Source organism: Kitasatospora sp. NPDC059599 (genome assembly GCF_042735125.1).
In the GTDB taxonomy this organism is placed as follows: domain Bacteria; phylum Actinomycetota; class Actinomycetes; order Streptomycetales; family Streptomycetaceae; genus Kitasatospora.
The window spans coordinates 1-56,190 of record NZ_JBHWCL010000039.1 but is presented as its reverse complement, the minus strand read 5'-3'; the positions used below and the strand labels follow the sequence as shown (position 1 = coordinate 56,190).

Below are 56,190 nucleotides of genomic sequence, written 5' to 3'. Positions count from 1 at the left end.
CCGGGCCCCGACGGTGCTGCTGCCGCAGGCGGCCGCCGCGTTCGCCGTGCTGTCCGCGACCGCCCAGCAGCTGCCGCTGCACCGGGCCGCGACGCCGTACGGCGGGAACGGACTGCGGCGGCTGGGCGCGGTGCCGGCGGCCCGGGGCACGGTCGACGCGGACACGGCGCTGGCGGCCGACGACGCCCCGTGGGCCCGGCTGCGGATCCTGGTGAAGCGCGGCCGGTACGCCCTGGAGGTGTGCGGCCGCCCGTCCTCCGAGCTGGACGAGCTGGACGCGGTGCTGGCCCGGCAGCAGGAGGCCGCCGACGCCGCGGTCACCGCGGCCACGGCGGCGCGCACCCCGCGGATCACCCCCGCGACCGCGTACGTGCTGGGCGTGGTGCACGCCGACCAGCGGCTGGAGGTGGAGTCGGCGCGGTACGCCTTCGGCCGCCGGTGGTCCGACCTGCAGCCGGGCCCGGACGGCTGGCCGGAGTTCCCGGTCGAGGCCCGGGGGCACTCCGTCGCGCCGAGGACGGTCTGAGGTGGGCGGGCGCACGGGAACGGGGCGGGCGACGGGGAGCACGGCCGCGGCGGGCCGCGGCCCGGTGGTCCTGGCGGCCGGTGCGGTGCTGTGGCTGCCGGGGCGGCCGAAGAAGAGCGGGCGGCTCGGGCGGCCGCGGATCGCCGTGATCCACCGGCCCAAGTACGACGACTGGAGCCTGCCGAAGGGGAAGCTCGACCCCGGCGAGGGCATGGCCGACGCGGCGCTGCGCGAGGTGTGGGAGGAGACCGGCTTCCGCTGTCTGCTCGGCCCGGAGCTGCCGGCCCAGCACTACCAGGTGCAGGGCCGTCCGAAGGAGGTGCGGTACTGGGCGGCGGTGCCGTCCAACGGCGCCTTCCGGCCCAACCGCGAGGTGGACCGGATGGAGTGGCTGCCGGCCGGGAAGGCCCGTGCCCGGCTCACCTACGACCACGACCGGTTGCTGATCGATGCGCTGCTGGTGATCCTGGGGGCGAAGCCGGTGCGGACGGCCGGCCCGAAGCCCGTGGAGGAACAGTGGAAGTGATCTCCCCGCGCCCTTGCCGTGACGCAACCGTTACTACCTGACGTAGTTTCCTGCCATCCTTTCGAGGTTCACTCTCCGTTCATTTGCGACCGGCTGTCGTGTCACTTCTCCGGCCTAACTTCGGGACCACCGGAGGGCCGAACGGGCCCCGGACCACAGCAGGACCCACGCTCCGCCGTACTCGTACGGTCCGCGCGTCGGGCGATGCCACAGAAAGGGACACCCAGTGAAGCTCCAGCGGAACGGCCGCTCCAAGGCCCTCGCGATCGGTGCCATGGCGCTCGTCAGCTCGCTGTCGCTCGCCGCGTGCGGCTCGGACAACAACAGCACGACCGGGGCCGGCGGCTCCAGCGGCTCCGCCGCGGCCGGTGCCGCGATCAACTGCGGCAAGCCCGGTTCGCTGATCGCCGCCGGTTCGACCGCCCAGGGCACGGCGGTCGACGTCTGGAAGACCAACTTCAGCGGCGCCTGCTCCGGCACCACCATCAACTACCAGGGCGTCGGCTCGGGTGCGGGCATCCAGCAGTTCACCCAGGGCAAGGTCCAGTTCGCCGGTTCCGACTCGGCCCTGAAGCCGGCCGAGGTCGACGCCACCAAGGCGGTCTGCACCGGTGGCCAGGGCATCGACCTGCCGATGGCCGGCGGCCTGATCTCGCTGGTCTTCAACGTCGACGGCGTCGACAACCTGGTCCTGGACGGCCCGACCGCCGCCAAGATCTTCGACTCGCAGATCACCAAGTGGAACGACCCGGCCATCGCCGCCCTGAACCCGGGCGCCAAGCTGCCGGACGCGGAGATCCAGTCCTTCCACCGCTCGGACGACTCCGGCACCACCGACAACCTGACCAAGTACTTCGCCGCCGCCGGCAACGGCGCCTGGACCTACCCGTCCAGCAAGACCTGGGCGGCCAAGGGCGGCCAGTCGGCCAACGGCAGCGCCGGTGTCGCGGCCCAGGTGAAGCAGGTCAAGAACTCGATCAGCTACGTCGAGCTGGCCTACGCCCAGACCAACAGCCTGAAGAGCGCCGCCATCAACACCGGCGCCTCCAAGCCGGTCGAGGCCACCGCCGCCAACGCCGCCAACACCTTCGCCAAGGCCCAGATCGCCGGCACCGGCAGCGACCTGGCGCTGAAGCTCGACTACGCGACCAAGGATGAGGGTTCCTACCCGCTGGTCCTGGTCACCTACGAGATCGTCTGCGACAAGGGCAACAAGGCCGACACCCTCGACACCCTGAAGTCCTTCCTGACCTACACCATCAGTGACGCGGGTCAGAAGGCGGCCGGTGAGAAGGGCTACGTCCCGCTGCCGAAGGAGCTGACCGACAAGGTCAACGCCGTCGTCCCGACCCTCGCCTGACCCGACAGGACCACCGGTGGGGCGGCCCCGTGAGCGAGGGGGGCCGGGGCCGCCCCACCGGAACGCACCAAACCCAGCACCACGTCCGGGGCACCGCCGCCATGGTGCCGTCCCCCTTCCGGGGCGGCGCCACCAGACCGGAGTAGACCAATGACTTCATCCCCCCCTGCCGCCCCGCGAGGCAGGGAACGCCGACCGCGTGACAGCCGCGTCGGCGACAAGATCTTCATGAACCTCGCCCGGGGCTCGGGCATCCTGCTGCTGGTCATCATGGCCGCGATCGCCGGCTTCCTGGCCTGGCGCTCGGGCCTGGCCCTCAGCAAGAACGAGGGCAACTTCCTGACCTCCTTCGAGTGGGCGCCGGACGCCCCGAAGCCGGTCTTCGGCATCGCGGTGCTGGTCGTCGGCACCATCGTCAGCGCCGTCATCGCGATGGCGATCGCCGTCCCGGTGGCCATCGGGATCGCGCTGTTCATCTCGCACTACGCGCCGCGCCGGATCGCCCAGCCGTTCGCCTACCTGGTCGACCTGCTCGCCGCCGTCCCCAGCATCGTCTACGGCCTGTGGGGCGCGCTCTTCCTGGTCCCGCACATGGACGGCCTGACCAGCTGGCTCAACGAGTACCTGGGCTGGACGTACATCTTCGACCAGACCAAGTCCGGCACCCCGCGCAACCTCTTCACCGTCGGCATCCTGCTGGCGATCATGGTTCTGCCGATCATCACCGCGGTCTCCCGCGAGGTGTTCCGCCAGGTGCCGCGGATGCACGAGGAGGCGGCGCTCGCGCTCGGCGCGACCCGCTGGGAGATGATCCGCACCGCGGTGCTGCCGTTCGGCCGCCCCGGCATCATCTCGGCCTCGATGCTCGGCCTCGGCCGCGCGCTCGGCGAGACCATCGCGGTCGCGGTGGTGCTCTCCTCCAGCAACGTCCTGTCGCTGCACATCCTCGACGCGGGCGGCGGCACCTTCGCGCAGAACATCGCGCTGAAGTTCGCCGAGGCCGGCGACAACGGGCGCAACGCGCTGATGGCCTCCGGCCTCGTCCTGTTCGTCATCACCCTGCTGGTGAACGGTGCCGCGCGACTGATCATCGCCCGCCGCAAGGAGTACTCGGGGGCCAACGCATGACCGTCACCGCCATCGTCGACGACTCCCGGCCGGTCAGCCGTCCGCTGACCGCCAACCGGCTGCCCAAGTGGGCCCCGGCCGCCGTCGCGGTCGGCTCGATCGCCCTCGGCTGCGGGATCGGCGCCGGCGCCGGCCTGGCCAGCCACCTGCAGTGGGGCCTGATCTCGGGGCTGCTGTTCCTCCTGATCAGCTACGGCCTCGCGGCCCGGGTCGAGGGCCGCCGACAGGCCAAGGACCGGTTCGCCACCTCGGTGGTCTGGGTCGCCTTCATCATGGCCGTCGTGCCGCTGGTCGCCCTGACCGTCTACACGGTCCAGCAGGGCCTCGAAGTGGTCAACGGGAACTTCCTGAGCCACTCGATGAAGGGCGTGCTCCAGTCCGGCCCCGGCGGTGGCATCTACCACGCGCTGATCGGCACCCTGCAGCAGGTCGCCCTGGCCACCGCGATCGCCGCCCCGATCGGGCTGCTGACCGCCGTCTACCTGGTCGAGTACGGCCGCGGCAAGCTCGCCAAGGCCGTCACCTTCTTCGTCGACGTCATGACGGGCATCCCGTCGATCGTCGCCGGTCTGTTCATCCTCTCGCTCTGGAACCTCGCCCTGGGCTTCGGCTACTCCGGCTTCTCGGGCAGCCTCGCGCTGGCGATCCTGATGATGCCGGTCGTGGTCCGGTCCACCGAGGAGATGCTGAAGCTGGTCCCGAACGAGCTGCGCGAGGCCTCGTACGCGCTGGGCGTGCCGAAGTGGAAGACCATCCTGCGGATCGTCCTCCCCACCGCGATCGGTGGCATCACCACCGGCGTGATGCTCGCGGTCGCCCGCATCACGGGCGAGACCGCCCCGGTGATGATGCTGGTGTTCGGCGCCGACTACATCAACAACAACCCGTTCGACGGGCCGCAGCAGTCCCTGCCGATGTACATCTGGACGCAGTACTCGCAGGTCAACAACCAGTACGGCTACGCCCGTGCCTGGGGTGCGGCACTGGTGCTGATCGCCTTCGTGATGGCGCTCAACCTGATCGCCCGCGGCATCGCCCGCTGGCGCTCGCCCAAGACCGGCCACTGACCGACTGACGTACGAGACAGACGAGAGAAGCAACGATCATGGCCAAGCGCATCGACGTCAGCGGACTGTCGGCCTACTACGGCACCACCAAGGCCATCGAGGACATCTCGATGAGCATCGAACCCCGCTCGGTGACCGCCTTCATCGGCCCCTCCGGCTGCGGCAAGTCCACCTTCCTGCGCACCCTGAACCGGATGCACGAGGTGATCCCCGGCGCCCGGGTCGAGGGCAAGGTCCTCCTGGACGACGAGAACCTGTACGCCTCCAACGTCGACCCGGTCGCCGTGCGACGTTCGATCGGCATGGTCTTCCAGCGCCCGAACCCGTTCCCGACCATGTCGATCTACGACAACGTGATCGCCGGCCTCCGGCTCGCGGGCGTGAAGAAGAAGGCCGTCCTCGACGAGGTGGTGGAGCGCTCGCTGAAGGGCGCCAACCTCTGGAACGAGGTCCACACCCGGCTGAACAAGCCGGGGGCCGGCCTCTCCGGTGGCCAGCAGCAGCGCCTGTGCATCGCCCGCGCCATCGCGGTCGAGCCCCAGGTCCTGCTGATGGACGAGCCCTGCTCCGCGCTCGACCCGATCTCCACCCTCGCCATCGAGGACCTGATCGGCGAGCTGAAGTCGCAGTTCACCATCGTCATCGTGACCCACAACATGCAGCAGGCGGCCCGCGTCAGCGACCGCACCGCCTTCTTCAACCTGGCCGGCGTCGGCCAGCCGGGCAAGCTGATCGAGCTGGACGACACCCAGCGGATCTTCTCCAACCCGTCGGTCCAGGCGACCGAGGACTACATCTCCGGCCGCTTCGGCTAGACCGGACCCCGTCACGAGCGGCGCCGCGCCGGGTGACGGAACGCGAGCTGTCCCGTGGTGCTGCATGGCGGTGCCGCCGCGGGACATGAAGAAGGGCCCGCCCCCGAGATGTGGGGGCGGGCCCTGTCATGTTCCCGGTGCCGTCCGCGCCGCCGGTGCCGGTGCCGGTGCCGGTGTGGTCCCTGCCGTCCGGCGGTGTCCCCGCGGTGTCCCCGCGGTGTCCCTGCGGCGTCCCGGTGGGATCCCGCGGGATCAGCCCCAGAACAGGTGGACGAACCAGTACACCAGCGCCGCGACGATGGCCGCCGCCGGCATGGTGATGAACCAGCCGAGCACGATGTTCTTGGCGACGCCCCAGCGGACCGCACGGATCCGCTTGGTGGCTCCCACGCCCATGATCGCCGAGGTGATCACGTGGGTGGTGGAGATCGGCGCCTTGTAGACGAACGAGGTGATGTACATGACGATCGAGGCGGTGGTCTCCGCCGCGAAGCCCTGCGGCGGGTCCAGCTCGATGATCTTGCGGCCGAGCGTCCGCATGATCCGCCAGCCGCCCGCGTAGGTGCCCAGCGAGAGCATCGCGGCGCAGGAGATCTTCACCCAGACCGGGATGTCGTAGGTGGCCTGCTCGCCGGAGATGACCAGCGCCATCACCACGATGCCCATGGTCTTCTGGGCGTCCTGCAGGCCGTGCGCCAGGGCCATCGCGGCGGCCGAGGCGGTCTGGGCGACCCGGAAGCCGCGCTTGGCCCGGTGCGGGTTGGCCCGGCGGAAGATCCACAGGATCGCCAGCATCACCAGGAAGCCGCCGACCAGGCCGACCACCGGCGAGACCACCATCGGGATGATGATCTTGTCGACGACCCCGCTCCAGATCACCTCGGTCCCGCCGGCCAGCGCCGCGCCCACCATGCCGCCGAACAGGGCGTGCGAGGAGGAGGACGGCAGGCCGAAGTACCAGGTGACCAGGTTCCAGGCGATCGCGCCGACCAGGGCGGCGAACAGGATCGCCATCCCCTGGTTGCCGGACGGGGTCTCGATGATCCCCTGGGAGACGGTGTGCGCCACGCCGCTGCCGAGGAAGGCGCCGGCCAGGTTCATCACGGCGGCCATCGCGAGCGCGGCCCTGGGCGTGAGTGCCCGGGTGGAGACCGAGGTGGCGATCGCGTTCGCCGAGTCGTGGAACCCGTTGGTGTAGGTGAAGAAGAAGGCAACGCCGATGACGACGATGAGTGCAGCCGTGTCCACGGGGGTCAGGACTCCTTGACGGCGATGGTCTCCACCGTGTTGGCGACGTGCTCGAACGCGTCCGCCGCCTCCTCAAGGACGTCCACGACCTGCTTGAGCTTGAGCACCTCGATGGCGTCGTACTGACCGGAGAACAGGTGGGCGAGCAGCTTGCGGTGGATCTGGTCGGCCTGGTTCTCCAGCCGGTTGACCTCGATCCAGTACTCGGTCAGGTTCGACATGCTCCGCAGGTTCGGCATCGCCGCCGCGGTGAGTTCGGCGGCCCGCGCCAGCACCTCGATCTGCTGCTCGATCCCCTTCGGCAGGGTCTGGATGTCGTAGAGGACGACCAGGTCGACGGCCTCCTCCATGAAGTCCATGATGTCGTCCAGCGACGAGGCGAGGCTGTAGATGTCCTCGCGGTCGAAGGGCGTGATGAAGGAGGAGTTCAGCTGGTGGAAGACGGCGTGGGTGGTGTCGTCCCCGGCGTGCTCGGCGGCGCGCATGCGCTCGACGATCTCCGCACGGGCCGACACGTCCGATCCCAGCAGCTCCAGCAGGAGCTTCGATCCGACGACGAGGTTCTCCGCCGCGGCGGCGAACATGTCGTAGAAGCTCGTCTCCTTCGGGGTCAGGCTAAAACGCACGGAAATCTCCGATGTGCGGGGTAGGGACTGAACGATGCTAGGTGCAACCAAGCGCAATCACGCAAACGGGGTGCCGGGGAAGGAGCCGGAACCTCCTCTTCCGTTCGGCCGCCGCACCGGCTGCCCGGACCGCACCGCCACGTACCGAGGCCGGCCCCCAGTCTGACGGAACCTCGCCCGGATTGTCCCCGTCGTGCGGAGGGAAGAAAGGGGCGCCGCTCAGACAGGTGAAGTCCCGGGCGGCCCGGCCCGGACGCTCCGGCACGTGCCGTCCCGGCCGCCGGAACACCACAGGAGGCCCCGGTGTTGGACACTGGTGGCCGACGCAGCCACCAGGCACTCAGACGAAGGCGGGGCCGATGACCACGACGCAAGCGCGCACCGAGCCGGATCACGCGCAGGGAACCGACCCGCACGCCGGCCACACCGCACCCGCGGCCGCCGCAGGACACCGGGGCGGGCACGGCCCGCACGGCTACAGCGCCCAGAAGGACGCCCACCTCAAGCGGCTGCGCCGGATCGAGGGCCAGATCCGCGGCCTGCAGCGCATGGTCAACGAGGACGTCTACTGCATCGACGTGCTCACCCAGGTCTCGGCGAGCACCAAGGCGCTGCAGTCCTTCGCCCTCTCCCTGTTGGAGGAGCACCTGCGGCACTGCGTCGCCGCGGCCGCCGAGGAGGGCGGTGCGGAGCTGGACGCCAAGGTGGCGGAGGCCACCGCTGCGATCAGCCGGCTGCTGCGCAGCTGAACCCGGCCGACCCCGGCTCAGCCCGGCCCGACCAAGCCGACCCCGGCTCGGCCCGGCCGGCCCCGGCTCGGCGGGCCCCGGTGCCCGGGCCCGTCGGACGGTCCGGGCCGTCCCGCTAGCCGTCCGCCTCCCGGTCGGCCGGACCCGGATCGGTCCGGTCGAGCAGCACCTCGTCGATCCGTTCGGTCGGCAGCCGGTCGCCGGAGCTGGCCGTCGCGGCGATCATCAGCTCGCCGGCCAGCTCGATCTCGTCGAGGGCCGCGTCGTCGTGGCCACCGCTGCGGCCGCCCGTGGACGACACCACCTGCACCACCCCTTCAGTGCCTCGCCAGCCCGGGCGGCAGCCACCCGGCATCCAGCCTAGGCACTCCGGAGCCCGTCCACATGGCACGGACGGGCCATCTCGGCGCCGCCGAAACGGGTGACCGCCGCTCCCCGGGCGGCCACCCGCTCCGACGGCGCCCCGTCTCGCCCCGGCGCCGGAGCACTGCCCGGGCCGCCTACTTGGGGCTCTCCGTGGGCTTCATCTGGTAGATGTCCGAGGCCGACGGCTCGGCCGCCTCGACCGGCTTTCCGAAGTCCGACAGCGAGGTCGTCGAGGTCACCTTCACCTGGTCCTTGGGCTCCTTCGACCCGGCCACCCCGGCGAAGGTGAACAGCTCGACCACCTTGTGCAGCCGGCCCTGGTCGTCCAGCCAGGCGTCGTACGGGACCTCCTTGACGGTGAAGGTCTGCGAGCCCATCCGCAGGCCGTCCCCGCCCCGGCCACCGGTCGCGTCGGCCGCCTTGGCCAGGTCCAGGGTGCCGCGGTAGTGGTGCAGCGGGACCCCGCCGACGGTCTCGGTACCGACCGCCTCCGCCTTCTGCGCCCCGCGCAGCGCACCCGCCGCCGAGGCCGGGTCGGTCGCGCCGCTGCTCACCAGGTTGCCGTCCGGCAGCTGGCGCACGTCCAGCTTCACCCACTTGCCCTCGGGCACCTTCGCGCCGCTGTTCTGCAGGTAGACGGTGCCGGGCAGGACCACCTCGACGATCTTCCCGGTGGTTGCAGCGCCCGGCGGCACCTGGACCTCCAGCCGGCCGATCCGCTTCACGTAGTCGTAGCCGCCCGTGCCGCTGAACGAGGCCTTCTTGTCGGCGGACTCGGTGACCAGGTCGGTGGCGGTGCGCGCCGAGCCGGTGCGGCCGGTGATGTCGGCGGCGTTGCGCACTGCCGTCAGCGGGTCCGCCGCGAGCTGGTCGGGGGCGCTCGACTGCTGGTCGGAGGAGCCGCCCGCACCGCCGGAGCAGCCCGCCGCTCCGGCCGCCAGCGCGGCGGCGAGCAGGGCGGCCCCGGCCGCCGAGCGCAGGTGCGGACCCGGACGGCGCGCTGGCCGCCCGGTGCACTGCTGGTCGGTCATCTTCATCCTCGCGACAACCCCCTCGGGCCCGACTGCCCCGCCGGCCACCACCGGGTGGGCAGAGCTCTTTCCGGGCAAACGAGTTGGGGCGCAAAGGGTTACGGATGCCCGCCGTCCCGCAGGCGTCGCGCACCGGGCCTCCGGCGCGTTACGGTGAACCACGTGCACAGTGAGCTGTCGGCCGCGCCCGGCACCCGGATGCCCGAGCACCGCCTCGTGATCAGCGAGCGCGGTTCCTTCGCCTTCGCGACCTGCAGCTGCGGCTGGTACTCCCCGGCCCGCCGCTCCCGAGACCTGGCCCGCCGCGAGGGGGCCGACCACCTCGCCGACAGCGGCGTCCAGCCGGCCTGACCGCACCGGGCCGCCGACCGGCGGCCTCGCGCCGTCCGGCGGGCAGCGGGTCAGGCCGCGAGGTCGGACTCCGGCGGCTGCTCCTCCGCCCGCACCGCTCCGCGGCCGCGCCGGCGCGAGCGCGGGCCGGCCCCGCCGCGGACCGCGCCGCCACGCTCCGGCGCCCGGATCAGCGGGGCGACGGCCGTCCGGGTCAGCGCGTGGCAGAACGGGACCAGCACCGCCATCGCGATCGGGGCCAGCAGCAGCACCACGGCGACGGCGAGCGCGAAGCCCCCGATCACGTCGGTCGGGTAGTGCACGCCCATGAACATCCGGCAGAAGCCCTGCAACAGGGCCAGCCCGCCGGCGATCCAGCCGAGCTTCCGGTTCACCAGGAACAGCGCCACCGCGACGCCCATCGTCATCGTCGAGTGGTCGCTGACGAAGGAGTGCGTGCCGGCCTTGCCGTCCACCAGCACCAGCAGTCCGGGGTGGTCGACGAACGGGCGCGGGCGGTCCACGATCGCGGCGATCGGCAGATTGGCCAGCTCGGCGACGGCCACCGAGAGCGGCACCCAGAGCAACCCGGCGATCGCCACCGGCGCGTCCGGGCGACGCCTGGCCTGCAGCCAGGCCACCAGCCCGAGCGCGGCCAGGCCGATCAGGATGCCGTACTCGCCGATCCACGAGACCAGGTGGTCCAGCCACTGCGGGGAGCGCTTGGCCAGGCCGTTGACGGCGTAGAGCAGGCCGAGGTCGGGGTTGGTCGTGTCGGCAAGCGGCGTCGACACGCCGCACCTCCTTCTGCTCAGCTGTACCTGGACGTTCCCGCCGGGGCCCGCCCGGCGCGGGGCGCTGACGAGGGGCCACCGGAAGAAACGTCATTTCCGGGATACAGCGTTCCACGGAAACGCGCGGTTATCGAAACTTGACTCAGCGTCCACACCGCGCACACAGGTCCCGTCCGTCCCGCCCGTCCCGTCCGCGGCCCCGGTGCTACCGGCCGGCCCCCGCAGGTGCCGGCCCGGTCGGCGCGGGCGGGGCCGCCACCGCGGGCCGGACGGGCGCCGCCGGGGCGCTGCCCTGGGCCGCGGCCTGCGCGCCGCCCTGAGGGCCGCCCTGGCCGCCGGCGGGGCTCGTCGTCGTCGACCCGGGGCGGCTCGGGGCGTTGACCGAACCGTCGTTGTTCCGGCTCGGCAGCGCCTGGGCGCCGTCCGAGGTGACCCGGGTCGCGCCGATGTACTCCTTGGTGTCGATCTTGTCGTAGCGGATCACCGCACCGGTGTGCGGCGCGTTGATCATGTACCCGCCGCCGACGTAGATCCCGACGTGGTGGATGCTCCGCGGATCGCTCAGGTCCGTCGCGAAGAACACCAGGTCGCCCGGCCGCAACTGATCGCGCGACGGGTGCGGCCCCGCGTACCACTGGTCGTTGGCCACCCGGGGCAGCGTGATGCCCACGCTGGCGTACGCGGCCTGGGTCAGGCCCGAGCAGTCGAACCGCCCGTTCTGCGACGGCAGGCCCTCGCCGCCCCACAGGTACGGGGTGCCGAGCTTGGTCTGCGCGAAGTAGATCGCCGCCGCCGACTGGGCGGACACCTCCAGCGGCGCGGTCGGCGCGGTGAAGCTGCGGGCCATCGCCTGGATGCTCCGCACGTACCCCTGGGTCTCCTTGTACGGCGGGATGCCCCGGTTGCTCGTCACCGCGTACGGGCCGGCGTTGTAGGCGGCCAGCATGTTGGCCTGCGGGTCGCCCGGGACGCCCGAGACGTCCTTGGCCAACGCGCAGTCGTAGACCGCCGCCGAGGCGATCGCGTCGTACGGGTCCCAGACGTCCTTGCGGCCGTCCCCGTTCGCGTCCGTCCCGTACGTCGCCCAGGTGCCCGGCATGAACTGCGCCATTCCCTGCGCCCCAACACCGGAGCGGGCCTTCGGATCGAATCCGCTTTCCTGGTACAGCTGCGCCGCGAGCATCGGCGGAGAGATCTCCGGGCACAGCGCGCCCCACTTCTGGACCGCGTCCTGGTACGCCGCGGGGACGGTCCCGGGGGAGAGGGCGGAACGATTCACCGACTGCTGCGGCGTCCCGCTCGCCGCATAAGTCCCCATCGTCACCAGCCCGATGAACCCGAACGCAACAACTCCCGCAGCGGCGGCGGCCGTACCGGCCTTCCGGAGTACCATCAGCACCATCCCGACGATCCGTCAGTCGAAGTGTCCCGGAAGGCGTTGCTCACCGCAATCATCAGAGATACAAGGAGTGAGCGCTATCCTTCGTACGGTGGACATCCTCGCGTACGTGTCCGATGCCTCACGACCAATCCGCGAGAAGTAGCCAAGTCGACATCAGATCTGGCCAAGAATAGGCACCGACCCTTCGCGCGGGCGGGGTCCGGGCCCTTGAATTTGCCTGATCGGGCGGTGAGATGGAAATGAACCTGAGCAGCGTGCACACCTATGCGGTCGGCCACCTGGCCGATGACCCTCCCAAGAAGCCGAATATCGACACCATCATCGGCGGCATCGCCCCGGACTGGGGGCCGTTCGCCAGCCTCGGGTCCGAGGCCCGGGTGATGGTCGAGGTCATCATGGCCGTCGCCATCCTCGTCTGCCTCGGCCTCGCCGTCTGGGGTGCCGCCAAGCAGCGGATCGGTGCGACCGCCATGCGGGACAGCTTCGGAGCCGAACAGGGCAAGGGACTGATCGTCGCCGGACTGACCGGCGTGTTCATCATCGGATCACTCGGCACTCTGTTCACCATTGTCTACGGCATGGCGATCTGACGATCGGACAGCAGTAGTCCGGCCCGTCCGAGGTCAGGTCCCCGCCCGGACCCCCTCCAGCGGCCGGCCCGCCACGATTTCACCCCCGTTCCCACCCTCCGTCCGCGCCCGCCCCCGGGTGGAGGGCCCCCGGAGCCGCCCCCGGCTCCCCGCACCAGGAGGGCCGCCGTGCCGTTGTCCGACGACCAGCCGCACACCCGTACGCGGCTACCGGTCGGCGAACAGTCCTCCCAGCAGCCGAGCCTCCGTCAGTCCCGCCCGCTCCGGACCCTGCTGACCGTCCTCGTGGTGGTCACCCTCCTCGTCGTGGCCATCGCCATCGCCAACCGCGGCAAGCCCACCCCCGGCAGCGGCGGCACCGGCAGCGGCTCCGCCGACCACGCCGCCCCCAGCGCGCCCTCCGGCGCCGGCCCCGCCCCCAGCGGCGACCAGCCCGTCGGCACCACCGTCAACGGCATCGCGTCCGGCTTCCCGCACAGCGACCAGGGCGCCCAGTCCGCAGCGGCCAACTACGCCGTGGCGATCGGCTCCGCGGACATGTTCCGCACCGACAGCCGCCACACCATCGTCGCCACCATCGCCGACCCGGCCGCGACACCGACCCTGCAGAGCCGCCTGGACCAGGGGTTCGGCGGCGACACCGTCGCCCGCTACGGCCTCGACGCCCAGGGCCACGCACCCAAGGGCCTCACCTTCGTCAGCCGCACCGTCCCGGTCGGCACCAAGCAGACGGGCTACACCGACAGCGACGCCAAGGTCGAGGTGTGGTGCACCGGCCTCACCGGCCTCGCCGGCGAACGCTCCGTCCAACCGGTGACCACCAACTGGTTCACCCTCACGCTCTCGCTGCACTGGACGGGCGGCGACTGGAAGCTCACCGACTTCACGAGGAAATCGGGCCCGGCGCCCATGCCGGGCGACCAGCAAGCGGCCACAGCGGATGAGATCGCCGGATCGGCAGAGCAGTTCGGAGGGTTCCGCTATGCGCGTTGACGGTGCGGTCGGGAGTCGACTCCCTCGCTTCGGCCGGGTCGTCACGACCTTCGCCCTTGTTCAGGCCGCGGTCGTCGGCATGGCATCTGGGGCGTTCGCTGACCCGAGTCCGAGTCCTTCGGCCAGCAATAGCTGCGACGTACTGCCGCTGCCGGGCAGCGATGTCTATTGCGCGTCCAAGCCCGGAGGGTCGATTCCCGGTGGCGGCACCGTCGGGACCGTGACGGATCCGCTCGGGTCGTTGGCGAAGAGTTGTGCGCAGGCGGCGGCGTGGGTGGTGCGGAACCTGTCGGGGGCGATCGACGGGACGACGCAGGTGGACTTCACCAATGCGTCGTTCCTGCAGCAGTACGCCGTGGTGTTCGCGGTGTCGACGGTGATCACGCTGGTGCTGTGGCTGTTGGCGGTGACGAAGCGGGCGGTGCGGGGGGCGCCGTTGACGACGGCGTTCTCGGAGGCGATCGGCTTCCTGTGGCTGACGGTGGTGGCGTCGGCGTTCACGCCGTTGATCCTGTACACCGTGGTGAGCGTGACGGACGGGCTGACCAAGACGATCGCGGTGGGGACGAAGACGGACACCGGGTCGTACCTGGGCGGGTTCGCGGACACGCTGGAGAAGGGGAACGTCGGTGGCGGTCCGCTGATCCTGGTGCTGGTGTCGCTGGTGGCGGTGCTGGCGGCGGCGGTGCTCTGGATCGAGCTGTTGATCCGGGCGGCGATGCTGTACGTGGGTGCGCTGCTGGGGACGGCGGTGTACGCGGGGCTGGTGGACAAGCAGTTGTGGAAGCACGTGCGCCGGTGGGCCGGGGTGATGCTGGCGGTGGACCTGGCGAAGCCGATCATCGTGGTGATCCTGGGGCTGGCGGGCGCGGTGGCGACCGGGGCCGGGGCCGGTGACGACTTCGCGCGGGTGCTGTCGGGGCTGTCGATCCTGTTCCTGTCGATCTTCGCCAGTGCCGCGATCTACCGTTTCGTGCCGGGCTTCGGCGACGAGATCCTGAACATGCGCCAGGCCAGGGCCAACGCGGTGCAGGCGGGTTCGGCGATGATCAACGGCACCGCGAACATGATGAAGCAGGGCATCACCACCCACGGCGACCGCGGCGGGCAGGCCGGTGGCGCGGGTGGCGGCGGTGGTGCGGGCGGCGGCTCGGTCGCGCCGGGCATCGCCGCCCACGCCGGCCGGACGCCGGCCCCGCCGCCGCAGGCCGGGCCGCCGCAGGCCACCCCGGTTCCGATCCGCGAAAGCAATCCAGCGAAGGGAGGGTGACGGGTAAGTGAGCAGCGAACCGCTCGGCCAGTACGGCGCCCATTACGCCCAGCCGTACGTGCACCAGCGCCGCACCTACCTGATCGGCAAGGCCCGCCCGAACGCGCCGATCGGCCGGAACCGGGAGTCCGGCGAGATCCTGCTGATCATCTTCGGGGCGTTCCTCGGGATGCTCTGGGGCCTGCTGATGCCGGTCCTGCCGCTGCGGATCGGCGGTCTGGTCGGTCTGCCGGTGCTCGCGATCGCGGCGGTGTACGTGCCGTACCGCAAGCGGACGTTCTACAAGTGGGTGGAGATCAACCGCACCTACCGCCGGACGGTCCGCAGCGGGCGGGCGGTGTGGCGTTCGGACGTGATGGACGCCGGCACCCGGCTGGACGGCCGGGAGGTGGAGGTCGGTCCGCCGCCCGGAGTGGGGCGGCTGCGCTGGCTGACCGCGCCGTTCGGGCCGGACGAGGTCGGGGTGCTGATGCACCTGGAGCGGCGGACGGTGACGGCCGCGATCGAGATCGAGGGCCCGGGCGTGGGGTTGCGCGACTCGGAGGACCAGGAGGCGCTGGTCGACCGGTTCGGCACGCTGCTGAAGCACGTCGCCAACGGGGACGGGTTCGTGACCCGGCTGCAGATCCTCGCCCGGACCCTGCCGGCGGACCCGGACGCGCACGCCAAGGACGTGGAGCGCCGCGGGGACCGTGACGCGCCGCGCTGGCTGCAGGACTCGTACGACCAGCTGCAGTCGATGGTGTCGACGTCGTCGGAGCAGCACCGGGCGTACCTGGTGGCCTGCATGCACTACACCCGGGACCTGGCCGCCGAGGCGCACGCGATGGGCCGGACGGCGACCGGCCGGCGGGCCCGGGACGACGAGGGGCTGGCGGCCGTGATGGCGCGCGAGCTGACCGACATCTGTGCCCGGCTGGCCGAGGCGGACATCCGGGTGCGCCAGCCGCTGGGCCAGGCCCGGCTCTCCTCGCTGCTGCACTCGATGTACGACCCGGACCACCCGATCGACCACATCCAGGCGATGTCCAGGCGCAACGCCTGGCCGGCCGAGCTGGACGCGACCGACCCGCAGTACCTGCAGGCGAAGACCCGGGAGTCGGTGACCCGGGAGCCGTGGTGCCACGCCACCGCGTGGATCAAGGAGTGGCCGCTCACCCCGGTGGGCGTCAACTTCCTGGCGCCGCTGCTGGTGCACACGCCGGACGTGATCCGGACGGTCGCGGTGACGATGGACCTGGAGCCCACCGACGTCGCGATCGAGCGGATGCTGACCGAGAAGACCAATGACGAGGCGGAGGCCAGCCGCGCCGCCAAGATGAACCGGACGGTCGACCCGCGCGACCTGGCCCACACCGGCCGGGTGGACCAGCGCGGTGACGACCTGGCCTCCGGCGCGGCCGGCGTGAACCTGGTCGGCTACATCACGGTCTCCTCGCGCAACCCCGACGCCCTGGCCCGCGACAAGCGGACCATCCGGGCCTCGGCCGGCAAGAGCTACCTCAAGCTGGAGTGGTGCGACCGCGAGCACCACCGGGCCTTCGTCAACACCCTTCCGTTCGCCACCGGCATCCGCCGCTGAGCACGCCCGTACGGTCCCGTCGTCCGTTCGTCCGTCCCGTCCACCGCTGACCCGTCAGGAGGCCGCCCATGGCGCTCGGCAACCTCACCGAGGCCTTCACCAGCCTGATGTTCGGCAAGGTGGAGACCACCCGCCTGCCGGTGCGCACCTCCACCGGCCAGGCGCAGGCGGTCTACCTGCCCACCGCCGCACCGGGGCTGGGCGACTCGGGCGTGATCATCGGCCGAGAGGTGTACAGCGGCAAGGGGTACGTGTACGACCCCTTCCAGTTGTACGGGCAGCAGCTGCCCGCCCCGCACTGGCTGGTGCTCGGGGAGTCCGGCAACGGCAAGTCGGCGCTGGAGAAGACCTACGTACTGCGGCAGTTGAGGTTCCGTGACCGACAGGTCGTGGTGCTCGACGCGCAGGGCGAGGACGGTGTCGGCGAGTGGAACCTGATCGCCGAGGCGCTGGGCATAAAGTCGATCCGGCTGGACCCGATGGCCGCCCGGGACGGCGGGGTCAAGCTCAACCCGCTGGACCCGGCGATCACCCAGACCGGTCAGCTGTCGCTGCTGCGCACCATCATCGAGGTGGCGATGGGGCGCGGTCTGGAGGAGCGGGCCGGCTTCGCGCTGAAGGCCGCGCACGCCCACGTGGTGGCCACGGTGACGGGCCGCCAGCCGGTGCTGGACGACATCATCGACACCCTGCGCAACCCCGACCTGTCCTCGGTGGAGTCGCTGGGCGTGGCCGTGGACGAGGTGCAGTCCTGGGGCCTGGACGTGGCGCTGGTGCTGGACCGGCTGGTCGACGGTGACCTGCGCGGCATGTTCGACGGGTCGACCACCGAGGGCATCGACCTGGACGCGCCGCTGATCGTCTTCGACCTCTCGAACATCGACCGCAACTCGATCGCGATGCCGATCCTGATGGCGATCGTCGGGGTGTGGCTGGAGCACACCTGGATCCGGCCGGACCGGAAGAAGCGCATCTTCCTGGTCGAGGAGGCCTGGCACATCATCAACAGCCCCTTCGTGGCCCAGCTGTTCCAGCGGCTGCTGAAGTTCGGCCGCCGGCTCGGGCTGTCCTTCGTCGCGGTGGTGCACCACCTGTCGGACGTGGTGGACGGCGCGGCGGCCAAGGAGGCGTCGGCGATCCTGAAGATGGCCTCCACCAGGACGATCTACATGCAGAAGGCCGAGGAGGCGCGGGCCACCGGCCGGGTGCTGGGCCTGCCGCGGTGGGCGGTGGAGATCATTCCCACACTTTCGCCGGGCATCGCGGTCTGGGACGTCAACGGCAACGTCCAGGTGGTCAAACACATCATCACCGAGACCGAGCGGCCGCTGGTGTACACCGACCGTGCGATGACCGAGGACGCGGTGGCCGAACGGGTGCGCGCGGAACGGTACTTGGCGGCCGAGCCGGGGGTCTGAGGGCGGTTCCTCTGCAGTCTCCGCACCCGGCGGACCGCGACGGTTCGTCAGTAGGTAATCCTCTCGTTACGTTCCACGTCCTGACAGCTACGCGCGTTGACCCTAGGCTTCACAGGCGCAACACATGCCCGTACGCCGCTGCTGTCCACAGCCGGTGCTCCTCCGAGGTGCAGGGGACCCCTCATGCTCACCGTCAGATCCCGACGGACGGCGCTCGCCGTAGTCGCCGCCGCAGGTCTGCTCGGCACGGTGCTCGTGCCGACGGCCGCCCAGGCCGCCGACGCCAACGCCAAGCGTCACAAGACCGTCAACCTCCAGCTGCTGGCGATCAACGACTTCCACGGCAACCTGGAGCCCCCGGCCGGCTCCTCCGGGACCGTCAAGGAGATCGACCCGGCCACCGGCAAGGAGGTCTCCACCCCGGCCGGCGGCATCGAGTACCTGGCCACCGAGCTGCGCAAGGCCCGGATCCCGGCCGACGACTCGATCACCGTCGCGGCCGGCGACATCGTCGGCGCCAGCCCGCTCACCTCCGCGCTCTTCCACGACGAGCCGACCATCGAGGCGATGGACAAGCTCGGCCTGGACGTCACCTCCGTGGGCAACCACGAGTTCGACGAGGGTGCGCAGGAACTGCTGCGCATGCAGGAGGGCGGCTGCCACCCGACCGACGGCTGCTACGAGCCCGGCCGCACCTTCAAGGGCGCCAACTTCAACTACCTGTCGGCGAACGTCACCGACGAGAAGACCGGCAAGCCGCTGCTCGCCCCGTACTGGATCACCAAGTCCCAGGGCGTGAAGGTCGGCTTCATCGGCGTCACCCTGGAGGGCACGCCGAACATCGTGACCGCCGAGGGCGTCAAGGGCCTGAAGTTCTCCAACGAGGTCACCACGATCAACAAGTACGCCGCCGAGCTCAAGGCCAAGGGCGTCAACTCGATCGTCGCGCTGATCCACGAGGGCGGCTACCCGGCCAGCAGCGTCTACAACTACGACTGCGGCGCGGCCGGCCAGGGCATCTCCGGCCCGATCGTCGACATCGCGAAGAAGATCGACCCGGCGGTCGGCGCCATCGTCACCGGCCACACCCACAACGCGTACGCCTGCAGCATCCCCGACCCCAACGGCGTTCCGCGCTCGGTGACCAGTGCCGCCTCCTTCGGCCGGCTCTTCACCCAGATCGACATGAAGCTCGACAAGACCACCGGCGAGATCGTGCGCCCCTCGGTCAAGGCCGAGAACCACGTCGTGCGCCGCACGGTCGAGAAGGCGCCCGACATGACGGCGCTGGTCGACCACTACCAGAAGCTGGCCGCCCCGATCGCCAACCGTCCGATCGGCTGGATCGGTGCGGACATCAACGGCCGCGGCAGCAGCGACCTGGAGAAGCCCCTCGGTGACGTGATCGCCGACGCGCAGCTCGCGGGGCTCGCCCCGGCCGACAAGGGCGGTGCGCAGGTCGCCTTCATGAACCCCGGCGGCATCCGCTCCGACCTGGTCTACAAGGCCTCCGGCAGCGAGGGCGACGGCGTCGTGACCTACGGCGAGGCGTTCACCGTCCAGCCGTTCACCAACATGATGCAGGTCAAGACGCTGACCGGTGCCCAGCTCGTCCAGCTGCTCCAGCAGCAGGTGAGCGGCTCCAACGACGCCGCGCCCAAGGTCCTCCAGGTGTCGTCGAACCTGCACTACACCCTGGACATGCGCAAGACCGGCGCGGACCGGGTGCTCACGGACTCGATCCGGCTGAACGGCGCGCCGGTCGACCCGGCCGCCAAGTACCGCGTCGCGGCCAACGAGTTCCTGGCCGGCGGCGGCGACGGCTTCCCGGCCTTCGCGGCCGGCACCGACAAGCTCGTCGGCGCCTCCGACCTGGACGTCTTCACGGCCTACCTCGGTGCCCACAGCTCGGCCGGCGCGCCGCTGCAGGCCCCGGCGCAGGACCGGATCAAGGTCATCGGCCCGGGCAGCGACATCGACTGACCGTGAGCCGGCTGGGGCCCTGAGGCCCCGGGGACGGGCGGGGCGCTGTCGGGGCGCCCCGCCCGTCCTGTTCTGCACCCCGTCATTCGGGCGCGGGCCCGCCGGGCAGCCGGACGGTGGCCAGCGCACCCGGACCGCCGTCCGCGGCCGGGCCGAGCGTCACCTCGCCGCCCGCCTCCCGGACGCTCTGCGCGACGATCGACAGCCCCAGGCCCGAACCGGGCAGCTGACGCGAGGACGGCGAGCGCCAGAACCGGTCGAACACGTACTGGAGTTCGTCGGGCGGGATACCCGGTCCGTGGTCGCGGACCGTCAGCACGCCCTGCTGCAGCCGGACGTCGATGGCCCCGCCCGGCGGGCTGTACTTGACCGCGTTGTCCAGCAGGTTGATCACCGCCCGCTCCAGCCCGGCCGCGTCGCCGTGCACGTACCAGGGCTCGGTGCTCGTCTCGAAGACCAGCCCCGGACCGCGCAGCTTCGCCCGCTCGACCGCCCGCCCGGCGATCTCGTGCAGCGCGACGACGGTGAGGTTCGGGCCCGCCTTGGGGGAATCGGGCCGGGAGAGCTGCAGTAGGTCGCCGATCAGGACCGTGAGCTCCTGCATCTGCGCCTTCATGTTGCCCAGCAGCTTGGTCTTGGTGGCCGGGGGGAGCGGGCGCCCGGTGTCGTTGCTGCGGATCAGCAGGTCGACGTTGGTGCGCAGCGAGGTGAGCGGCGTCCGCAGCTCGTGGCCCGCGTCGGCGATCAGCCGGGTCTGCCGCTCACGCGAGTTGGACAGGGCGGTGCTCATCGAGTTGAAGGAGGTCGAGAGGCGGGCGATCTCGTCGTGCCCGTGGACGGGGATCGTCGTGCCGACCTCCTCGGTCCGGGCGATGTGCTCGACGGCGTCGGTGAGCTGGTCGACGGGCTTGAGGGCGGAACGGGCGACCAGCCGGCCGGCGAGGGCGGCGAGGAGGATGCCGCCGACGGACACGGAGCCGAGGAGGATGGCGAGGCCCTGGAGGGAGTCCTCGATGGGCTGGGTGGGAGTCGCGACCATGACCACGGCCGCCGGCCCCTGGCCGGGACCGTGGGCAACGGACAGCCGCACGATGGCGGGGTCACCGTTCGTGAAGCGGCCGTCCCGGATGATCGACTGATTGGGCCTGAGTCGAAGCGCCGCGGAGTCGCCCGATTCGATCACGATCCCCCTGATGGCGTTCGGCGGCAGGCAGACCTGGGTCGGGTTCATCAGCACGTACTGGGTGTCCCGGGAAACCGGACCGATGGCTTGATCCCCGTACGGTGCGGCTTCGAGTGCGGCCTCCGGGGTGCTCGGACACGGGAGGTTGAGCTTCACCACGGGCGGGAGCGGCGAGTTCGCGAGGTCGTGCCGGACCTGGTTGTAGAGCTGCTTCTCCACGATGAACCAGCACGCCAGGGCCGACAGTGCGATGGCCACCGCGACGGCTGCCGCGCTCAGGAAGGTGAGGCGGCTGCGCAGGGAGCGGGAGCGGAGCCAGTGGACCAGGCGCCGGCGCCGGGCGGGGGTGCGCGGCGGGGCGAGCGGGGGAGGCGGGATGTTGCTCACGCGCCGGCGCCGGCTGCCGGGCGCAGGGCGTAGCCGACGCCGCGCACGGTCTGGATCAGGCGGGGCATGCCGCCCTGCTCGGTCTTGCGGCGCAGGTACATCACGTACACGTCCAGGGAGTTGGACGACGGTTCGAAGTCGAAGCCCCAGACCGCCTTGAGGATCTGTTCGCGGGTGAGGACCTGGCGGGGATGGGAGAGGAACATCTCCAGCAGCATGAACTCGGTGCGGGTGAGTTCGATCGGCTTGCCGGCCCGGGTGACCTCGCGGGTGGCGGTGTTCATCCGCAGGTCGGCGAAGGCGAGCACCTCGCTCTCGTCCTCGGCGGCGGCGCGGGCGGCGGCCTCGGCGGCGAGGGCGTTGCGGCGCAGCAGGGCGCGGACGCGGGCGAGCAGTTCGTCGAGTTCGAACGGCTTGGCGAGGTAGTCGTCGGCGCCGACGTCGAGGCCGGTGACGCGGTCGCCGACGGCGTCGCGGGCGGTGAGCATCAGGACCGGGACGGTGTCGCCGCGGGAGCGCATCCGGCGGACGGCGGTGAGGCCGTCCATCCGGGGCATCATGATGTCCAGCAGGACGAGGTCGGGCCGGTCGCGTTCGACGGACTCCAGTGCTTCGTAGCCGTCGGTGGCGGTGGCGACCTCGTAGCCCTCGAAGGCGAGGCTGCTCTCCAGGGCGTCCCGGAGGGCGGGTTCGTCGTCGACCACGAGGAGCCGCGCGGCGGGGTGGCCGGGCTCGGCGGGGGTGCGGTCGTCGGCGGACGGGGTCATGGGCGGCTGCCCTTTCTCGTCGGGTGGAGGGCCTGCTGGGAGCATTGTCCGTCGTGCGGGCGGTGCCTTGGACGTTCTGGCCTACAGGTTCTGGCCGGCTTCGAGTTTCGGCAGGACCTGCTTGATGTTGTCGATCGGGATGGCGAAGCCGAGGCCGACGCTGCCGGCCGTGCCGCCGCCGGCGGTGGAGCTGGCGCCGCTCGGCGCGTACATCGCCGAGTTGATGCCGATGACCTGGCCGTTGGCGTTGATCAGCGGGCCGCCGGAGTTGCCGGGGTTGAGGGCGGCGTCGGTCTGGAAGGCCTTGTAGGTGGTGGTGCTGCCGCTGTTCGGCTGGGGCTGGGTGCCGCGCAGGCCGGGCAGGCTGGGGAAGCCGAAGCCGCCGTTGCCGCTGGTGCTGCCCTCGTCGAGCTGGACGGTGACGTCGCGGTTCTCGGCGCTGATGATGCCGGAGGTGACGGTGCCGGTGAGGCCGTCGGGGTTGCCGATGGCGACGACCGGGTCGCCGACGGCCACGGAGGAGGAGTCGCCGAGGACGGCGGGGGTGAGGTTCCGGGCGCCGGTGGCGGTGATCACGGCGACGTCGAGGGACTTGTCGGTGCCGGTGACGGTGGCCTGGGCGGTGGAGCCGTCCTTGAAGGTGACGGTGATGCGGCCGCCGTCGGCCGCGGTGTCGATCACGTGGTAGTTGGTGAGGATCCGGCCGTCCTTGTCCAGGACGACGCCGGTGCCGGTGGCGGTGCCGTTGCCGTTCTTGACGGTGATCTGGACGACGCTGGGCGAGACGGCGGCGGCGATGGCCGGGACGTTGGCGCTGCCGTCGCTGCGGGCGGCGACCGGGCTGGCGACGGTGCTGACCCGGGTGTCGCCGGCCTGCCGGTCGGCGGCGACGACCCCGCCGGTGACGCCGCCGATGACGGCGGCGACCGCGGCGACGGCGGTCACCAGGGCGAGCCGGCCGCGCAGCAGACCGCGCCGGGCCCGGTTGCCGCGGCCGTCGCCGTCATCGGGGGAGCCGGGGCCGAGGACGGTGGGCGGCTCGGGCGGCATGGGCGGGGGAGGGGGCGGTCCGTCGAAGCCGCCGCCGGAGTGGTCCTCGCGGTAGGCGTACCCGGCGGGGCCGGTGCTGCCCGCGCCGCTGCCGAGCACGGTGCCCTCGATCACCCGGGGCTCCTGGGGGCCGTACTGCTCGTCGCGCCGACTGCCGTACGGCTCGCCGTACTGGGTGCCGTACTGATCGCTGGGGTGCCGCTGCTGTTCGCTCATGCCGACCAAGCTCCGCCCGGTGGATGAGGACTGGATGAGAACCGGCTCAGAGGGCGGACAGAAGCCCGTTGGGTTCTCATAAAGCCTGGTCAGGTGGTCTGCGGAGCGGAGTTCGTGCTTCCGTTTCCGCTCACCCGTCCGCGGCTCCGGCCCAGGCGCCCGGTCGGTGCGCCCGGCCCGTGCGCCCGGCCGGCGCCCCGGGTCGTCCGTTCCTCGGCCGGGCGGCGTCCGCCTACTCCGGCTGGGGGCGGCCGGGCGCGGCGCCGTCGCAGCCGCAGGACCGGCGGATGACCAGGCGGGACGGGAACTTGCGGACCCGCTCGGTGTCCGAGCCGGGCACCATCAGCGAGTCGTCCAGCACCAGGTCTACGGCGGCCCGGGCCATCGCGTCGCGGTCGGAGGCGACGGTGGTCAGCGGCGGGTCGGCGAGCGCGGCCTCCGGCACGTCGTCGAAGCCGGCCACCGCGAGGTCCTCGGGGACGCGCAGGCCGACCTCGCGGGCGGCCCGCAGCACGCCGATGGCCTGGTCGTCGGTGGAGCAGAAGACCGCCCGCGGCCGGTCCGGCGAGCGCAGCACGCCGAGGGCGACCTCGTAGGCGCCGTAGCGGTGGAAGGGCGCGTCGATCAGGTGCGGTTCGGTGGGGACGCCGTGCGCGTCCATGGCGCGCTGCCAGCCCTCGACGTGGTCGATGACCGGGTCGCCGGGGGCGGGGGACTCGACCGGGCCGCCGAAGCAGGCGACGTACGGGTGCCCGTGCACCTCCAGCAGGTGGCGCACGACGGCTTCGGCGCCGCCCACGTCGTCGGTGACCACCGCGACGTCGTCGATCGCCTCGGGGCGGCGGTGCAGCAGCACGACCTTGGCGCCCTCCATCGCGGCGAACTCCTCGGCGGCGCGCTGGGAGGGGCCCTGGCTGACCAGGATCAGGCCGGAGACGCGCATGCCGAGGAAGGCGCGGACGTAGTGGACCTCGCGGTCGTCGACGTAGTCGGAGTTGCCGATCAGCACGAGCTTGCCGCGTTCGGAGGCGGCCCGTTCGACGGCGTGCGCCATCTCGGCGAAGAAGGGCTGGCGGGCGTCCGGGACGACCATGCCGATCAGGTTGGTCCGGCGGGAGGCCATCGCCTGGGCGACGCTGTTCGGCCGGTAGCCGAGCTGCTCGATCGCCGCGAGGACCTTCTCCCGGGTCGCGGGCGCGACCGGGCGCGGCCCGTTGTTGATGACGTAGCTGACGACCGCGGTCGAGGTACCAGCCAGTCGGGCTACATCGTCGCGCGTCACTTTGGCCACGAGTGGAGTCTACGCGTGTGGCCTCCGGGGCGGCAGTGGGACCTGGGGGCCGCCTCCGGGCGGACGGCGGGCGGCCGCCCGGACGAACCGGACAAGCCGGGCGGGGGACGGCCCGCCCGGCCCGCCGGTCAGGGCTCCAGGCGGCCGGCGGGGTGCTGTGCCGGCTCCGGGCGCTCGCCCTTCTCGGGCTTCTCCGGGACGACGAAGCGGTAGCCGACGTTGCGGACGGTGCCGATCAGCTGCTCGTTCTCCACGCCGAGCTTGGCGCGCAGCCGCCGGACGTGGACGTCCACCGTCCGGGTGCCGCCGAAGTAGTCGTAGCCCCAGACCTCCTGCAGCAGCTGGGCCCGGGTGAAGACCCGGCCGGGGTGCTGGGCGAGGTACTTGAGCAGCTCGAACTCCTTGAAGGTGAGGTCGAGCGCCCGGCCCTTGAGCTTCGCGGAGTAGGTGGCCTCGTCGACCGAGAGGTCGCCGTTGCGGATCTCCATCGGGCTGTCGTCGGTGTCGATCTGGAGGCGGCCGAGCGCCAGCCGCAGCCGGGCCTCGACCTCGGCCGGGCCGGACGTGTCCAGCAGGACGTCGTCGATGCCCCACTCGGCGGTGACGGCGGCCAGGCCGCCCTCGGTGACCACCAGGATCAGCGGGCAGCCGATGCCGGTGGAGCGCAGCAGCTGGCAGAGGCTGCGGATCTGCGGCAGGTCGCGTCGGCCGTCGACCAGGATGACGTCCGCGCTGGGCGTGTCCACCAGGGCCGAGCCCTCGGCGGGGGCCACCCGGACGTTGTGCAGGAGCAGGCCGAGGGCGGGCAGTACCTCGGCCGACGGTTGCAGTGCGTTGGTGAGGAGGAGGAGAGAACTCATACCCGGTGGTCCCCTTTCCGGGTCGTCGCGGTCGCGTTACGGCTGCCGCCACAGCCGGATGGCGCACGTGCTGAGGGGGAGGAGAGGAGGACGGGCGCCTGGGGCGTACCGGGGGAGCGGACGGCGCGCAGGGCGTGGTGGCGTACCCGCCGGGGGTCCCGCAACCCCTGGCGCACCGTTTCTGCCCTGCTCATCACCGCGAACCCTCCGGTCTGGTCCGGCCCCGGGCGGCGGCCCGGTGCCGGGTGGCGACGTCCCGGCCGGCCGCGGCACGTCGTTGTGCCGCGACGGACGGGGCGGTCCCCGCGACCGCCGGGGGTGGACCGACGAATCGCAAGGACGTCCGTACTGGCGTCCTGAAAGCACAAAAGGACCCGGGGGCGACTCTGCCCGGATCCCTCTTGGTGGTCGAGAATAGCCGACCTCCTCCCGCGCCGGGAGTGTTCGAATCCGGCGGTTCCCCCATTTCGGGCGTACGCCGGGTGAGCCTGGACACAGCTTCGAGCGCTGCTCCGCACCCGTGCGGCCAGGGCGGTTGCCGGTCGTGGCGGCGGACCCGCCATCATGGGACGCACATCGGCGGCGCTGCGCGGGTCCATCGTTCGGGTGGTCGGGCGGCCGTCCCGGTGGCGAGCCGGACCGGGCCACCGGGACCGGGCGAGGACGACGAGAAGGGGTGGCCCGATGGGCGCGACCACCGAGCCCGCGAGCGGCGCCCGGGTGCGCGGCACGATCCGCTACTGGGCGGCGGCGAAGTCCGAGGCCGGCCTGGCCGAGGAGCCGTACGAGGCGGCGACCCTGGCGGAGGCGCTCGCGGCGGCCAAGGAGCGGCACGCCGACAAGCCGAAGCTCGTCCGGCTGCTCGGGCACAGCTCGTACCTGGTCGACGGCGCCCAGGTGGGCGGCCGGGACCACACGACCGTCGCCCTGACCGAGGGCGGGACGGTCGAGATCCTCCCGCCGTTCGCGGGAGGCTGAGCGGCGTGACGGACATGAACGACCCGAACCGCGGCGGCTACGGCGAGTGGCCCCGACAGGCCCAGCCCGACCCGCAGCAGGCCCAGCCGCAGCACGCCCGGCCCCAGGCCCCGCAGCAGTCCCAGGCCCCGCAGGGGTACCCGCAGCACCCGCCGCAGCAGCAGCACGCGCAGCGCCAGCACGCGCAGTACCCGCCGCAGCAGCCGCCGCCGTACGGCTATCCGGCGGACGCGGAGGCGACGGCGGTGCTGCCGGCGGTGCCGGCGTTCGACGACGCGGCCGCGACCACGCTGCTGCCGCCGGTGCCCCCGATGGACGACGCCGCGGCCACCACGCTGCTGCCGCCGGTGGTGGTCTCCGGTGCGATGCCCGCCGCGCCGCCCCGGCATCCGGGACAGGCTCCGGCCCGGCACCAGCACCAGCCTCCGGCTCAGCCTTGGCAGCAGCAGGCGCCGCAGCATCCGCAGGCACAGCAACACCCGCGGCCGCAACACCCGCAGGCACCGCAGCCGCAACACCCGCAGGCACCGCAGCCGCAGCAGCAGCAGCAGGCGCCGGCCCGGTCCCGGGCCCGGCACGCGGCCCCGGCGCCGGACCAGACGCCGCCTGCCGAGCCGCAGCCCGTTGCCGCGCAGCAGACGGCGGAGGCCTTCGATCCGCCGACCATGACGCTCAAGCGCCCGCCCGCCCCCGGCGGGCCCGGACCGGGCGGGGCGGTGGGTGCCCCGGCCGTGCCGCCGTTCGCGGCCGTCCCGGCGCAGCCCGTGCCGTCGGCCGGTCCACGCGGCCGGACCGGTTCGCCGATCATCGACCCGGGCCTGCAGCCGGCCCTGATCACGGCCGGTGCGGCCGCGCTGCTGGCCGGCGGTGCGGCGCTCGGGCAGGTGGCGCTGGCCCTGGTGGTCGCGCTGCTGCAGCTGCTGACGGCGGCCGGCTGGTTCCGGTTGAACGGCATGTGGCCGGCGCGCCAGGGCATCCTGCTCGCCGCACTGGCCGGGCTCACCGCGGACGTGGCGGTGCTGCTGGCGGACTCCGACGGCGGCGTGGCGGCCGTGGTGGGCACGCTGGGCGGGTTCTTCCTGCTGGTCCTGGTGCTGCAGACGTTCCGTCCGTCGGACCCGAAGGAGCGGTTCTACGCCCTGACGGTGCTGGGTTCGGCCACCGTGGTGACGGCGCTGTGCACCTCGCTGCTGCTGGCCGACTGGGTGCCGGCCGGGGTGGGTGCGGTCGCGCTGGCCACGCTGCTGGCCGCGGCGCCGCTGCCCGGCCCGAAGCAGCTGGGCCCGGTCCTGGGCCTGGCCGCGGCCGTGGCGCTGGGCCTGCTGGTGGGTGCTCCGGTGGCGCTGGGCGCGCTCGCCGGGCTGGGGGCGCTGGTCGGCCGCCGGGTCGCCGCGTACGACTTCCCGTCCCGGTTCGTGCACATGACGGCGGGCGTGGCGCTGCCGCTGGCGGTGGCCGCGCCGCTGATCTGGATCGCCACCGATCTGTTGGCCTGATCCTCCCGGCGCAGGGGAGCGCCCTTCCCACCGACGTCCCGTCCCGGAACCATGCTCCGGGGCGGGACGTCGTACGGTCGTGCGGAGCGGCCGCGTCCGGCGGTCGCCACGGGCCGGTGAACGACGGCGACGAACGACCTGCGAACGACCTGCGAACGACCACAGCGACCGGCGACGACGGGGGACACGATGCGCGGATGGCTGAAGGCCACGATCGGTCTGGTGGTGCTCTCCGGCCTCCTGGTGGGCGCCGACCGGATCGCGGTCGGCGTGGCCGAGGACGAGGCCGCCGACCGGATCGTGCAGAGCGGCCGGATGAGCCAGCGGCCGGACGTCTCGATCGAGGGCTTCCCGTTCCTCACCCAGGTGCTGTCGATGAAGCTGGACGACGTCCGGATATCCGCCGACGGCCTCACCGTCGGCGACGGCAGCCACCAGGTGGCGCTGCACTCGTTCAAGGCGAAGCTCGCCGGCGTCAAGGTGAGCGACAGCATGAACAGCGCCACGGTGGACAACGGCACCGGCAGCGGCGTGATCTCGTACCCGGACCTCGCGCAGCTGCTGCCGCCGGCCTCACAGCTGCTGCACGGCGCCAAGCTGCCGGTGGGCAGCACCACCCGGCTGAGCCTGTCGTACGGCGGCCCGGGCAAGGTCAAGGCCTCGCTGGGGCCGATCGCGATCGGCGAGGGCACCGTGCACAACGACGGGAACACCGTGACGGTGGACGGCTTCCGGCTGACTTCCCTGGCGGGGATGGTCGCCGGGATGGCCAACCAGCAGATCGAGCCGATGAGCTTCACGCTGGACACGCTGCCGGCCGGGTTGAAGCTGGCCGCCAAGGACGGCGACAAGGACGGCGCGGCGCCGCTGCCGGAGGGTCTCCAGCTGACCTTCGACGGCAAGGGCGTCAAGCTCCTGGGCTGATCCCGCCGCCGTCCTGCCGCTTCCTTTTCCCGCTAAGGCTTCGGGAGTCCAAGGTCCGTCGGGTCTCCGAATCCGTGATCTTCATACCGCCGAAACGTTCCGCTCCGCGAGACGCGCTGTCCAGCGCGGACCGCGGAGCGGTGGTGTTTCCGCCCGTTGCGTGCCGCTGAGGGGCGGCCGGGCCGGGCCCGACGGGTCGGGCGAAGGCCAAATCTTGCGATGTGGATGTTTTGATCTCAATATTCGATACGCTGATGACAGCGGGCCGTCGGTGTCCCTAGCATCGTCGGCATGAAGCGACAGACGGACCTCACGAAGCGGCGGGCGGTAGACCTGTGCCGCGTGGCCGCCTGTCTGTGTCGAATGCGCTGACTCGGCATCCCGGCAGGGCAGTTGAAGCCCGCCGCCGATCTCCCCGGTGACCGTTCCCGGCCGCAGTCGCGGGCCGGCGCCGATGTACTCCGCAGTCTCCTGCCCCCCCGCACCGGTCCACCCGCGCTGTCCCAGTATTCGGACAGGGATTCGGACCGTACCCGCCGGGCGCTCCTGCAGCACCCCCCTGAGCAGCACCTTCCGCAAACCGCCCTCGGATGGAGAACCCACCATGAGCCGCAGCGACGTCCTGGTCGACGCCGACTGGGTCCAGGCCCACCTGGACGACCCGAAGGTCGTCATCGTCGAGGTCGACGAGGACACCTCCGCCTACGAGAAGAACCACATCCGCAACGCCGTCCGGATCGACTGGAAGCAGGACCTCCAGGACCCGGTCCGCCGCGACTTCATCGACCAGGCCGGCTTCGAGGCGCTGCTCAGTGCCAAGGGCATCGCCAACGACGACACCGTCGTCCTGTACGGCGGCAACAACAACTGGTTCGCCTCGTACGCCTACTGGTACTTCAAGCTGTACGGCCATGGCGACGTCCGCCTGCTGGACGGCGGCCGCAAGAAGTGGGAGCTGGACTCCCGCGACCTGGTCTCCGAGGTGCCGGCCCGCCCGGCCACCGAGTACGCGGCGCAGCCCGCCGACTCGTCGATCCGCGCGTTCCGCGACGACGTGATCGCCGCCATCGGCACCCTGAACCTGGTCGACGTCCGCTCGCCCGACGAGTTCTCCGGCAAGCTGCTCGCCCCGGCCCACCTCCCGCAGGAGCAGTCGCAGCGCCCCGGCCACGTGCCGAGCGCCCGCAACATCCCGTGGGCCAAGAACGCCAACGACGACGGCACCTTCAAGAGCGACGACGAGCTCAAGGCGCTGTACGAGGCCGAGGGCGTCGACCTGGCGACGGACACCATCGCCTACTGCCGCATCGGCGAGCGCTCCGCGCTCACCTGGTTCGTGCTGCACGAGCTGCTCGGCCAGGAGAACGTCAAGAACTACGACGGCTCGTGGACCGAGTACGGCAGCCTGGTCGGCGTGCCGATCGAGCTCGGCAGCAACTGAGCCTCCGGCTCGACCCGTAAGTCAGAAGGGAAAACAGACATGTGCGGTGCGAAGGCCGGCGGCCCGGACCTGGCAGGAGTTGACGTGGCGAACGAGACGATCATCCAGGGTTCGGTGACCCGCGACGGTGAGCCGGTCAACGGCTACGTCCGGCTGCTGGACGAGGGCGGAGAGTTCACGGCCGAGGTGCCCACCTCGGCGACCGGCCAGTTCCGGTTCTTCGCCCGCCCGGGCAAGTGGACCCTGCGGGCGCTGGTGCCGGGCCAGACCGTGGACCGTCAGGTGGTGGCCTCCCAGGGCGCCGCCGTCGAGGTCGCGATCGCGGTCTGACCGCCTCCCGACCGGAGCGCGTGGACCGGCGCGTGCGGACTGCCGCGCGCGGACCGGCGCGCGTCCACCCGAGTGCGGACGACACTCCGAGGGCCCCTGCCGTGCAGGGGCCCTCGGCCGTACCGTGGAGGAGTGCAGGCAAGGCGGCGGCGTCGCTACTACTTCGCCATGATGGGCGTGTGCCTGGGCCTGTTCGTCATGGCCTGGGGCGTGGTGCGGTTCTTCTCGGTCGGCGCGGCGATCGGCATGTGCGTGGTCGCGATGGTGATCCCGCCGGCCGCCGCGGTGTTCGCCAACAAGCGGGACCCGGACGACGACTGGTGGAACGACCCGCGCTGGGACGACCCGAAGTGGGAGGATCCCGGCCACGACCGGGACCACCCCGACCACGAGCAGCGTCCGTAGCCGTCGGCACACATCAGCGCACATCAGCGCCCGGCGGCGCCCGTCAGTACACGAGGGCCTGGACGCCGTCCGCCATGATCTCGCTGACGAAGACCTGCGCGCCCGCGATCCGGACGCCCTCGACGGTGTCCTTCTGCTCGATCCCGCGCCGGGCCGCGCACTGGGTGCACAGCGTCACCGAGCCGGCCGCCCGGATCGACTCCAACAGGTCCGGCAGCGGTGCCGCGTGCGGCAGTTCGAACTCCGCAGCCCGGCCCGGCAGCGCGAACCAGGAGGACTCGCCGGTCAGCCAGAGCGAGACCTCGATCCCACTGGCGACGGCCACCGCCGCCACCGTGAACGCCTGCGAGCACCGCTCCGGCGCGTCCGCCCCTGCGGTGACCTTGATGACCAGTTTCTTCGACATGGCGACACCTTAGAGCGCCCGCCACCCCCGCCGTCCGTCATCCCCGGAACCCGCGGGCAAAGCTTGAGCGGCGTGGTAGCACCGGCGCGGAACCGCGACGTGGTGGGGCTCACCGCGACCGGCCGTGGCCCGACGGATAGAGTGAGCGCAGCAAAATCCACCACACTGTCGCCGCCTGGGAGCCCCCCGTGTCCGGTCTGGAAATGTTCTTCGACGGTCTGCTGGCCCTCATGGCCGTGCTGATCACCTGGTTCGCCATCTTCTCGGTGATGAAGCTGTACCAGGGCCAGCGCTGAGCCTGCCGTACGGTTGAGGCAGCCCCACACCGACGACGACAGCGACCAGGAACATGATCGAGATCCCTTCCGACCTCCACAAGGACGTCGTCCCGCTCGCCTTCCTCCTCGGCACCTGGGAGGGCGCGGGCGTCTACGCCCCTCTGCCGGGTGAAGGGGGCCCCGGCGCGGAGAAGTGCAACTTCGGCCAGGAGATCGTGATCCGGCACGACGGCCGCCCCTTCCTGGAGTTCCGCTCCCGCACCTGGGTGCTGGACAACGAGGGCGAGAAGGTCCGCCCGCTGGAGAACGAGCACGCGTTCTGGCGCATCACGAGCAACCACGACGGCACCAGCGGCGCCCGGGGGATCGAGATCTCCTCCGTCCGTGACGACGGCACCGTCGAGATCTGGTACGGCGAGCTGGCCGACGGCAAGCCCCAGGTCGACGTCTCCACCGACGCCGTGGCCCGGATCGAGGGCTCGCCGGAGTACTCGGGCGGCAAGCGTCTGTACGGCTTCGTCAACGGCGAGCTGCTCTGGGTCGGCGAGAAGGCCGCGCCGAACGTGCCGCTGCGCCCGTACATGTCCGCGCAGCTGAAGAAGGTGCTCAGCCCGGCTCAGCTGATCAAGGACATCAACGACCTGCCGGACGACGGCATCGCCTTCTTCAAGTAGGCACGACCCGTGTGACGGCCCAGTCGTGCACGAGGTAGGGACCGGCCCGCGGCCGGTCCCTACACTTGCATCAGGACCCCCGACCTTGGCAGGGACAGCACCGTGGCGGACACCGGCACCACCGACTGGCAGCTCTCCGGCGACTGGAAGACCGACCTGCGCGAGCGCGGCTACCGCCTCACCCCGCAGCGGCAGCTCGTGCTGGAGGCCGTCGACGCCCTCGACCACGCCACCCCGGACGACATCCTCTGTCACGTCCGGCGGACCGCCAGCGGAATCAACATCTCCACCGTCTACCGGACCCTGGAGCTGCTGGAGGAACTGGGCCTGGTCTCGCACGCCCACCTCGGCCACGGCGCCCCGACCTACCACCTGGCCGGCCGCCACCACCACCTGCACCTGGTCTGCCGGGACTGCGAGAAGGTCACCGAGACCGACACCGAGATCGCCCAGCCGCTGATCGACAGCCTGCGCGCGCAGCACGGCTTCGACACCGACCTCAAGCACTTCGCCATCTTCGGCCGCTGTGCCGACTGCACCGCCAAGCTCGCCGGGGACCGGCCGTAAGCTGGCCGGTATGACCGGTGTGAAGAGCCCGCTGCTTGCCCTGCCCGGAGCCGTCCCCGCCGAGGGGGCCGACGAGGGCGTCGCCGCCCACTACGGCGACATCTTCCGCGAGCAACGCAACCTCGCGCGGGGCACCGGCTTCGTCGACCTCTCGCACCGCGGGGTCGTCACCGTCACCGGCGCGGACCGCCTCTCCTGGCTGCACCTGCTGCTCACCCAGCACGTCAGCGAACTGGCGCCGCAGCAGGCGGCCGAGGCACTGGTGCTCTCCCCGAACGGGCACGTCGAGCACGCCCTCTACCTGGTGGACGACGGCACCACCACCTGGGCGCACGTCGAGCCGGGCACCCAGGGCGCGCTGGTCGCCTACCTGGAGAGCATGAAGTTCTTCTACCGGGTGGAGGTCGCCGACGCGACCGCCGAATACGCCGTGGTCCACCTGCCGGCCGGCTCCGCCGCCTCCGCCGAGGGCGTCGCCGCCGTCCGCGAACTCCCTTACGGGCGCGACCTGTTCGTGCCGCGCGCCGACCTGGAGAAGCTCACCTCCGGATACGGCCCGGCCGCCGGGATCTGGGCCTACGAGGCGCTGCGGATCGAGGGCCACCGGCCCCGGCTCGGCTTCGAGGCCGACCACCGGACCATCCCGCACGAGGTGGACTGGCTGCGCACCGCCGTGCACCTGCAGAAGGGCTGCTACCGCGGCCAGGAGACCGTCGCCCGGGTGCACAACCTGGGCCGCCCGCCGCGCCGACTGGTCTTCCTGCACCTGGACGGCACCGAGGAGTCGCTGCCCCCGCACGGCACCGAGGTGCGGCTGGCCACCGACCCGGACGGCCGGGCGCTCGGCTTCGTGACCTCCTCGGCCCGGCACCACGAGCTGGGGCCGATCGCGCTGGCGATCGTCAAGCGGAACGTCCCGGTGGACGCGGTGCTGCTGGCCGGGACGGTGCCGGGCACCCAGGACGTGATCGTCCCGCAGTAGGCCGCGCCGGGCGCCGGGCCGGATCCGGTCGGGCCCGCGCCCGGATCCGTGCCCGGCCGGGACGCTCAGACCTCGACGAGGACGGTGAACGGGCCGTCGTTCACCAGCGCCACCTGCATGTCGGCGCCGAACCGGCCCGTCTCCACCTTGGCGCCCAGCGCCCGCAGCCGGGCGACCACCTCGTCCACCAGCGGTTCGGCGACCGGGCCGGGGGCGGCGGCGTTCCAGGTGGGACGGCGGCCCTTGCGGGCGTCTCCGTAGAGGGTGAACTGGCTGATCACCAGGAGCGGGGCGCCGAGGTCCGAGCAGCTCTGCTCGACGCCCTCGTCGTTCGCCGGCAGCAGCCGCAGCGTCCAGAGCTTGCGGGCCAGTTGGGCGGCCTTGTCGGGGGTGTCCTCGTGGGTGACGCCGACCAGGACGCAGAGCCCGGGCCCCTCGATCGCGCCGACGGTCTCACCGGCCACGGTCACCCGGGCCTCGCTCACTCGCTGCACCACTGCTCGCATGCCGTCATTGTGCCGGAGGGCGCCGACGGCCCCGGGCGGGAGGGGGCCGGGGCTCCCGGCCCCTGGCACCGCGCTCCGCACACGGCCGCGTGCCCCCGCGCGCGCCGCCGGGGCCGCCCCGCCCGGCCCCCGTCCCCGCCTCCCGCGTCGCGTCGCCCGTACGCCCCCGCTCCCGCGTCGCGTCGCCCGTACGCCCCCGCCCGTCGCGCCGTGTCCCCCACGTGCGTCACAGAGGTCTCTCAGGGCGCACACGAGGGGCGCGTAGGAGGATGCCGCACGCCATGACGCGAGCGCCTGCGCCGGGGCAGGCGCCGCGCTTCCTGGGGAAAGGTCCGGTCATACCAGCCACCCCCGTTCGCCAGGGGGGCCGTTCGGGTGCACGGGCGGTGCGCGCGCGCCGGGCGGGGTGGCACGCTGGTGGCCGTACGAAGGGTCCGGGGCGCCATCAGGTCCGCCGCGTCGGGCCCCGGGTTCGGCCGGGCGGTCGAGCCGGTGGGTCAGGTGTTCTGGCGGCGTCGCCCCGACGGGTGGTCGCGGCCGGGGAGCGGAACCTCCGGGGGCTCCCGGGCGTGCCACGCACGGAACGCCGAGCCCGCCGGGGGACGGGCCGGACCGGCGGCAGGGACGGGGTGCCGCGAGCGGGCGGGATCGGACGACGGCAGGTGGGTTGGGTGATGGACGCGAGCAGCGCGGCGCGGGACCGGGCCGGGCAGGTGGTACGGGCCCCCGGGGCCCCGTGCGGCCCGGTGGCGGGTGCGGAGGGCGAGCCGGACCTGGGGCGGCTGGGCCTGGACCAGCTGCGGGTGCTGCGCCGGGAGACCATGGAGCAGGAGGCCGACCTGTCGTACCTGCGGCGGCTGCTGCACGGGCGGATGGACATCCTGCGCGCCGAGCTCGACCGGCGTCCCGGCGCGGGCCCCGTCCGGGCGGTCGGCGCCCCCGGCCCCGACCCGGTCCCCGGCGACCTGCTGGACCGGCTGCCGGCCATCCTGACCGACGCGCCCTCCACCGTGCGGCGCTCGGCCCGGCACGTCACCCTCGGTCCGCCGCGCACCCGGGAGTCCCGGCTGGAGGCGGACGCGCTGATGGGCGACGTCCAGCTGGCCGACCTGGCGGCCCACCCGACCGAGGAGCTGCTGGCCGCCCTGGAGCGGCTTCGCGCGCACGAGCGGGAGGTGTCCGGCCGGCGTCAGCGGCTGCTGCGCACGGCCGACGGTTGCAATGCCGAGATCACCCGCAGGTACCGTGATGGGGAAGCACGGGTCGACGACCTGCTCGCAGGGGGGCCGCTCTGACCGGGTGAGTCGCTGCGGGCGGGTGGGGCCCGGCTCGCTCCCGGCTCACCCTCGCCCCGGAAGGCCCACCCCCCATGCCCCAGCTCGCCACCGCGCCCGTCCTCGCCGAGGTCATACGATCCGGCTTCGTCGAGGGCCACCACCACGGGTCCCTGGTGCTGCTCGCCGCCGACGGCTCGGTCGAGTTCGCGCTGGGCGACCCGGACGCGCCGGTCTTCCCGCGGTCGACGGCCAAGCCGTTCCAGGCGGTCGCCACGCTGCGGGCCGGGCTGGCGATCGAGGGCGAGCTGCTGGCGCTGGCGGCTTCCAGCCACTCCGCAGAATCGTTTCACCTCGACGGCGTGCGGACCATCCTCGCCTCCGCCGGGCTCGACGAGTCGGCCCTGCGCACCCCGGCCGACCTGCCGCTGGACGAGACCGAGGCGGAGCTGCTGCTCGGCGCCGGCGGCCACCGCGCCCCGATCCTGATGGACTGCTCCGGCAAGCACGCCGGCTGGCTCGCCGCCTGCGTGGCCAACGGCTGGGACACCGCGAGCTACCTCGACCCGGCCCACCCGATCCAGCGGCTGGCCCGCGAGGCCCTGGAGGAGGGCACCGGCGAGACCCCCGCGCACGCCGGTGTCGACGGCTGCGGCGCCCCGCTGCTGGCCGTCACCCTGACCGGCCTGGCCCGCAGCTACCGCGGCCTGGTGCTGGCCGCCACGGGAACCGCGCCGCGCCGGGTGGCCGACGCGATGCGCGCCCACCCCGAGTACGTGGCCGGCACCCGCCGGGCCGACACCTGGCTGATGCGGGCGGTCCCCGGCGCGCTGTCCAAGATGGGTGCCGAGGCCGTCCAGGTGGTGGCCCTGCCGGACGGCCGGGCGCTGGCCTTCAAGATCGACGACGGCGGCGAGCGCGCCCGCGGACCGGTCCTGGCGGCCGCCCTGCGCCGGCTCGGGGTGACCGGCGCGGAGGAGACCGTCGAGCGGATCGGCGCGGCTCCGCTGCTCGGCGGCGGCGCCGCGGTCGGAGAGGTGCGGGCGGCCTTCTAGGGCCCGCGGGGGCGGCCTTCCAGGGCCGGCTCGGCCGGCCTCCCAGGGCCTGTCGGGACGGGCTCCCCGGGCCTGCTGGGGCGGAGTTCCGGGGCCGGGCGGGCCCGCGGGCCGGAACTGACCCCGGGCCCGCGGTCAGGAGCCGCTCGGGAGCCCGCCGGACTCCTGCACGGAGAACGGCGGCCGCCCGGGGTGCGGGCGGCGCGGCGGCGGTGCACGGTGGACCGGGGGCCGTCGCACAGCTGAGGGAGTCCGCCATGACCGACCACGTGTACCGGGTGACCGAGATCGTCGGGTCGTCGACCGAGAGCATCGACGCCGCGATCCGCAACGGGGTGGAGCGGGCCGCCCAGACGCTGCGCAACCTCGACTGGTTCGAGGTCTCGCAGGTCCGGGGCCATCTGGAGGACGGCCGGATCAAGCACTTCCAGGTCTGCATGAAGGTCGGCTTCCGGCTGGAGGACTGACCCGGGTCAGCCCTGCTCCGGAGGCACCGGCGGCACCCCGGTGGTCCCGCTGCCCGCCACCGCGGCGGGTCTGCTGCCGGTCGGCGGCAGTGCCGTCGTGCCGGTACGCAACCGCCTTGGTGCCCAAAGGGTCTGAGGATGTGTCAGGGGTCGGCATCGGCGGGCGGTCGCTCGCCGGGGCCGACCCCGTTGTCGCGTGGAACGCGTGGAAGCGGCTACGCGCTCAGTGGGTAGCGGGTGTCGAGGTCACGGAAGACCGCTCCGTTGAGCACGAAGGCCCGCTTGCACTCCTCGACCACCCGGCGCCGCTCGACCTCGTCCATCGCGGCCCCTGCCGTGTCCAGCCTGGCCCGGTACTCGCGCTTGAAGGCGGCCGGGTTGTCGACCTCCTCGAAGACGTAGAACCGCACGCCGTCGCCCTTGCGCGCGAAACCCCAGGTCTTCTCCGCGATGCCCCGGATGATCTGGCCGCCCGACAGGTCGCCGAGGTAGCGGGTGTAGTGGTGCGCGATGTACCCGGCCGGCCACCCGGTGGCCAGCTCCTCGACCCGTGCGACGTACGCGGCGGTGGCCGGGAGCGGGGCCAGGCCGTCCCGCCAGTCGGGGCCGCGCAGGTGCACCAGGTCGTGCTCGATGGCGGCGGTGCGCAGCAGCGACCGGTCGACGAAGGGCCCGGCCAGGGGGTGTGCGGCGAGCTGCTCGGTCCGGCTCTCCAGGGCCCGGTAGACGTACCAGAGTTGGCCGGTGAGGTCGGCGTACGCCTCGATCCCGAGCTGTCCGCCGAGCAGGCGGCTCATGAACGAGGAGTGTTCGGCGGCCTCATGCTCCTCGCTGCTGGCGGTGCGGAGCGCGGTGGAGAACGGGAGGGTCTCGGGCGCGGGCATGCGGCCTCCAGGGATCGGCTGCGGCCGGGTCGGCTTCGACCCCGTCATATTGGTTAGCCTAACCTGACCTCTCGGGTTGTCGACAGTCTGTCGGCAACCCGTTCCGCGAGGGGGTCCCGGGCCCGGTTGCGACCCGGCCCCGGGTGCGACAGGGGCCGGGGTCCGCGGACGAATCCGTGAACCCCGGCCCCGTGCTGTCCCGACCTACCTCGAACTGCCCTGATCGAACGAGATCGGAACGACGGCTCAGTGACCGCCCTGGTCCGCCAGACGCTTGATCGAAGCGGTGACCTCGGCCTCGGCCTCGGAGCGGCCGACCCAGTTGGCGCCCTCGACGGACTTGCCGGGCTCCAGGTCCTTGTAGACCTCGAAGAAGTGCTGGATCTCCAGGCGGTCGAACTCCGACACGTGGTGGATGTCCCGCAGGTGCTCCCAGCGCGGGTCGGTCGCCGGGACGCAGAGCAGCTTGTCGTCGCCGCCGGCCTCGTCGGTCATGTGGAACATGCCGATGGCGCGGCACTTGATGAGGCAACCCGGGAAGGTCGGCTCGTCCAGGATGACCAGGGCGTCCAGCGGGTCGCCGTCCTCGCCGAGCGTGCCCTCGACGTAGCCGTAGTCCGCCGGGTAACGGGTCGAGGTGAAGAGCATCCGGTCGAGCCGCAGACGGCCGGTCTCGTGGTCGACCTCGTACTTGTTACGAGAGCCCTTCGGGATTTCGATAAGGACGTCGAATTCCAACGGTTCCTCCAAGGTAGGGACTGACAGAATCCAAGTGTCTCCTACGGGAGTGAGTGCTCGGGAAAGGGGCCGGTCGGTGGGCGCTGGGGGAGGGGCGGCTCGCCGCCGCAGGGGGACGGCCGCGGGGCTGTTCGGGGCGGCGGTCCTGGTCGCCGGGACGGTCCTGACCGCGAGCGGTGCGTACGCCCAGCCGTCCCCGGTCCCGGGCGGGCACAGCGCCGGGCACGGCGAGGACGACGAGCGCGACAGCGGGGACGGGCACGACGGCAGGAAGGGCGACCACGGGAAGGTCGGCGCCGGGCCCGGGTCCGGCGAAGGCCGGAGTGCCACGCCCGGCCGCCGGTCCGGATCGCCCGCCTCCGCGCCGGCCTCCGCGCCCGCCACCGGCGGCGGTGACGCGGCGGCCGCGCGACCGGGCCCCGTGCCGGGCGCCGTCCTGGCCGCCGCCGCGGCCGGTCCGGAGGCCGCGGCCCCCAGCACGCAGGGCCTGCAGCAGGCGCTCGCCGCCGCGCTCGCCGACCGGAACCTCGGCGAGGTCACCTTCGCCGTCGCGGACGCCGCCGGCGGTCAACTCCTGTACGGCTCCGGGGAGAACGCCCCGGCCACGCCCGCCTCCACCACCAAACTGGCCACCTCGGTCGCGGCCCTGTCCCTGATCCCCGGCGACGCCCGACTGACCACCCGGGTGGTCCGAGGCGCGGAACCCGGCACGGTCACCCTGGTCGGCGGCGGCGACCCGACGCTCACCGCACTGCCCGCCGACCAGGTGCAGATCGGCGGCCAGCCCGCCGACGCCGACACCGCCCCCGCCTCGCTGGACGCCCTCGCCCGGCAGACCGCCGCCGCCCTCGCCGCCGCCGGCACCACCACCGTCAAGCTGGACTACGACCTGTCGCTGTACAGCGGCAACCCGCAGCACCGGAACCACGACGCGCAGAACATCGCCCTGGTCGTCCCGCTGATGGTGGACGAGGCCAAGGCGGACCCGAGGAGCCGCGAGGAGGCGCCCGACCGCGTCGCCGACCCGGCCGGCGCCGCCGCCGAGGCCTTCGCCGCCCTGCTCAGGGCCCAGGGCGTCACGGTGGAGGGCAGGGCCAGGCCCGCCGCCGCCCCGGCCGCCGTCGACGCGCCCGTCCTCGGCCGGGTCGACTCGCCCACGGTCGACCGGCTGGTCGAGCGCCTGCTGACCACCTCCGACAACCAGCTCGCCGAGGCGATCGCCCGTCAGGTCGCCCTCGCCGCCCATCAGCCGGCCAGCTTCGAGGGGGCGGCCGCCGCCGTCACCCAGGAGCTCGCCCGGCTCGGCGTGCCGATGACGGGCGTGGTCCTCGACGACGGCAGCGGCCTGCACCCGGACAACGCGATACCGCCCGCCGTCCTGGTCCGCCTCCTCTCCCTGGCCGCCTCCGAGCAGCACCCCGCGCTGCGGCCGGTCCTCACCGGCCTCCCGGTCGCCGGTTTCACCGGCACCCTCGGCAAGCGCTACGGCAGTGGCTCCGGCGCCGCCGGCGCGGCCGGCCTGATCCGCGCCAAGACCGGCACCCTCAGGGGCGTCAACACCCTCGCCGGCACCGTCGTCGACGCCGACGGCCGGCTCCTCGCCTTCGCCGTGATGACCCGCACTCCCGCGCCCGTCGACACCGCCCGGGCGGCGATGGACCGCATCGCCGCCCACCTCGCCGCCTGCGGCTGCCACTGACCCGCCCGCACCGCCCGTGCGCGGCTCCGGCGCGCCTTCCCCGGCGCTGCTCGGACCGGTGGAACGGACCGGTGAAACGGGCCGCCGAATCCGGGCCGCCGTGGGGCCGGTGTGCCCGCTGGGCCTGGACCGGCGCGGGGAGGCGGTGTCGGGGAGGGGTGTTCCGGGCAGGTGGCTGCCGTTGGTGGTGGGGAGCACGTACGGTGAGGGCATGACGAGCGCGAGTGGCGGTGCTGACATGGTCGACTGGAACCTCGCGGTCGCAACTGCGACCAGACTGGTGCGGCCGGGGCCGGAGGTGAGCCGGGCGGAAGCCGCGGCGGTGGTCGCCGAGCTGCGCCGGCACGCCCTGGAGGCGGAGGAGCACGTACGGGCGTTCACCGGCATGCGGTCGTCGAGCCTGGCGCGGGCCGCGGCGACGCCGGTCCTGGTGGTGGACCGCCCCGGGTGGGTGCGGGCCAACGTGGCGGGCTTCCGCACGGTCGTCCAGCCGCTGGTGGAGAAGCTGCAGGCCCGCCGCGCGAACAGCGCGACGGCCGGGGTGTTCGGCACGGTGGGGGAGAAGGCGACCGGCATCGAGGTCGGGGCGCTGCTGGCGTTCCTGGCGACCAAGGTGCTGGGCCAGTACGAGACCTTCGCCCCGGCCGAGCCCTCGCTGGAGGCGCCGGACAGCCCGGCGGCGCTGTTCGACAAGCCGCGGCTGGGGCCGGAGGGCCCCGGGCCGGGCCGGCTGCTGCTGGTGGCGCCGAACATCGTGCACGTCGAGCGGGAGCTGGACGTCGACCCGTCCGACTTCCGGCTCTGGGTCTGCCTGCACGAGGAGACGCACCGGACGCAGTTCACCGCGGTGCCGTGGCTGCGCGACCACATCCAGTCGGAGGTGCAGTCCTTCCTCACCGAGACGGACGTCGACCCGGGCGCGCTGCTGGACCGGCTGCGCGACGCCGCGGGTTCGTTCGGCGGGCTGCCGGGCGTGGGCGGCCGGGAGGGCGCCTCCTCGTCGAACCTGATGGAGATCGTCCAGTCGCCCGCGCAGCGCGAGATCCTCGGCCGGCTGACGGCCGTGATGTCGCTGCTGGAGGGCCACGCGGACGTGGTGATGGACGGTGTCGGCCCGGCGGTGGTGCCGACGGTCGCGGAGATCCGGGAGAAGTTCCAGCAGCGCCGGGACCGTGGTGCGAACCGGCTCGACCTGCTGCTGCGCCGGCTGCTGGGCATGGACGCCAAGCTGCGCCAGTACCAGGACGGCGCGGTGTTCGTGCGCGGGGTGGTGGAGCAGGTCGGCATGGAGGGGTTCAACCGGGTGTGGACGTCCCCGAACACCCTTCCGACCAAGGAGGAGATCCACGACCCGGCCGCCTGGGTGGCCCGGGTGGCCCGCTGAGCGTCACGAGCGGGCCGGCCGGGACGCCGCCGCGCCGCGAGCCGGACGGCAAGCGGCGCGCGGCGGTCAAACCCGCTCGTACGAGTGGTCCAATCGGGCAGATGGCGAGTGAAGAAGCGTTTCTTCATTCACCCGAACGTGGGACGGTGGTCGTACCGGTGGCGCGGGTGGCGTAGCGGGTCGCGACTTTCTGCCACCATCTGTGAGCGCCCGGTAACAGGGTGCTCATGCAGGTGCGCGGTCCCCGCCGCCCGCCGCAGTCCTGTCCCCTCCGTCGAGGAGTCGTCCGCCGTGGGCCCTCACCCCGCCGTCGCCGCGATACGCCTGGCCGTTCGCCGCACGCTCACCGACCTCGCCGCCGAGGCCGGTTCCACCTTCACCGCGCCCGTGCGCGAGCCCCGCGAGCGCCCCGCCGTGGCGCCGCTGGTGGGTGCCGCCGTCGGCACCACGCTGATCGGCAACGCCGCTCGCCACCCGTCCGGGTTGCCCCGCACCCCGGCCGCGCCCGGCTCGCCGCTGGTCCTGGTCGCCGTCAGCGGCGGTGCGGACTCCATGGCGCTGGCCATCGCCACCGCCTTCGAGGCTCCCAAGATCGGCCTGCGGGTCGGCGCCGTCACCGTCGACCACGGCCTGCAGCCAGGCTCCGCCGAGCGCGCCGACCAGGTGGCCGACCGGCTGCGCTCGCTCGGCCTCGACCCGGTCGAGGCGGTCCCGGTCCGGGTCGGCCGCGCCGGCGGCCCGGAGGCCGCCGCCCGGGACGCCCGCTACGCGGCCCTGGACGAGGCCGCCGAGCGTCACGGCGCGATCGCCGTGCTGCTCGGCCACACCCGGGACGACCAGGCCGAGACCGTGCTGCTGGGCCTGGCCCGCGGTTCGGGCGCCCGCTCGCTGGCCGGGATGCCGGCCCAGAAGGGCCGCTACCGCCGCCCCCTGCTGGAACTGGACCGGGCCGCCACCCGGCAGGCCTGCTCCGCGCAGTCGATCCCGGTCTGGGACGACCCGCACAACTGTGATCCCGCCTACACCCGCTCCCGGGTCCGCCACGAGGTGCTGCCGGTGCTGGAGAAGCACCTGGGCGGCGGCGTGGTCGAGGCGCTGGCCCGCACCGCCCGGCTGTTCCGCGACGACGCCGACGCCCTCGACCAGTGGGCCTCTCTGGCCGAACGCGACCTCCGTACGGGCGAAGGCACCCTGGACGCCGTCAAACTGGCCGAACTCCCGCCGGCCGTCCGGCGCCGGGTGCTGCGCCGGGCCGCGCTGCGGGCGGGCTGTCCGGCCGGGGACCTGTTCGCCCGGCACCTGGAGACGATCGACCTGCTGGTCACCGGATGGCGGGGCCAGGGGCCGCTGCACCTACCCGGGGGCGTCGAGGCCACCCGCAGGTGTGGCACGCTGGTCTTCCGGCGGCAGGGTGACTGACGGGCGAGGCACGCCCCTGGGGGAGCCGGCCGCCGGCCACACAGACCCCGAACGTTTGAGGACGTATCCCCGGTGGACCAGAACGACATGGGCGCTGACCTCGCGAAGGTGCTCATCAGCAAGGACGAGATCGACGCCAAGCTCCTGGAGCTTGCCGAGCGCATCGACCGGGACTACGCAGGCAAGGACCTGCTGATCGTCGGTGTCCTCAAGGGTGCCGTGATGGTCATGGCCGACCTCGCCCGCGCCCTGCACTCGCAGGTCACCATGGACTGGATGGCCGTCTCCTCGTACGGGATGGGCACCAAGTCCTCCGGCGTGGTGCGGATCCTGAAGGACCTGGACACCGACATCGCCGGCCGTGACGTCCTGATCGTCGAGGACATCATCGACTCCGGTCTGACGCTGTCCTGGCTGCTGGGCAACCTGGGGTCGCGCGGCCCGGCCTCGCTGGAGGTCTGCACCCTGCTGCGCAAGCCGGACGCGGCCAAGGTCGAGATCGACGTGAAGTACGTCGGTTTCGACATTCCGAACGAGTTCGTGGTCGGCTACGGCCTGGACTACGCGGAGAAGCTGCGTAACCTCCCCTTCATCGGCACCCTCGCCCCGCACGTCTACGGCGGCTGAGGGCCCGTTCGGGTTATGGGCGGGAACAGTAGGTTGTTCCCGCCCGTTGGACCGGGGGGACCAAAGAACCACAGCCGTGTCGCCGCGCTCCCGCCATGGGTGGGTCCGACTGCGGTACGGTCCAATAAACCGCTCTTCACATGAGCACCGATTCGGATGCGCCGCGGCCCACAGCCACCCGGCGCCGTTGAGTGGCAGGAGGGACGGGGCGGCAACGCCCCGCATGGATGGACGTCAAGCGATACTTCCGTGCGCCGATCATGTGGATCGTGCTGGCCGTCCTCGCCGTCATCGTCTTGATGCAGGTCGTTTCGGACTCGAACGGCTACAAGACGGTGGACACCGGCCAGGTCGTCGCGGCGATCGACGCGCACAACGTCAAGTCGGCGCAGATCACCACCGGTGACTCGAACACGATCAAGATCCAGCTGAAGGACGGCGCAACGCTGCCCACCGCCGGTACGGGCAAGACCCCGTCCGGTACCAAGTTCCAGGCCTCGTACATCGGCGACCAGGGTGTCGCGATCGCCGACAAGCTGCAGGCCCAGATCAACGACAAGGACGCGAGCACGCTCGCCGAGGGCTACACCGTCAGCCCGGAGAAGCAGAGCACCTTCGTCAGCCTGCTGCTGTCGATGCTGCCGATCGTGATCATCGTCCTGGTCTTCCTGTTCCTGATGAACCAGATGCAGGGCGGCGGTTCCCGCGTCATGCAGTTCGGCAAGTCCAAGGCCAAGCTGCTCACCAAGGACACCCCGAAGACCACCTTCTCCGACGTCGCAGGCGCGGACGAGGCGGTCGAGGAGCTCCACGAGATCAAGGAGTTCCTGCAGGAGCCGGCCAAGTTCCAGGCCGTCGGCGCCAAGATCCCCAAGGGTGTGCTGCTCTACGGCCCGCCCGGTACCGGCAAGACCCTGCTGGCGCGTGCCGTCGCGGGCGAGGCCGGGGTGCCGTTCTACTCCATCTCCGGCTCGGACTTCGTCGAGATGTTCGTCGGTGTCGGCGCCAGCCGCGTCCGCGACCTCTTCGAGCAGGCCAAGGCGAACGCCCCGGCGATCGTCTTCGTCGACGAGATCGACGCCGTCGGCCGGCACCGCGGTGCGGGTCTCGGCGGCGGCCACGACGAGCGCGAGCAGACCCTCAACCAGCTGCTGGTCGAGATGGACGGCTTCGACGTCAAGGGCGGCGTGATCCTGATCGCCGCGACCAACCGCCCCGACATCCTGGACCCGGCGCTGCTGCGCCCGGGCCGCTTCGACCGCCAGATCGCGGTGGAGCGCCCCGACCTCCAGGGCCGGCTGGACATCCTCAAGGTGCACCAGAAGGGCAAGCCGATCGCGCCCGACGTCGACCTGTCGGCCGTCGCCAAGCGCACCCCCGGCTTCACCGGTGCCGACCTGTCGAACGTCCTCAACGAGGCGGCGCTGCTGACCGCCCGTTCGGACAAGAAGCTGATCGACAACGGCATCCTGGACGAGGCGATCGACCGCGTCGTGGCGGGTCCGCAGAAGCGCACGCGGATCATGTCCGACAAGGAGAAGAAGATCACCGCGTACCACGAGGGCGGTCACGCCCTGGTCGCGGCGGCCTGCCAGTACAGCGACCCGGTGCACAAGATCACCATCCTGTCCCGCGGCCGGGCCCTCGGCTACACCATGGTGCTGCCGGACGAGGACAAGTACTCCACCACCCGCAACGAGATGCTCGACCAGCTGGCCTACATGCTGGGCGGGCGCGCGGCGGAGGAGCTGGTCTTCCACGACCCGACCACCGGTGCCTCGAACGACATCGAGAAGGCCACCGCCACGGCGCGGGCCATGGTCACCCAGTACGGCATGACCGAGCGTCTGGGCGCGATCAAGTTCGGGTCCGACAACTCGGAGCCGTTCCTGGGCCGTGAGATGGGCCACCAGCGCGACTACTCGGAAGAGGTCGCCGCGCTGGTCGACGAAGAGGTCAAGAAGCTCATCGAGAGCGCGCACAACGAGGCCTGGGAGATCCTGGTCGAGAACCGCGACGTGCTCGACAACCTGGTGCTGGAGCTCCTGGAGAAGGAGACCCTGAACAAGGAGCAGATCGCCGAGGTCTTCGCCCCGATCGTCAAGCGTCCGGCCCGGCCGGCGTGGACGGGTTCCACCCGTCGTACGCCGTCCACCCGGCCGCCGGTGCAGTCCCCGAAGGAGCTGGCGCTCACCAACGGCGCCGCCGCCGGGGAGGCCGCTCCGGTCGACGTCGTGAAGCTCCCGCCGCTGCCGGCGGCCGAGCCGCCGGTCGAGGGCTGATCCCGGTCCCGTAGGGAATGGATGCCGCGTCACCAGGGTTTGTACCCTGGAGGCGCGGCATCCGTGCTGTTCAGCCAGAGTCTTCCCCACATGTAAGCGAGGCCCGCATGATCGACCCGGTGACGCTCGACGGTCCGCCCGCCGTCGGGACCTTCGACCAGAAGCGGGCCGAGAACGCCATTCGCGAGCTGCTGCTCGCCGTGGGGGAGGACCCGGACCGCGAGGGCCTGCTGGAGACCCCGGCCCGGGTCGCGCGCGCCTACAAGGAGATATTCGCGGGCCTGTGGCAGGAGCCGGAGGAGGTCCTGACGACGACCTTCGACCTCGGCCACGACGAGATGGTGCTGGTCAAGGACATCGAGCTGACCTCGGTCTGCGAGCACCACCTGGTGCCGTTCCGCGGCGTGGCGCACGTCGGGTACATCCCGTCCACCAGCGGCAAGATCACCGGGCTGTCCAAGCTCGCCCGGCTGGTCGACGTCTACGCCCGCCGCCCGCAGGTGCAGGAGCGGTTGACCAGCCAGGTGGCCGACGCGCTGATGCGCATCCTGGAGCCGCGCGGGGCGATCGTCGTGGTCGAGTGCGAGCACATGTGCATGTCGATGCGAGGCATCCGCAAGCCCGGCGCCAAGACCATCACCTCGTGCGTGCGCGGCCAGCTGCGCGACCCGGCCACCCGGGCCGAGGCGATGAGCCTCATCATCGGCCGGTAGCCGGACGGCGCCGGAGGGCGAACGGCTCAGGGCACTTCGTGCTCCGCGTGCGGCGGAGCCGGGGTGCCCAGTGCGTTGCGGCGCTCGGGCATCCGCAGCGTGACCATCCGGCGCCAGCCGTAGGCGCGGTCGTACAGGTAGAGCGCGTGCACCCCGAGGGTGACCACGGCCAGCTGCCAGCGCGGCCAGCGCAGGATCCGGGCCATCCGGGCGGTGACCGCCAGGCCGACGTCCCGGTGGGTGCGGATCTCGCCGCGGGCGCTGGTCTCCAGGGTGTGCCGGATGTAGGGGCCGTGGCCCTCGGCCCGCAGCCGCAGCAGCTCCTCGTGGCAGTACGCGAGGTGGTTGTCCTCGTCGGCGGAGATCATCCGCATCGCCCGGCCGATCTCGGGGTTGTCCGCGTACACCTTGACCAGCTGGCGCATCTGCTCGGCGGCGCGCTGCTCGGTGACCCGGCTGTGCGCGAGGTAGGTGATGATCTCGCGGTCGGTCAGCGGGACGTTGCTGTTCAGCCGTTCGTGGGAGAGACCGACGCCCTGGCGCTCCAGCAGCATGCAGTAGTCGGCCTCGTCCGGGACGGGCACCTTGGGCAGGCCGCGCTTGTTCAGCAGCTGGGTGAAGATCCGGCCGTGCTTGCGCTCGTCCGCGCCGTGCCGGGCGACCTTCGGGGCCAGGACCGGGTCGCGGGTGAGTGTGGTGATCCGCTCGTTCTCCCAGCCGCCCTGGTCCTCGCCGCCCGCCGCGATGCTGCAGAAGAGCTGGTACGCCTGGTCGTTCCGGTAGATCTCGTCGAAGAGGGATCGGGTGCTCAGCAAGGCGCCTCCTGCGCGGATCCGGGGTGGCGCCCGCCGAGGGCGGCGGGCGGACGGCCGCGATACGTTCCCCCGAGCCGTCGGCCGGACGGTCCGACCGGCGGGTAATCACTCACACGCGCTAGCCGAGGTGGGTGCCCAGCCATTCGAGCGAGGCCGGCAGCTCCTTGATCCAGCTGTCGATGTTGTGCCCGCCGTCGTCCAGGTAGAGCGAGTCGACCTTGAACTGCGGGTTGGCCGCCGCGACCTGGGTGGCCTGGTCGACGAACTGGACGGTCTGCGGGTAGTCCGACTCCTTGCGGGTGGACACCACCAGCACGTTGAGCGGCGGCACCGGCAGGTTCTGCAGGCGCCAGCCGAGGTCGTGCTGCTGGGCCAGCGCCTTGTCGCCGCTGAAGAGGTCGCCGCCGGTGTAGCCGTCCTGGCGCACGGTGAAGTCGCCGTGCAGGCTGGCCGCGCTGCCGAAGACGTTCGGGAAGCGCATCGCCAGGCGCAGCGCGCAGCTGCCCCCGGTGGAGTAGCCGAAGGTGGCCCAGGAGCCGGCGGTGCGGCCGACCCGGTAGGTGGCGAGGACGGCCTCGGGCACGTCCTTGGCGAACCAGGCCTCGGTGCGCGGCCCGCCGGGGACGTCCACGCACTCGGTGTCCCGGGACGGGACCACGCCGGGGCGGACCATCACCACGACGGTCGGCGGCATCTTGCCGGAGCGCTGCAGCTCGTACGCGGTCTGCGGGAGGGACAGGTCCTTGACCAGGTTCAGTGCCGTGCCCGGGTAGCCGGCGATGGCCAGCAGGACGGGAAAGCGGACCAGGGCGAACTTCGGGTCGAAGTACTCGGGCGGCAGGTAGACGAACATCTGGTCGGAGAAACCCGTCTCCTTGCCGCTGACCTGGACCGACTCGACCTTGCCGACCTCCTCGGGGGTGCCCTTCGGCAGGTTGGTGACGGTCTCCAGTCCGCCCTCGGTGGTCGGCTGGATCAGCGCGTCGGCGACCGGGGTGCCGCCCTTGTGGTTCTCGTTGCTGGTCAGCGCGAGCTTGGCGCCGCTGTGGCCGAGCAGGTCGTCCCAGGAGGTGTAGAACCCGAACGAGTTGTTCACCGACAGCGCGAGCACGGCCACGATCGACACTTGAACGACCGTCAGCAGGCCGATCCGGCCGAGCACCGGCAGCGGCCGCTGCCGGCCCAGCCGGGGCCAGACCCACAGGGTGGTGACCAGGGCCGCGGTTCCGAGTGCGAGCAGCGAGTTCATCAGTGCGTCGCTGGTCAGTTCCATGCGGTCGGCCTTCCGGTGGGACACTGTCGGGGCAGGCTCATCGTCTGGCGGCCCGTCAGGTGGGGCCACCGCAGCTAGGCTGTCCGGGCGCCCGGGAGGGGGCCGGGAGGGCGGGGGAAGTCGCAGGCAACCGGCACCCTAGAATGCGGCGTCCACCGTACGTAACGCGTCCCGGGGGGTCCTGCCGCGCCACGCTGCGGCGTTCCCCCGACTCCCGCCACCGGCTCAACCCCGCAGCGTGTCCACGGCCCCGGTTTACCGACCGTTTCCGGATCCTTGGTATGCGCATTGCCTGATGAAGGAATAGGCATGAAGGTCCATCACGCGTCCTCCCCCGGAGTGACCGGACACCGCACCGCAGCCTCTACGCTGAGCTTCCATGAGCGTTCCCGTGTCCGTTGAGCCGAGCCCCGAGCAGCCGCCGCGCCGTCGCCGCGGCCTGCAGACGCTGCGTACCCAGGCAGCCGCTGTGCCGAGGGCCTGGCTCCCGGGCGCGGTCGGCTACGCCTGTCTGCTGATCGGGCTGCTGGACATCGCCAGCGCGGTGTTCCCCAAGCTCCGGCACACCAGGGTGCACAGCTTCGCCGGGCAGCTGCCCGGCGGCACCACCAGCCTGGCCGCGGTCGGCACGCTGATGGTCGGCATCCTGCTGGTGCCGCTCGCCCACGCGCTGCGCCGGCGCAAGCGGCGGGCCTGGCGGGTGGTCTGCGTGCTGCTGCCGGTCAGCGCGGCGCTGCACATCGTGCGGTGGCACCAGATCGGTCCGGCGGTCGTGTCGCTGGCGGTCCTCGCGGTGATGCTGCTGCACCGGCGCGAGTTCTACGCCAAGGCCGACCCGCGCACCCGCTGGCGGGCGGTGGCCAACCTGGTCGTCATGGGCGTCCTCAGCGTGCTGCTCGGCCTGCTGATCGTGAGCACCCGGTCCAAGTACGAGATCGGGCACCCGGGCCTGGCCGAGCGCCTGGAGCACGTCGGGTACGGGCTGTTCGGCTTCGAGGGCCCGGTCCGCTACACCAACATCCGGATGTCCGACCTGGTCGCCTACCTGCTGGGCGGGCTGGGCCTGCTGACCGCCTTCACCACCGCCTACCTGGCGCTGCGCCCGGGCAAGCCCAAGCCCGAGCTCACCGAGGAGGACGAGGAGAAGGTCCGCGCGCTGCTGGCGCGGCACGGCGAGCGCGACTCGCTGGGCTACTTCGCGCTGCGCCGCGACAAGAGCGTGCTGTTCTCGCCCACCGGCAAGGCCGCGATCTCCTACCGGGTGGTCTCCGGCGTGATGCTGGCCTCCGGCGACCCGGTCGGCGACGTCGAGGCCTGGCCGGGCGCGATCAAGGTGTTCATGACCGAGGCGCGCGAGCACGCCTGGGTGCCGGCCGTGATGGGCTGCAGCGAGGTCGGCGGCGAGGTCTGGACCCGGGAGGCGGGCCTGGACGCGCTGGAGCTGGGCGACGAGGCGATCGTCGACACCGCCGCCTTCTCGCTCGCCGGCCGCGCCATGCGCAACGTCCGGCAGATGGTCAAGCGCATCGAGCGCAACGGCTACTCCTGCAAGGTGCGCCGGGTCTCCGAGCTCACCGCCGAGGAGAAGTACCGGATCGCCGACGCCGCCGCCCGCTGGCGCGGGACCGACACCGAGCGAGGCTTCTCGATGGCGCTGGGCCGCTTCGGCGACCCGCTGGACGACGACTGCGTGGTGGTCACCGCCCACAAGGAGCCGGAGGAGGGCGAGGGCGGCGACGACCTGAAGGCCGTGCTGCACTTCGTGCCCTGGGGGCCGGACGGCATCTCGCTGGAGCTGATGCGCCGCGACCGCGCCGCCGACCCCGGCCTGAACGAGCTGCTGATCGTCGCCGCCCTGCAGGCGGTGCCCGCGCTGGGCGTCCGCCGGGTGTCGCTCAACTTCGCGATGTTCCGCTCGGCACTGGCCCGCGGCGAGCGGATCGGCGCGGGCCCGGTGCTGCGCGCCTGGCGCGGACTGCTGGTGTTCCTGTCGCGCTGGTTCCAGATCGAGTCGCTGTACAAGTTCAACGCCAAGTTCCAGCCCGAGTGGGAGCCGCGCTTCCTGGTCTTCCCGAACACCCGGGACCTGCCGCGGATCGGCTTCGCCGCGATGCAGGCGGAGGCCTTCATCACCCTCGGCATGCCGCGCTTCGGCCGCAGGCGCCAGCGCCAGGGCCTGATGCCGGTCCCGTCGACCCGCGAGGTCACCGAGGCCGCCTGAGCGGCTCCGGTGCTCCGGACAGCGCCCCCGCCGGGATTCCCCGGCGGGGGCTCCGTTCGTTTTCGGCGCGTTCGATAATGGACAGCATGAGCGATTCGCCGTCCTTCTCCCTCCCGGCCGGTCTGCCGCGACTGGAACGCTGCGCCGTCATGGGCGTGGTCAACGTCACGCCCGACTCCTTCTCCGACGGCGGGCTCTGGCACGACCCCGCCAAGGCGATCGCGCACGGGCTGGCCCTGCGCGCCCGCGGCGCGGACCTGGTGGACGTCGGTGGCGAGTCCACCCGGCCCGGCTCGCAGCGGGTGCCCGAGGAGGAGGAGCTGCGCCGGGTGGTCCCGGTGGTGCGCGAGCTCGCCGACGCCGGCGTGATGGTCTCCGTCGACACCATGCGGGCCTCGGTCGCCGAGCGGGCCGTGGAGGCCGGCGCGGTGGTCGTCAACGACGTCTCCGGCGGGCTGGCGGACCCGGCGATGGCCCGGGTGGTCGCCGAGACCGGAGCGCCCTTCGTGGTGATGCACTGGCGCGGGCAGTCCGCCGACATGCAGCGGCTCGCCGTCTACGACGACGTGGTGCGGGACGTCGTCGCCGAGCTGACCGACCGGGTGGACGCGCTGCTGGCCGCCGGGGTCAAGGAGGACCAGCTGATCCTCGACCCGGGGCTCGGCTTCGCCAAGACCCCCGAGCACAACTGGGCGCTGCTCGGACGGCTGGACGCGCTCACCGCGCTCGGCCGTCCCGTCCTCGTGGCCGCTTCGCGCAAGCGGTTCCTGGGTACGCTGCTCGCCGACCCGGCAACCGGGGAACTGCGCCCGGCCCGGGAGCGCGACGACGCGACGGCCGCGGTGTCGGTGCTGTCGGCCCGGGCCGGAGCCTGGGCGGTGCGGGTGCACGACGTGTCCGGCACGGCGGACGCCGTCCGGGTGGTCGCGGCATGGCAGCGCGCGGCGCGGTTGGGGTGAGGGAGGGTCTGTGACAGGTGACGGCAGGTTGAGCGGTGGCACGGCCGGACGGGCCCGCGAGGCGGACCTGGAGGCCGTGCTGGCGGCGAACCGGGCACTCTACGAGGCGCTGGAACGGGGGGACCTGGAGGCGGTCGAGGAGGCCTGGCTGGGGGCCGCGGACGCCGACGACAAGGGCGGCGTGGTGTGCGTGCACCCCGGCTGGCCGGTGCTGCGCGGACGGGCCCAGGTGACCCGTTCGTACATGCTGATCATGATGAACACGGAGTACATCCAGTTCTTCCTGACCGACGTCGAGGCCGAGGTCCACGGTGATGTGGCCCTTGTCACGTGCACCGAGAACATCCTGTCCGGCGGCGAGGCGGAGGAGGAGGGCGAACTCGGACCGCTGGTCGGCGGAAAGGTCGTGTCGACCAATCTGTTCCGTCGTACCCCGGCCGGGTGGAAGCTCTGGTCCCACCACGGTTCACCCGTTCTGACCAGCGGCGACGAGGACGACGAGGACTGATTCCGGCAACTGCGCAAATGCGGTGGCGGTGCGCCTCCGGGGAATTCCCGAGTGGTCACCGAACGTTCACGTCAATCGCCGTTCAGGTGCGCGTGGCGTCGTTTCCTGCCGGGTAGGACGGTCAGGCGTTGTCCGTGCTCACGGGTAGATTCGAAACGGAGTGGCGGGCGTGCTGCCCGCCTTCGCCCTGCCCGTCCATGCCTTTCTCCGGGTGGGGCCCGTCCGACTGGGAGCAGTGATTCGTTTGCTGGACCGCGTCACCCTGCGGGGGCTGCGAGCCCGGGGCCACCACGGCGTCTTCGAGCGCGAGCGCGTCGAGGGCCAGACCTTCGTGGTCGACCTCGTGCTGTACCTGGACACCCGCCCCGCCGCGTCCGGAGACGACCTCACCCGCACGGCGCACTACGGCATCGTGGCCGAGGAGGTCACCGCGATCATCGCCGGGGAGCCGGTCGACCTGATCGAGACCCTGGCCCAGCGCATCGCCGACCAGTGCCTCAAGCACGAAGCGGTCGAGGAGGTCGAGGTCACCGTGCACAAGCCGGACGCCCCGATCACCGTGCCGTTCGACGACGTGACCGTGACCATCCACCGGGGCCGCGCATGACTGCCGCTGCGCGCCCGGTACTCGATGTAGAGGACTATCCCCGATGAGTGAGCGAAGCGAGCGAATGACCAAGAGGCACGCACGGGCGAATGCCTCTGCCGAGCGAAACGAGGCGGGCGCATGAGCACCAGCGACCCGACCGCCACGCCGAACGCGTTCGACCTGGAGAGCCGGGTGGACTCCGCCGACACCACCCTGCACAGCCAGCGCTGCGCGGTGATCGCGCTCGGCAGCAACCTGGGCAACCGGCTGGACACTCTGCAGGGCGCCGTCGACGCGCTCGCCGACACCCCGGGGCTGAAGATCAAGGCCGTCTCCGCGGTCTACGAGACCGAGGCCGTCGGCGGCCCCGAGGAACAGCCCAACTACTACAACGCGGTCGTCGTGCTGCGGACCTCGCTCCCCCCGCGGGACCTGCTGGAGCGCGGCAACGCGATCGAGGACGCCTTCGGGCGGGTGCGGACCGTGCACTGGGGCCCGCGCACCCTGGACGTCGACATCCTGGCCTACGAGGGCGAGGTCAGCGACGACCCGCAGCTGCTGCTGCCGCACCCCCGCTCGCACGAGCGGGCCTTCGTGCTGGCCCCCTGGCTGGACGCGCAGCCGGAGGCCGAGGTGCCCGGGCGCGGGCGGGTCGACGTGCTGCTGGACGCGCTCGGCGGCCCGGGCGCGCAGGGCGTGATCCGCCGCGAGGACATCCGGCTGACGCTGCCGGAGTAGTCCCCGGGGTCGTTGGTCGGGGAACTCGACCGGGGGCCCGGCCGTACCAGTAGGTGTCCGCCGTTCGCGCGGGTGTCCGCCCGGCCGGGCCCGGTACGGTGGCCTGGCGCCGCCCCGCCGGGTCACCGGGCGGCCGGCCGTTCTGGTACCCCGGGAAGGACCTCCTCCGAGTGAAGCTGCTTCGCCTCCGTCTGCTGATCGGCATCACCGCCGCCACGACGGCGCTGTCCTGGGCCGGCTCCAAGCTGTGGGCCTCCCTGGACACGCTGCCGGCGGTGCCGGGCGCGGCGCCGGTGGTGCTGGCGGCGGTGGCGGTGATCCTGCTGGCGACCGCGCTGTCGCTGCGGTCCCGGCTGAAGGCGGTGCGCGAGCGCCAGCCCGGCGCCAAGGGCGTCGACCCGCTGCTGGCGGCCCGGGCGCTGGTGCTGGGGCAGGCCAGCGCGCTGGTCTCGGCGGTGGTCACCGGCATCTACGCGGGCGCCGGGATCTACCTGCTGGGGGAGCTGGACGTGTCGGCCCGCAAGGACCAGGCCGTCACGGCCGGGTTCGCGGTGCTGGCGGGGGTCGCGGTGATCGCCGCGGCGCTCTGGCTCCAGCACGTCTGCAAGTTGCCGGAGAACCACGACGGTCCTAGTGGTCCGGCGGCTTCCCACCGCTGAGCAGGTCCCTTTTCGTGATCTTGAGTGAAAACCCGGGCACGTGCGGTAAAAACCGCCCCCTGTCAAGGGCGGAAGGGGACCCTGGGCTGACAGAGCCCCAATTCGCACGCTAGTTTCTTGGCATGTCTCGCGGACGCCACCGTCATTCCTCCGTCCTCGGCCGGGTGTTTCCCCCCACCGCCGCCGGCGTACTGCTGGTAGCCGCTCTGGCCGCTCTGCTTTTCAGTCAGGACACCATCCTGGTGCGCTCGGTGGGCATCGCGGCGCTGATCGCGACGCTCGGCTTCGCGCTGTTGCTGCGTCAGCGGGACAAGGCGGCCCGGGCGGCCGCCGAGATGTCCGCGGCGCAGCGCATGCGGGCCGAGGAGCGGTTCGAGGAGCAGCTGGCGGAGGCCGAGTACGCGGCGGAGGTCGCCGAGGAGCGGGCCACCCGGTTCGGGCGGCGGCTGACGGCGGAGAAGTCGCGCCTGGCGAAGGCGGAGACCGAGATCGCCCGGCTGCTGCGGGAGCGGGCCGTGACGGTGGCCGAGCAGGCGCTCAAGGAGGCCGAGGCGGCCCAGCGGGCGCTCGCCGCGAGCCGTCCCAAGTACCCGGCCAGTCCGGCCGCGTACGTGCGCGCGGCGGCCGTGCTGCGGCTGCTGGAGCGCCGCGCGGCCGAGCAGGAGGAGCGGCGGGCCCGTACGGCGGGTGCCGAGGTCGCGCTGCGGGCGCGCACCGCCCCGGTCGCCCAGGCCGCACCGGTGGCCGCACCCTCGTCGGTGCCCGCCCCGGTGGCGCCCGCGGTGCCCGCCCCGGCCCCCGCGCCGGCCCCCGCGCCGGAGGCGGAGTCGCCGGTGCGGCCCGCGCCGGTGCGCCCGGCGCTGACGGCGACGGTCGGTCAGCTCGGCGGGACGCAGGCCGTTCCGGCCGCGGCGCCCGTACCGGCGGAGCGGCACCGACCGCGGCCGGTGCAGTCCGGGCAGGTGCGCGGGCAGGGCTTCAGCTTCTTCGGTCGCGGTTCGGGCGCGCCGGTGCGCCCGGCGGCCCCGGCGCCGGCGGTGGGCAGCGTCGCCGAGCTGGGGGAGCGGACGGACCTGGCGGACGTGGTGGGCGACGAGGCGGTGGCTGCTAAGGCCGAGGCCGAGGCCCGGGCGGCGGAGTCGGCCGCGGTGCGGGGGGAGGCGCGGGAGCCGCAGGCGGCCGAGCGGGCGCAGTCGGACGGGTCGCAGCAGGACGGGCCGACCGTGGTGGACCTGACGCCGGAGGACGAGACCGAGCTGATCCAGCTGCCGGAGCTGCGCGCCTCGCGCTGAGCCGGGCGGACGACGAACGCCGCGGCGCGGGGAGCCGGAGGACCGGCTC

The 56,190-nt window shown here is 72.4% G+C and carries 57 protein-coding genes (1 of these 57 only partly in view); 40 read left to right on the top strand and 17 right to left on the bottom strand.

Annotated features, from left to right (window positions below; genetic code table 11):
* From ACFV04_RS16415 to pstB, 6 genes are all read left to right on the top strand, one after another.
* Positions 1–526, top strand: the end of a protein-coding gene (locus ACFV04_RS16415) for a CHAD domain-containing protein (RefSeq protein ID WP_380529649.1). It extends 560 nt beyond the left edge of the window; 526 of the gene's 1,086 nt are visible here — the last part of the coding sequence; its start codon lies beyond the left edge, outside the window; the stop codon is at positions 524–526.
* 1 nt (position 527) lies between these two features.
* A complete protein-coding gene (locus tag ACFV04_RS16410; protein WP_380348958.1) occupies positions 528–1,052 on the top strand; it encodes an NUDIX hydrolase in 525 nt (174 codons plus the stop codon).
* A gap of 226 nt (positions 1,053–1,278) precedes the next feature.
* Complete coding sequence (gene pstS / locus ACFV04_RS16405; protein WP_380348960.1) at positions 1,279–2,412, top strand: phosphate ABC transporter substrate-binding protein PstS; 1,134 nt, start codon at positions 1,279–1,281, stop codon at positions 2,410–2,412.
* Between the two features lie 150 nt (positions 2,413–2,562).
* A complete protein-coding gene (gene pstC / locus ACFV04_RS16400) occupies positions 2,563–3,540 on the top strand; it encodes a phosphate ABC transporter permease subunit PstC (RefSeq protein ID WP_360263976.1) in 978 nt (325 codons plus the stop codon).
* On the top strand, positions 3,537–4,607 hold the full coding sequence (gene pstA / locus ACFV04_RS16395; protein ID WP_380348963.1) for a phosphate ABC transporter permease PstA: 1,071 nt from the start codon (positions 3,537–3,539) through the stop codon (positions 4,605–4,607). Before pstC ends, pstA begins: the two co-directional genes overlap by 4 nt.
* 38 nt (positions 4,608–4,645) lie before the next feature.
* Complete coding sequence (gene pstB, locus ACFV04_RS16390) at positions 4,646–5,422, top strand: phosphate ABC transporter ATP-binding protein PstB (RefSeq protein WP_360263981.1); 777 nt, start codon at positions 4,646–4,648, stop codon at positions 5,420–5,422.
* A gap of 252 nt (positions 5,423–5,674) precedes the next feature.
* Here pstB and ACFV04_RS16385 read toward each other — a convergent pair whose 3' ends face one another.
* Positions 5,675–6,670: an inorganic phosphate transporter gene (locus tag ACFV04_RS16385; RefSeq protein ID WP_360263983.1), complete on the bottom strand. Its 996-nt coding sequence runs from the start codon at positions 6,668–6,670 to the stop codon at positions 5,675–5,677.
* 5 nt (positions 6,671–6,675) lie between these two features.
* Complete coding sequence (locus ACFV04_RS16380; protein ID WP_360263985.1) at positions 6,676–7,296, bottom strand: DUF47 family protein; 621 nt, start codon at positions 7,294–7,296, stop codon at positions 6,676–6,678.
* A 359-nt stretch (positions 7,297–7,655) separates the two neighbouring features.
* Here ACFV04_RS16380 and ACFV04_RS16375 point away from each other — a divergent pair, with 359 nt between their 5' ends.
* The gene (locus ACFV04_RS16375) at positions 7,656–8,045 is read left to right on the top strand and encodes a metal-sensitive transcriptional regulator (protein ID WP_380529645.1); all 390 of its coding nucleotides are present in this window, start codon (positions 7,656–7,658) and stop codon (positions 8,043–8,045) included.
* A 115-nt stretch (positions 8,046–8,160) separates the two neighbouring features.
* On the opposite strand, the gene ACFV04_RS16370 is transcribed toward ACFV04_RS16375, so the two are convergent.
* On the bottom strand, positions 8,161–8,349 hold the full coding sequence (locus ACFV04_RS16370) for a hypothetical protein (RefSeq protein WP_360263991.1): 189 nt from the start codon (positions 8,347–8,349) through the stop codon (positions 8,161–8,163).
* Positions 8,350–8,545: 196 nt separating this feature from the next.
* Complete coding sequence (locus ACFV04_RS16365) at positions 8,546–9,442, bottom strand: hypothetical protein (protein ID WP_380348966.1); 897 nt, start codon at positions 9,440–9,442, stop codon at positions 8,546–8,548.
* A gap of 162 nt (positions 9,443–9,604) precedes the next feature.
* On the opposite strand from ACFV04_RS16365, the gene ACFV04_RS16360 reads away from it, so the two are divergent.
* Entirely contained in the window at positions 9,605–9,793 is a 189-nt protein-coding gene (locus tag ACFV04_RS16360) for a hypothetical protein (RefSeq protein ID WP_380348968.1), read from the top strand.
* A gap of 50 nt (positions 9,794–9,843) precedes the next feature.
* On the opposite strand, the gene ACFV04_RS16355 is transcribed toward ACFV04_RS16360, so the two are convergent.
* Both ACFV04_RS16355 and ACFV04_RS16350 read right to left on the bottom strand, forming a co-directional pair.
* Positions 9,844–10,566: a phosphatase PAP2 family protein gene (locus ACFV04_RS16355; RefSeq protein ID WP_380348969.1), complete on the bottom strand. Its 723-nt coding sequence runs from the start codon at positions 10,564–10,566 to the stop codon at positions 9,844–9,846.
* Positions 10,567–10,771: 205 nt separating this feature from the next.
* Complete coding sequence (locus ACFV04_RS16350) at positions 10,772–11,968, bottom strand: NlpC/P60 family protein (protein WP_380529642.1); 1,197 nt, start codon at positions 11,966–11,968, stop codon at positions 10,772–10,774.
* A 239-nt stretch (positions 11,969–12,207) separates the two neighbouring features.
* Between ACFV04_RS16350 and ACFV04_RS16345 the strand changes: the two genes are divergently transcribed.
* The 6 genes from ACFV04_RS16345 (at position 12,208) to ACFV04_RS16320 (ending at position 19,804) form a co-directional block, all read left to right on the top strand.
* Entirely contained in the window at positions 12,208–12,558 is a 351-nt protein-coding gene (locus ACFV04_RS16345) for a hypothetical protein (RefSeq protein ID WP_350525702.1), read from the top strand.
* Between the two features lie 168 nt (positions 12,559–12,726).
* Complete coding sequence (locus ACFV04_RS16340) at positions 12,727–13,551, top strand: hypothetical protein (protein WP_380348974.1); 825 nt, start codon at positions 12,727–12,729, stop codon at positions 13,549–13,551.
* Positions 13,541–14,821 carry a hypothetical protein gene (locus ACFV04_RS16335; RefSeq protein WP_380348976.1) on the top strand — a complete coding sequence of 427 codons (1,281 nt, stop codon included), beginning with the start codon at positions 13,541–13,543 and terminating at the stop codon, positions 14,819–14,821. The genes ACFV04_RS16340 and ACFV04_RS16335 overlap by 11 nt, the downstream gene beginning before the upstream one ends.
* 7 nt (positions 14,822–14,828) lie before the next feature.
* Positions 14,829–16,403, top strand: coding sequence for an SCO6880 family protein (locus ACFV04_RS16330; RefSeq protein ID WP_380348978.1), 1,575 nt, complete (start codon positions 14,829–14,831; stop codon positions 16,401–16,403).
* A 68-nt stretch (positions 16,404–16,471) separates the two neighbouring features.
* Positions 16,472–17,821 carry an ATP-binding protein gene (locus ACFV04_RS16325; RefSeq protein ID WP_380529639.1) on the top strand — a complete coding sequence of 450 codons (1,350 nt, stop codon included), beginning with the start codon at positions 16,472–16,474 and terminating at the stop codon, positions 17,819–17,821.
* A gap of 183 nt (positions 17,822–18,004) precedes the next feature.
* Positions 18,005–19,804: a bifunctional metallophosphatase/5'-nucleotidase gene (locus ACFV04_RS16320; protein ID WP_360264013.1), complete on the top strand. Its 1,800-nt coding sequence runs from the start codon at positions 18,005–18,007 to the stop codon at positions 19,802–19,804.
* Between the two features lie 82 nt (positions 19,805–19,886).
* Here ACFV04_RS16320 and ACFV04_RS16315 read toward each other — a convergent pair whose 3' ends face one another.
* The 5 genes from ACFV04_RS16315 to ACFV04_RS16295 all read right to left on the bottom strand — a co-directional run bounded on the left by ACFV04_RS16315 (position 19,887) and on the right by ACFV04_RS16295 (position 25,558).
* Complete coding sequence (locus ACFV04_RS16315) at positions 19,887–21,374, bottom strand: sensor histidine kinase (protein WP_380348981.1); 1,488 nt, start codon at positions 21,372–21,374, stop codon at positions 19,887–19,889.
* Positions 21,371–22,141, bottom strand: a complete 771-nt coding sequence (locus ACFV04_RS16310) for a response regulator transcription factor (RefSeq protein WP_360264019.1) — start codon at positions 22,139–22,141, stop codon at positions 21,371–21,373. The genes ACFV04_RS16315 and ACFV04_RS16310 overlap by 4 nt, the downstream gene beginning before the upstream one ends.
* An 81-nt stretch (positions 22,142–22,222) precedes the next feature.
* The gene (locus ACFV04_RS16305; RefSeq protein WP_380529636.1) at positions 22,223–23,407 is read right to left on the bottom strand and encodes a S1C family serine protease; all 1,185 of its coding nucleotides are present in this window, start codon (positions 23,405–23,407) and stop codon (positions 22,223–22,225) included.
* A 232-nt stretch (positions 23,408–23,639) separates the two neighbouring features.
* The gene (locus tag ACFV04_RS16300; protein ID WP_360264024.1) at positions 23,640–24,698 is read right to left on the bottom strand and encodes a LacI family DNA-binding transcriptional regulator; all 1,059 of its coding nucleotides are present in this window, start codon (positions 24,696–24,698) and stop codon (positions 23,640–23,642) included.
* 128 nt (positions 24,699–24,826) lie between these two features.
* Positions 24,827–25,558 (bottom strand): response regulator transcription factor, encoded by a 732-nt coding sequence (locus tag ACFV04_RS16295; protein ID WP_380348988.1) that lies wholly within the window; start codon positions 25,556–25,558, stop codon positions 24,827–24,829.
* 684 nt (positions 25,559–26,242) lie between these two features.
* Between ACFV04_RS16295 and ACFV04_RS16290 the strand changes: the two genes are divergently transcribed.
* The 7 genes from ACFV04_RS16290 to ACFV04_RS16260 all read left to right on the top strand — a co-directional run bounded on the left by ACFV04_RS16290 (position 26,243) and on the right by ACFV04_RS16260 (position 31,132).
* On the top strand, positions 26,243–26,536 hold the full coding sequence (locus tag ACFV04_RS16290; RefSeq protein ID WP_360264029.1) for a MoaD/ThiS family protein: 294 nt from the start codon (positions 26,243–26,245) through the stop codon (positions 26,534–26,536).
* A gap of 5 nt (positions 26,537–26,541) precedes the next feature.
* Positions 26,542–28,032: a hypothetical protein gene (locus tag ACFV04_RS16285; protein ID WP_380529633.1), complete on the top strand. Its 1,491-nt coding sequence runs from the start codon at positions 26,542–26,544 to the stop codon at positions 28,030–28,032.
* A gap of 189 nt (positions 28,033–28,221) precedes the next feature.
* Complete coding sequence (locus tag ACFV04_RS16280; RefSeq protein ID WP_380529631.1) at positions 28,222–28,956, top strand: DUF2993 domain-containing protein; 735 nt, start codon at positions 28,222–28,224, stop codon at positions 28,954–28,956.
* A gap of 291 nt (positions 28,957–29,247) precedes the next feature.
* Complete coding sequence (locus ACFV04_RS16275; RefSeq protein WP_350517234.1) at positions 29,248–29,328, top strand: Ms5788A family Cys-rich leader peptide; 81 nt, start codon at positions 29,248–29,250, stop codon at positions 29,326–29,328.
* Between the two features lie 232 nt (positions 29,329–29,560).
* The gene (locus ACFV04_RS16270; RefSeq protein ID WP_360264038.1) at positions 29,561–30,397 is read left to right on the top strand and encodes a sulfurtransferase; all 837 of its coding nucleotides are present in this window, start codon (positions 29,561–29,563) and stop codon (positions 30,395–30,397) included.
* 39 nt (positions 30,398–30,436) lie between these two features.
* Positions 30,437–30,727: a DUF1416 domain-containing protein gene (locus ACFV04_RS16265; RefSeq protein WP_030244525.1), complete on the top strand. Its 291-nt coding sequence runs from the start codon at positions 30,437–30,439 to the stop codon at positions 30,725–30,727.
* A gap of 132 nt (positions 30,728–30,859) precedes the next feature.
* Complete coding sequence (locus ACFV04_RS16260) at positions 30,860–31,132, top strand: DUF3099 domain-containing protein (RefSeq protein WP_360264041.1); 273 nt, start codon at positions 30,860–30,862, stop codon at positions 31,130–31,132.
* A gap of 43 nt (positions 31,133–31,175) precedes the next feature.
* Here the strand turns inward: ACFV04_RS16260 and ACFV04_RS16255 are convergent, their stop codons facing one another.
* Positions 31,176–31,538: a DsrE family protein gene (locus ACFV04_RS16255; protein WP_360264044.1), complete on the bottom strand. Its 363-nt coding sequence runs from the start codon at positions 31,536–31,538 to the stop codon at positions 31,176–31,178.
* Between the two features lie 349 nt (positions 31,539–31,887).
* Here ACFV04_RS16255 and ACFV04_RS16250 point away from each other — a divergent pair, with 349 nt between their 5' ends.
* The 3 genes from ACFV04_RS16250 to ACFV04_RS16240 all read left to right on the top strand — a co-directional run bounded on the left by ACFV04_RS16250 (position 31,888) and on the right by ACFV04_RS16240 (position 34,039).
* Positions 31,888–32,490: an FABP family protein gene (locus ACFV04_RS16250; protein ID WP_350632162.1), complete on the top strand. Its 603-nt coding sequence runs from the start codon at positions 31,888–31,890 to the stop codon at positions 32,488–32,490.
* A gap of 102 nt (positions 32,491–32,592) precedes the next feature.
* Positions 32,593–33,057, top strand: a complete 465-nt coding sequence (locus tag ACFV04_RS16245) for a Fur family transcriptional regulator (protein WP_360264050.1) — start codon at positions 32,593–32,595, stop codon at positions 33,055–33,057.
* A 19-nt stretch (positions 33,058–33,076) separates the two neighbouring features.
* On the top strand, positions 33,077–34,039 hold the full coding sequence (locus ACFV04_RS16240; RefSeq protein ID WP_380529653.1) for a YgfZ/GcvT domain-containing protein: 963 nt from the start codon (positions 33,077–33,079) through the stop codon (positions 34,037–34,039).
* Between the two features lie 65 nt (positions 34,040–34,104).
* On the opposite strand, the gene dtd is transcribed toward ACFV04_RS16240, so the two are convergent.
* Positions 34,105–34,545 (bottom strand): D-aminoacyl-tRNA deacylase, encoded by a 441-nt coding sequence (gene dtd / locus ACFV04_RS16235; RefSeq protein ID WP_380529628.1) that lies wholly within the window; start codon positions 34,543–34,545, stop codon positions 34,105–34,107.
* Between the two features lie 674 nt (positions 34,546–35,219).
* Between dtd and ACFV04_RS16230 the strand changes: the two genes are divergently transcribed.
* The 3 genes from ACFV04_RS16230 (at position 35,220) to ACFV04_RS16220 (ending at position 37,341) form a co-directional block, all read left to right on the top strand.
* Positions 35,220–35,840 (top strand): ABC transporter substrate-binding protein, encoded by a 621-nt coding sequence (locus tag ACFV04_RS16230; protein ID WP_380529626.1) that lies wholly within the window; start codon positions 35,220–35,222, stop codon positions 35,838–35,840.
* Between the two features lie 74 nt (positions 35,841–35,914).
* The gene (locus ACFV04_RS16225; protein WP_380349051.1) at positions 35,915–36,874 is read left to right on the top strand and encodes an asparaginase; all 960 of its coding nucleotides are present in this window, start codon (positions 35,915–35,917) and stop codon (positions 36,872–36,874) included.
* Between the two features lie 257 nt (positions 36,875–37,131).
* Positions 37,132–37,341 carry a dodecin gene (locus ACFV04_RS16220; protein WP_360264060.1) on the top strand — a complete coding sequence of 70 codons (210 nt, stop codon included), beginning with the start codon at positions 37,132–37,134 and terminating at the stop codon, positions 37,339–37,341.
* A gap of 215 nt (positions 37,342–37,556) precedes the next feature.
* Here the strand turns inward: ACFV04_RS16220 and ACFV04_RS16215 are convergent, their stop codons facing one another.
* Both ACFV04_RS16215 and ACFV04_RS16210 read right to left on the bottom strand, forming a co-directional pair.
* Entirely contained in the window at positions 37,557–38,225 is a 669-nt protein-coding gene (locus tag ACFV04_RS16215) for a heme oxygenase (biliverdin-producing) (protein WP_380529623.1), read from the bottom strand.
* 246 nt (positions 38,226–38,471) lie between these two features.
* The gene (locus ACFV04_RS16210; protein ID WP_360264066.1) at positions 38,472–38,963 is read right to left on the bottom strand and encodes an inorganic diphosphatase; all 492 of its coding nucleotides are present in this window, start codon (positions 38,961–38,963) and stop codon (positions 38,472–38,474) included.
* A gap of 76 nt (positions 38,964–39,039) precedes the next feature.
* On the opposite strand from ACFV04_RS16210, the gene dacB reads away from it, so the two are divergent.
* The 6 genes from dacB (at position 39,040) to folE (ending at position 47,087) form a co-directional block, all read left to right on the top strand.
* Positions 39,040–40,662, top strand: coding sequence for a D-alanyl-D-alanine carboxypeptidase/D-alanyl-D-alanine-endopeptidase (gene dacB / locus ACFV04_RS16205; RefSeq protein ID WP_380529621.1), 1,623 nt, complete (start codon positions 39,040–39,042; stop codon positions 40,660–40,662).
* 211 nt (positions 40,663–40,873) lie between these two features.
* A complete protein-coding gene (locus tag ACFV04_RS16200) occupies positions 40,874–42,046 on the top strand; it encodes a zinc-dependent metalloprotease (RefSeq protein WP_360264071.1) in 1,173 nt (390 codons plus the stop codon).
* A 291-nt stretch (positions 42,047–42,337) separates the two neighbouring features.
* Entirely contained in the window at positions 42,338–43,465 is a 1,128-nt protein-coding gene (gene tilS / locus ACFV04_RS16195; RefSeq protein WP_380349045.1) for a tRNA lysidine(34) synthetase TilS, read from the top strand.
* A gap of 72 nt (positions 43,466–43,537) precedes the next feature.
* On the top strand, positions 43,538–44,092 hold the full coding sequence (hpt, locus tag ACFV04_RS16190; RefSeq protein WP_030059589.1) for a hypoxanthine phosphoribosyltransferase: 555 nt from the start codon (positions 43,538–43,540) through the stop codon (positions 44,090–44,092).
* Between the two features lie 227 nt (positions 44,093–44,319).
* Complete coding sequence (gene ftsH / locus ACFV04_RS16185; RefSeq protein ID WP_360264076.1) at positions 44,320–46,374, top strand: ATP-dependent zinc metalloprotease FtsH; 2,055 nt, start codon at positions 44,320–44,322, stop codon at positions 46,372–46,374.
* Between the two features lie 107 nt (positions 46,375–46,481).
* Complete coding sequence (gene folE / locus ACFV04_RS16180) at positions 46,482–47,087, top strand: GTP cyclohydrolase I FolE (protein ID WP_329883966.1); 606 nt, start codon at positions 46,482–46,484, stop codon at positions 47,085–47,087.
* Between the two features lie 26 nt (positions 47,088–47,113).
* Here folE and ACFV04_RS16175 read toward each other — a convergent pair whose 3' ends face one another.
* Positions 47,114–47,902, bottom strand: coding sequence for a ferritin-like domain-containing protein (locus ACFV04_RS16175; protein WP_380529618.1), 789 nt, complete (start codon positions 47,900–47,902; stop codon positions 47,114–47,116).
* Between the two features lie 118 nt (positions 47,903–48,020).
* A complete protein-coding gene (locus ACFV04_RS16170) occupies positions 48,021–49,175 on the bottom strand; it encodes an alpha/beta hydrolase (protein WP_380349040.1) in 1,155 nt (384 codons plus the stop codon).
* Positions 49,176–49,554: 379 nt separating this feature from the next.
* On the opposite strand from ACFV04_RS16170, the gene ACFV04_RS16165 reads away from it, so the two are divergent.
* From ACFV04_RS16165 to ACFV04_RS16135, 7 genes are all read left to right on the top strand, one after another.
* Positions 49,555–51,396, top strand: a complete 1,842-nt coding sequence (locus ACFV04_RS16165) for a phosphatidylglycerol lysyltransferase domain-containing protein (protein WP_380349038.1) — start codon at positions 49,555–49,557, stop codon at positions 51,394–51,396.
* An 86-nt stretch (positions 51,397–51,482) separates the two neighbouring features.
* A complete protein-coding gene (gene folP, locus ACFV04_RS16160; RefSeq protein ID WP_380349036.1) occupies positions 51,483–52,355 on the top strand; it encodes a dihydropteroate synthase in 873 nt (290 codons plus the stop codon).
* 28 nt (positions 52,356–52,383) lie between these two features.
* On the top strand, positions 52,384–52,863 hold the full coding sequence (locus ACFV04_RS16155) for a nuclear transport factor 2 family protein (protein WP_360264090.1): 480 nt from the start codon (positions 52,384–52,386) through the stop codon (positions 52,861–52,863).
* Positions 52,864–53,110: 247 nt separating this feature from the next.
* Positions 53,111–53,470 carry a dihydroneopterin aldolase gene (gene folB, locus ACFV04_RS16150; RefSeq protein ID WP_030059580.1) on the top strand — a complete coding sequence of 120 codons (360 nt, stop codon included), beginning with the start codon at positions 53,111–53,113 and terminating at the stop codon, positions 53,468–53,470.
* A gap of 120 nt (positions 53,471–53,590) precedes the next feature.
* Positions 53,591–54,190, top strand: coding sequence for a 2-amino-4-hydroxy-6-hydroxymethyldihydropteridine diphosphokinase (folK, locus tag ACFV04_RS16145; protein ID WP_360264092.1), 600 nt, complete (start codon positions 53,591–53,593; stop codon positions 54,188–54,190).
* Positions 54,191–54,360: 170 nt separating this feature from the next.
* The gene (locus tag ACFV04_RS16140; RefSeq protein WP_380349034.1) at positions 54,361–54,849 is read left to right on the top strand and encodes a DUF3180 domain-containing protein; all 489 of its coding nucleotides are present in this window, start codon (positions 54,361–54,363) and stop codon (positions 54,847–54,849) included.
* Positions 54,850–54,971: 122 nt separating this feature from the next.
* Positions 54,972–56,141 (top strand): hypothetical protein, encoded by a 1,170-nt coding sequence (locus ACFV04_RS16135; protein WP_380349033.1) that lies wholly within the window; start codon positions 54,972–54,974, stop codon positions 56,139–56,141.
* Positions 56,142–56,190: the final 49 nt, after the last annotated feature.

Coding starts and splice junctions, on each gene's coding strand:
- pstC (WP_360263976.1), top strand. CDS start 2,563: ATGACTTCATCCCCCCCTGCCGCCCCGCGAGGCAGGGAACGCCGACCG.
- pstA (WP_380348963.1), top strand. CDS start 3,537: ATGACCGTCACCGCCATCGTCGACGACTCCCGGCCGGTCAGCCGTCCG.
- pstB (WP_360263981.1), top strand. CDS start 4,646: ATGGCCAAGCGCATCGACGTCAGCGGACTGTCGGCCTACTACGGCACC.
- ACFV04_RS16375 (WP_380529645.1), top strand. CDS start 7,656: ATGACCACGACGCAAGCGCGCACCGAGCCGGATCACGCGCAGGGAACC.
- ACFV04_RS16365 (WP_380348966.1), bottom strand. CDS start 9,442: ATGACCGACCAGCAGTGCACCGGGCGGCCAGCGCGCCGTCCGGGTCCG.
- ACFV04_RS16350 (WP_380529642.1), bottom strand. CDS start 11,968: ATGGTGCTGATGGTACTCCGGAAGGCCGGTACGGCCGCCGCCGCTGCG.
- ACFV04_RS16345 (WP_350525702.1), top strand. CDS start 12,208: ATGAACCTGAGCAGCGTGCACACCTATGCGGTCGGCCACCTGGCCGAT.
- ACFV04_RS16335 (WP_380348976.1), top strand. CDS start 13,541: ATGCGCGTTGACGGTGCGGTCGGGAGTCGACTCCCTCGCTTCGGCCGG.
- ACFV04_RS16325 (WP_380529639.1), top strand. CDS start 16,472: ATGGCGCTCGGCAACCTCACCGAGGCCTTCACCAGCCTGATGTTCGGC.
- ACFV04_RS16320 (WP_360264013.1), top strand. CDS start 18,005: ATGCTCACCGTCAGATCCCGACGGACGGCGCTCGCCGTAGTCGCCGCC.
- ACFV04_RS16310 (WP_360264019.1), bottom strand. CDS start 22,141: ATGACCCCGTCCGCCGACGACCGCACCCCCGCCGAGCCCGGCCACCCC.
- ACFV04_RS16305 (WP_380529636.1), bottom strand. CDS start 23,407: ATGAGCGAACAGCAGCGGCACCCCAGCGATCAGTACGGCACCCAGTAC.
- ACFV04_RS16295 (WP_380348988.1), bottom strand. CDS start 25,558: ATGAGTTCTCTCCTCCTCCTCACCAACGCACTGCAACCGTCGGCCGAG.
- ACFV04_RS16290 (WP_360264029.1), top strand. CDS start 26,243: ATGGGCGCGACCACCGAGCCCGCGAGCGGCGCCCGGGTGCGCGGCACG.
- ACFV04_RS16280 (WP_380529631.1), top strand. CDS start 28,222: ATGCGCGGATGGCTGAAGGCCACGATCGGTCTGGTGGTGCTCTCCGGC.
- ACFV04_RS16275 (WP_350517234.1), top strand. CDS start 29,248: ATGAAGCGACAGACGGACCTCACGAAGCGGCGGGCGGTAGACCTGTGC.
- ACFV04_RS16270 (WP_360264038.1), top strand. CDS start 29,561: ATGAGCCGCAGCGACGTCCTGGTCGACGCCGACTGGGTCCAGGCCCAC.
- ACFV04_RS16265 (WP_030244525.1), top strand. CDS start 30,437: ATGTGCGGTGCGAAGGCCGGCGGCCCGGACCTGGCAGGAGTTGACGTG.
- ACFV04_RS16255 (WP_360264044.1), bottom strand. CDS start 31,538: ATGTCGAAGAAACTGGTCATCAAGGTCACCGCAGGGGCGGACGCGCCG.
- ACFV04_RS16250 (WP_350632162.1), top strand. CDS start 31,888: ATGATCGAGATCCCTTCCGACCTCCACAAGGACGTCGTCCCGCTCGCC.
- dtd (WP_380529628.1), bottom strand. CDS start 34,545: ATGCGAGCAGTGGTGCAGCGAGTGAGCGAGGCCCGGGTGACCGTGGCC.
- ACFV04_RS16230 (WP_380529626.1), top strand. CDS start 35,220: ATGGACGCGAGCAGCGCGGCGCGGGACCGGGCCGGGCAGGTGGTACGG.
- ACFV04_RS16225 (WP_380349051.1), top strand. CDS start 35,915: ATGCCCCAGCTCGCCACCGCGCCCGTCCTCGCCGAGGTCATACGATCC.
- ACFV04_RS16220 (WP_360264060.1), top strand. CDS start 37,132: ATGACCGACCACGTGTACCGGGTGACCGAGATCGTCGGGTCGTCGACC.
- ACFV04_RS16215 (WP_380529623.1), bottom strand. CDS start 38,225: ATGCCCGCGCCCGAGACCCTCCCGTTCTCCACCGCGCTCCGCACCGCC.
- ACFV04_RS16200 (WP_360264071.1), top strand. CDS start 40,874: ATGACGAGCGCGAGTGGCGGTGCTGACATGGTCGACTGGAACCTCGCG.
- ftsH (WP_360264076.1), top strand. CDS start 44,320: ATGGACGTCAAGCGATACTTCCGTGCGCCGATCATGTGGATCGTGCTG.
- folE (WP_329883966.1), top strand. CDS start 46,482: ATGATCGACCCGGTGACGCTCGACGGTCCGCCCGCCGTCGGGACCTTC.
- ACFV04_RS16170 (WP_380349040.1), bottom strand. CDS start 49,175: ATGGAACTGACCAGCGACGCACTGATGAACTCGCTGCTCGCACTCGGA.
- ACFV04_RS16165 (WP_380349038.1), top strand. CDS start 49,555: ATGAGCGTTCCCGTGTCCGTTGAGCCGAGCCCCGAGCAGCCGCCGCGC.
- folP (WP_380349036.1), top strand. CDS start 51,483: ATGAGCGATTCGCCGTCCTTCTCCCTCCCGGCCGGTCTGCCGCGACTG.
- folK (WP_360264092.1), top strand. CDS start 53,591: ATGAGCACCAGCGACCCGACCGCCACGCCGAACGCGTTCGACCTGGAG.
- ACFV04_RS16135 (WP_380349033.1), top strand. CDS start 54,972: ATGTCTCGCGGACGCCACCGTCATTCCTCCGTCCTCGGCCGGGTGTTT.